Below are 57,671 nucleotides of genomic sequence, written 5' to 3'. Positions count from 1 at the left end.
CGTCATCGATGTGGAAGCCACCTGCTGGGCGGGACAGCCGCCGCCCGGGTCGGTGAACGAGATCATCGAGATCGGCCTCACGGTCGTCGATGTCGGGGCACGGTGCCGGGTGTCCAGGAACCGCGTCCTGGTCCGCCCCAGCCGCTCGACGGTCAGCGCCTTCTGCACCGAACTGACCGGACTGACCCAGGCCGAGGTGGCACGCGGAGTGCCCTTCGCCGAGGCGTGCCGGATCCTCGCCGAGGAGCACGAGGCGGCGGAACGCCCCTGGACGAGCTGGGGCGAGTACGACCGCAGACAGTTCGCCCGGCAGAGCCAGGCGGACAACGTGGCCTACCCGTTCGGCTACCCGACCGAACGCGGCCACACCAACGCCAAGGCCGTGTTCACCGAGGCCCACGGGCTGCGCAGGAAGCCCGGCATGAGCCACGCGCTGCAGATCGCCGGACTGCCGCTCGAAGGACGCCACCACCGCGGCGAGGACGACGCGTGGAACATCGCCGCGCTCGTGCTGGACCTGGTGGAGCGCGGGGCGTGGCCGGACGCGGCCTCGACAGGCCACGTCGGCTGAGCGCACCCGGCCGGCGGGCGCCGCGTCCACGCGGGTCCGCTCCCGGGTACGGCTCAGGACCCGCAAGCCCCCTCACGGTCCCTGCGGCTACGCCGACTCGCGCCGCACCAGCGTCGTCTTGAAGATCACCGACCGCGTCTGCTGCGCGGGATCGTCGATGAGGGCCATGAGCAGCCGTGCCATCTCCGCGGCCATGTCCTCGACCGGCTGCCGTACGGTCGTCAGCAGCGGGCGCGAGGCCAGCGCCGCGCTGCTGTCGTCGAAACCGACCACCGCCACGTCGTCGGGCACCCGGCGGCCCTGGTCGCGCAGCACCAGCAGCGCGCCCTGGGCCATCAGGTCGTTGGCGACGAACACCCCGTCGGTGTCCGGGTGTTCGATCAGCAGCTGCCGCATCGCCACCTCGCCGCCCTCCTGGGTGAAGCTGCCCTCGACGCTCGGCACGTAGGCGTAGCCGTGCTCGGCCATCGCCTCGCGGAAACCGGCGAGCCGGTCCTGCCCGGCGGGGGAGTCGAAGGGGCCCGCGATCGTGGTGATCCGCCGGCAGCCGCGCGACAGCAGATGCTCCGCGGCCAGCTTCGCCCCCGTCTGCTGGGCGACGTCGACATAGCTGATCGGGATCGGCGTCGAGGGACGCGCGAAGAGCACAGTCGGCATCCCGGCCTCGGTGAAGAGGAACGGCAGCGGGTCGCCGGGCGCTATCGAGACCAGCACCACGCCGTCGATGTGCTCCTGCCGCATATTGGCGACCATGTCGTGCCGGACGTCCTCGGAGTCCGCGAGCATCAGCACCGGGTGCACCCCGCGCGGCCGCAGCACGGTCAGCAGGCCGCCGACCACCCGGCCGAAGAAGGGGTCGCTGAAGATCTGCCCGAGGAAGGGGTCGTTGGCCGCGTGGTGGTCGGGTACGGAGAAGACCAGGGCCACCGAGTCGGCGCGGCGGGTGACCAGTGAACGCGCCGCGCGATTGGGGATGTAGCCGGTGGCGACGACCGCCTCCTGGACGATCTTCTGGATCTCCGGGTCGACATTGCGCGTCCCGTTGACCACCCGGGACACCGTGGCCCGTGACACGCCCGCGGAGCGCGCGACGTCTTCCAGAGTGGGCAGGCGGGGTCCGCCGGGACGGCTGCTGGTCATGCTGCCTTTATACCACGCAGGGAGAGCGCTCTCCCGTTGATACCGTCGGACAATCCGCAGATGGGGCGGGGTACGGCGGCCCCCCACAGGCCACCGCGCCCCACCCCGGACTCAGGGCCGGAGCCCCGCCCGTACGAGCGGAGGGCGACTCAGGCGTAGACGCCGAACTCGTACAGCGAGTAGCCGTACGCCGTCCCGCGCTGGGTCAGATTCACCCGCACATACCGCCCGGACGCGTTGACGTCGACGGTGTCGACGCCGCCGCTCCCGGTCGTCGTGGAGTACACGGTCGTCCACGTACTGCCGTTGTCCGATACCTGCACCTGATACGACTTCCCGTACGCGGACTCCCAGCCGAGCTGGATGTGCTTGACCGCCCGGGACTGGCCCAGGTCGACCTGGATCCACTGGGGGTCGCTCCACTCGCTCGCCCACCGGGTGTTCCAGTTGCCGTCCGTCGCGTTCGACGGCGGGAACGGCGCGCCGTTGCCGGTCGCCTGGTACGTGGAGGCCGTCGTCGGCCGGCCGAGCGCCACGTTCGTGCCGCTGACGGTCGGCGCGACCACCCGGAAGGACTTGGTCTCGATACCGACGTTGCCGTGCCCGTCGTACGCGTAGACGTAGACCTTCCACACACCGAGCGTCTTGGGCGCGGTCGCGGTGAAGGTGCCGTTGCCGGTCTGGGTGAAGTCGACCTGGTTCAGGCCGGTGCCGCCGTCGACGTACTTGTGCGAGTACATCAGCTGGTAGCGGATGAGGTCGCCGTTCGGGTCGCTCGCCGACGCCGTCACGTTGAAGGTGCCGCCGGCCGGGACCGCGCCCGCGTTGCCCACCGACAGCGAGCTGATCACGGGCGGGGTGTTGGCCTGCGGCGAGCCGCCGAAGTCCTTGGCGACCGAGTAGTACGCCAGCCGCTTCCAGCCCGCGGGCAGCACGTTGAACCACACACCGCCGAAGTCGTTCTCCTGGCCGTAGTTGAACATCGTGGCGCCCAGCGCGACCCCGGTGTGCCCGGCGATGCAGTTCCACGCCGAGAGGTAGCCGTCACGCATCTGGGTGTCGGTGGGCTGGGTCGGCACACCGTTCGCGTCGTTCGGCACCTCCCACTCGCCGGCGTCCCCGGACTCGGTGACGATGTACGGCTTGGTGTAACCGCCGTTGATCCAGTCCTGCTTGACGTTGCACACCGCGCCGTAGGAGTTGACCGCGTACAGGTCGAGCGACGGCGTGTACTGCTTGTAGTACGGCCACGCGCCCGTCCACGCGTCGGTGGACGTCACCGGGTGGTTGGGGTCGATCGCGTGGATCGCCTGTGTCACCTGCTCCACGAACTTCGCGTAGGCGATGCGCTGCTGCTCGATCTGGTCACCGGAGTAGTGGTCCTGCGTGGTGAGCAGCACCTCGTTGCCGACGTCCCACATCAGCACACCCGGGTGGTTCTTGTAGGTGGTCACCCAGTTCTTGATGTCGTTGAGCGTGTTGTTCTTGTACGCGGTGTCGTTGACGTAGTCCGCGCCCTGGTTGAGCCAGAAGCCGCTGACGACCTTGAGCCCGTAGGCGGCGGCCGAGTCGAGCAGCGGCTTGCTGCTCGCGTCGGTGCCCCAGGTGCGCAGGGTGTTGACGCCCATCGACTTGAGGTCGCGCATATGGGCGTCGGCGGTGGCGGCCGACGGACCCCAGGTGACGCCCTTGACCTGCCAGGGCTTGCCGTCCACGGTCAGCTGCCAGTTGCCCTGGCTGCCGGTGACGTGCACATTGCTGGCGCTGCCCGGCACCGCCGGGTCGGTCAGCGGGGCCGGCGCGTTGCCGGTGGTCTGCGAGACCGTGACGTTGTCGATGCTCAGCGCACCGCCGGAGGAGGTGTCGTCGGCGGGCGAGGTGCAGCCGCAGACGGCGTTGGGGTAGGAGCCGCCGATCCGCAGGCTGAAGTCGACATAGACGCCGTGGTGCACGGCCGCGTTCCAGGTGGCGACGCCGACCTGGGACTCGTTGACCTGCCAGACCTGCTTGTTGTCGAGGTACCAGCGGATCTGCTCGTCGGAGGTGGTGCGGTCGATCACCTCGGAGTACGTGTGGTAGCCGGTCTGGCAGCCGTCGCAGGAGGCCAGACCGCTGGTCAGACCGTTGTACTCGGCGCAGTTGCCGTCCGGCGCGGTGCCGCAGTGCAGGGTCGCGGAGAGCTGGCCGCGGCCGTTCACGTCCTCCATGATGTCGCTCTCGCCGACGGCCGGCCAGGCGGCGGTGTTGCCGCGGTAGGCGGCGCCCATCGCCCGGAAGGACGGCCAGTAGCCCAGCGCCTTGGCCGGGTTGGGCTGCTTGAGCGTCGCGGAGATCTGCAACTGGCCGCCCGCGGGGGCGGTGAAGTCGCTGCGCTTGGACTCGATCCGGCCGGAGGTCCAGGAGTTGCCGGACTTGAGAGCCGTCAGGTTGAGGTGGCCGTTGCCGTCCAGGCCCACATTCGCGGTGGAGTTGGTGGCCGTCTCGACCTCGCCGGTGCCCCACTGGGCGGCGCCGCCGGGGTAGGCGGTGCCGGTGTCGATGATCCAGTTGCCGCCGTCGGGCGAGGTGTTGGCCCCGCCGTTGAAGTCGTCGCTCCACACGGTGGACCAGTTGCCGGGCGGCGGGGTGCCTGTACCGCCGGTGGTGGAACCCCCGCCGGTGGCACCGCCGTTGGTCGTACCGCCGTTGGTCGTACCGCCGTTGGTCGTACCGCCGTTGGTCGTACCGCCGTTCGTGGTGCCGCCGTCGCCGCCGGTCGTCCCGGCGGTGCCGTACACCTGGAACTCCCACAGCGAGTAGCCGTAGCCGTTCACCCGCTTGGTGCCGTACATGCGGACATAGCGGCCGGAGCCGCTGACGTTGAGGGTCTGCGCACCGCCGGGGCCGGTCGTGGTGTCGTAGACCGTGGTCCAGTGGGAGGCGTCGTCGGAGACCTGGAGCTGGTACGAGGTCCCGTAGTTCTCCCAGTTGAGCACCACCTTGCTGAGGGTCGAGGTCTGGCCGAGGTCGACCTGGATCCACTGGGGGTCGCTCCAGGCGCTGGCCCAGCGGGTGGCGGCGTCGCCGTCCACGGCCGCGGAGGCGGGGTAGCCCGCGCCTTCGAGGCTGGAGGCGGTGGCCGGCTTGCCCTGGGAGAGCAGGGAGTCGGCGGCGTGCGCGGTCGTGGTGGGGACGGCCAGCGCGTACAGCGCGAGGCCCACGGCCAGCAGCGTCAGCAGGGCGACGCGAAGGGGCGGGGGGAGGGATCCGAGCCGGGCGGTCCGTGAGGGTGAGGCTCTCATGCCGTTGCTCCTGCGGGGGGAGGAAGGAGGGGGAAGGGCGGAGGCTGAGGGATCTGAGAGATCTGAGAGATCTGAGGGATCGAAGGGGGCGGAGGAGAAGGGGGAAGCGGGGGAAGCGGGGGTGAAGGTGCGGAAGGGGAACAGGGAGCGAGCGGGCGGCTCCGGCGACGGCGTCGGACTGGGAGAGCGCTCTCTCGATCGCCCCGATGGTTGCCGCTGGGTTTCCGGGGTGTCAAGGGATCGGACACGGATGGGGGGTGAGTGAGTGGTCGCAGAGCGGGAAACGCCCCAAATGCCAGGCGTGCGGCGGCGAATGGGCGGCGCCGGAGCCCGGATCGGGGCTGCGGGGGTTGACAGGCGGCGGCGGGCCGGTGAAGGTACCGGACATCGGGAGAGCGCTCTCCCATCGTCGGGTCCAGCACTTCGCACGCCCGGCACAGCACCTCCCGTCACAGGTCGAGCCGGGGCAGCCATCCGCCCCGGCTCGCCGACTCACCGAGAATCCGAGGACACCCATGCGCCGCGACTCAGGAAACAGACCCGGAACCCTGCTCGCGGGAGGCGCGGCCGCCCTGGCCGTCGCGCTCCTGGTCACCGGCTGCGGCGGCGGCAGCTCGTCGAAGTCCGCCGCCAAGGACGACCCCGACGCCAAGGTCACCCTCACCGTCAATCTGTTCTCGGACTTCGGCTACAAGGAGCTGTACGCCCAGTACCACAAGCTCCACCCCAACGTCACGATCAAGGAGAACCGCGCCGACATGGGCGCGCACCACCAGAATCTGCACGCCCACCTGGTGGCCGGCAGCGGTACCGCCGACATCGAGGCGATCGAGATCGGCCAGGTGGCCGGCTTCCAGTCGCAGGCGAGCAAGTTCGTGAACTTCCTCGACCACGGCGTCGACAAGAACCAGTGGGTGCCCTCCAAGACCGCCCCCGCCTCCAGCCGGGACGGCTCCTCGCTCTTCGGCCTCGGCACCGACATGGGCGGCCTGGCGCTGTGCTACCGCGCCGACCTGTTCCAGAAGGCCGGGCTGCCCACCGACCGCACCCAGGTCTCCGCGCTGCTGTCCAGCTGGGACGCGTACTTCGCGACCGGCAAGCAGTTCCTGGCCAAGAGCCCGGACAAGAAGGCCAAGTGGTTCGACGCGGGCAGCAATGTCTTCTCCGCGATGACCGCCCAGGACGCGCAGGCGTTCTACGACGCCGACGGCAAGGTCATCGCGACCACCAACCCCTCGGTCAAGACGGCCTTCGACGCGGTCAGCGGCGCCATCAAGGACGGCGAGTCCGCGGGCATTGCGGCCTTCACCCCCGCCTGGGACACCGGTTTCCGCAAGAGCCAGTTCGCCACCGTCACCTGCCCGGCGTGGATGAGCTACGAGTTCAAGGCCAACCCGCCCACCGACGGCGGCACGTGGGACATGGCCTCCATCCCCGGCGGCGGCGGCAACTGGGGCGGCTCGTATCTGACGGTGCCCACGCAGGGCAAGCACATCGACGCGGCGGTCGACCTGGCCAAGTGGCTGACCGCGCCCGCCCAGGAGGCGTGGCTGTTCAAGACCAAGGGCTTCTTCCCCTCCGACCAGGCGCTGTGGAGCCAGCCGGACATCGCGAACCTGACCGACTCGATGTTCAACAGCGCGCCCACCGGCAAGCTCTTCTCCGACTCCGCCAAGAACCTCAACCCGCAGCCGCTCGGCCCGCACGGCGCCGACATCGGCAACATCTACGGCAACGGCCTGGTCTCCGTCGAGCAGGGCAAGGCAAGCCCTGACAAGGCGTGGTCCAACTCCAACGCCGAGATCAAGAACATCGGCGAATAGCGTGGCAGTCTCCACCGGCCCCGCGCCCGCCGCCCGCGCGAGCGCGCCGACCCCCGCCCGGGACCCGTTCCGGGCGGGGGCCCGCTGGCACCGCACCGAGCGCCGTGTGTCGCCGTATCTCTACATCGCGCCGTTCTTCCTGGTCTTCGGCGTCTTCGGGCTCTTCCCGCTGCTCTACACCGCGTATGTCTCGCTCACCGGCTGGCGGGCCGACACCGACGGCAGCGAGCACACCTTCGTCGGCCTGGCCAACTACCGCGCCCTGCTGCATGACCAGTTCTTCTGGAACGCGCTCAAGAACACCCTCGGCATCGGGCTGCTGTCCACCGTCCCGCAACTGCTGCTCGCGCTCGGCCTGGCCCATCTGCTCAACTACCGCCTGCGCGGCCGTACGTTCATCCGGATGGGGGTGCTGCTGCCCAACGTCACCTCGGTCGCGGCCGTCACCATCATCTTCGTCCAGCTCTTCGGGCGGGACTTCGGCCTGGTCAACTGGTTCCTCGGCCTGTTCGGGGTACCGCACACCGACTGGCAGGCCGGCACCTGGTCCTCCTGGATCGGCATCTCCACCATCGTCACCTGGCGCTGGACCGGCTACAACGCGCTGATCTACCTCGCCGCGATGCAGGCCGTCCCGTTCGAGCTGTACGAGGCCGCCGCGATCGACGGCGCCAGCCGATTCCGGCAGTTCCGCTCGATCACCGTCCCCTCGCTGCGGCCGACGATCCTGTTCACCGTCATCACCTCGACCATCGGCGCCCTGCAGATGTTCGGCGAGCCACTGCTGTTCAGCGCCAGCCAGACCCCGATGGCCGGCGGCTCCCAGCACCAGTTCCAGACCATGGCGCTCTACTCGTACGACCAGTTCTGGGGCAAGTTCAAGTACGGCTACGGCGCCGCCATTTCCTGGGCCATGTTCCTGGTGATCGTCGTGATCGTGGCCCTCAACTTCCTGCTCGCCCGCCGTATGAACGGAGTTGAGGCCTCGTGAGCGGCCTGACCCTGACCGGCCGCGGCACCGCGCGCGCCGCGCGCCGCAGCCGGCGGGACCGCCAACTGTCCGCCGGTAGAGGCGTGTACGCGGTGCTCGCCGTCGTCGTCGTGCTGTCCGTCTTCCCGCTGTACTGGACGCTGGTGGCCGCCTCCCGCGACAACGCGGCACTCAGCCAGGTGCCGCCCGCGCTGCTGCCGGGCAGCCATCTCTTCCACAACCTGCACCGGGCCTTCGGCGAGGCCGACATGCAACTCGCCCTGGTCAACTCGCTGATCGTGGCCGGTACGGTCACCGTCTCGGTGGTGATCACCTCGACGCTGGCCGGATTCGCCTTCTCCAAGCTCCGCTTCCCCGGCCGCGGACCGCTGCTCGGCGCGGTGGTGGCCACCATGATGGTCCCCACCCAGCTCGGCATCATCCCGCTCTACATCATGATGGCGAACTGGCTGCACTGGGCCAACCATCTGCAGGCGCTGATCGTCCCGGCCGCCGCGAACGCCTTCGGGGTGTTCTTCATGCGGCAGTACCTGGTCTCGGCCGTCCCCGACGAACTCCTCGACGCGGGACGGGTGGACGGCTGTACGACCAGGGGCCTGTACTGGCACATCGCGCTTCCCGCCGCCCGCCCGGCGATGGCGGTGCTCGGCATGCTCACCTTCATGGCCAGCTGGAACGACTTCTACTGGCCGAAGGTCGTCATGACCCAGCAGAACCCCACCGTGCAGCTGTCGCTGTCCGAACTGGCCAGCGGCTACCTCCAGGACTACTCCCTGGTGCTCACCGGTGCGCTCGTCTCCAGCCTGCCGATCATTGCGGTCTTCCTGTTGATGGGTCGTCAGATCCTGGACGGCATCATGCAGGGAGCCATGAAGGGATGACCATGATCACCCCCGCGCCCGTGCCCCCGCAGCGGCCCGACGCAGCGGCCCCCGCGCTCACGTCCGTGCCCACGTCCGCCGGACCCGGCCCGGCGGCGCCCGCGCTCTCGCCCGCCGAGCTCGACGCACTCGTCGCCAAGCTCGACCTGCCCGCCAAGGTCCGGCTGCTGTCCGGCGCCACCTCCTTCCGGCTCCAGGGGGAACCGGCCATCGGACTGCGTTCCATCGGTGTGTCCGACGGACCCGCGGGCGTACGCGGCGAGCGCTGGGACGAACGCGACACCTCGCTCGCCCTGCCCTCGCCCACCGCGCTCGCGGCGAGCTGGGACGACGGCCTCGTCGGCGAACTCGGCGCCCTGCTCGCCGCCGAGGCCCGCCGCAAGGGGATCGGCGTGCTGCTCGCCCCGACCCTCAATCTGCACCGGAGCCCCGGCGCCGGACGGCACTTCGAGTGCTACTCCGAGGACCCGCTGCTGACCGCGCGCACCGCGGTCGCCTACATCGGCGGTGTCCAGGGCGGCGGGGTCGCGGCGACCGCCAAGCACTACGTGGCCAACGACTCGGAGACCGATCGCCTCACCCTGGACGCCCGGGTGGACGAACGCACCCTGCGCGAGCTGTACATGGCCCCCTTCGAGGCGGCGGTACGGGCCGGGGTGTGGGTGGTGATGTCCGCGTACAACGGGGTCAACGGCCGCACGATGTCGGAGAGCGCTCTACTGGCCGAGCCGCTCAAGGGGGAGTGGGGCTTCGACGGCGTGGTGGTCTCGGACTGGGGCGCGGTCCGCTCGACCGAGGCCGCGGCGCTGGCCGCGCAGGACCTGGCGATGCCCGGGCCGCATCCGCTGTGGGGCGAGCCCCTGATCGCGGCCGTGCGCGAGGGCCGGGTGCCGCCGGAGGCGGTCGACGACAAGCTCCGCCGGATTCTGCTGCTCGCGGCCAGAATCGGCGCGCTCGAAGGGGCTCCCGAGCCCGACACCGGGACACCGCCCGCCGACCCGCTGGGCCTGCTGCGGCGGGCGGTCGCGGCCGGCAGCGTGCTGCTGCGCAACGAGGACGGGCTGCTGCCACTGGCCGCGGAAGGCGCCTCGGCCCCGCGGCGGATCGCGGTCATCGGCCCCAACGCCGCGGCCGCCCGCTTCCAGGGCGGCGGCAGCGCGGCAGTCTTCCCCGAGGCGGTCGTCTCACCGCTGGAGGGCATCAGGGAAGCGCTCTCCGGCAGCGGCGCCGAGGTCGTCCACGCCGAGGGCGTCGTCCTCACCACCCGTCCGACCCCGCTGCACACCGGCAACGCCCGCGACCCGCGCTCGGGCGAGCCCGGCGTGCTGGTCCGCTACCTCTCCGCCGACGGCACCGAGATCCACGCCGAACACCGGCTCAGCGGCCGCATCCTGGAGTCCGGCGACGCCCCAGAACTGGCCGGCACCGCGGCCGCCGTCGAGGTCAGCGCCCGTGTCACGGTGGATGTGACGGGGGAGTGGCGGCTGTCGGTGGTCGGCCTCGGCGCGGTCGCGCTCAGCGCCGACGGGGACAAGCTGATCGACACCTACGTCGCGCCCGAGTCGCAGGACCCCACCTATGTGCACGTCACGCCGTCCTTCCGCACCGCCGCCCGGCAGGTGACCGCGGGCGACGAACTGCTGCTCGTCGCCACCCGGCACTGGGAGGCCGAGCACGGCTTCGCGGTGGCGCTGGCGGCCGACCCGCCCCGGCGCGACGAGGACGCGCTGCTCGCCGAGGCCGTCGAGGCGGCCCGCGGCGCCGACACGGCGGTCGTCGTGGTCGGCACCACCGACGAGATCGAGAGCGAGGGCTTCGACCGCCCCTCGCTGGCGCTGCCCGGCCGTCAGGACGAACTCGTCGCCGCGGTCGCCGCCGCCAACCCGCGGACCGTGGTGATCGTCAACTCCGGCGGACCGGTCGAACTCCCGTGGCGGGAGAGCGCTCCCGCGGTGCTGCTCGGCTGGTTCCCCGGCCAGGAGGCCGGACACGGCCTGGCCGACGTGCTGTTCGGCCGCGCGGAGCCCGGCGGTCGGCTCCCCACCACCTGGGGAGCGCTCTCCGAGGGCGCCCCCCTGCCGTCCACCACCCCGGTGGACGGGGTGCTGCGGTACACCGAGGGCCCCTACATCGGCCACCGCGCCTGGCGGCGGGCCGGCGCCGAGCCCGCCTACTGGTTCGGGCACGGCCTGGGCTACACGACCTGGGCGTACGAGAGCATGGAGGTGGTCACCGGCGAGGTCGGCGCCGAGCAGGGCGCCCTGGTCCGGGTGCGGGTACGCAACACCGGTACGCGCGAGGGCCGCGAGGTCGTCCAGCTCTATCTGACCACCGGACCCGACGACCACGACGACGGCGGACCGCGGCTGGCCGGATACGCGGCCGTCCGCGCCGAGCCCGGTGGACAGGCGGTCGCCGAGATACGGATCGACCCGCGCACCCTCCAGCGCTGGTCGCCGCAGGACGGGACCTGGCAGCCGCGCCCGGGCCCGTACACCGTGCACGCCGGTCCCTCGGCCGCTCGGCAACCGCTCTCCGGGCCGCTGGCCCTCTGACCCCGGGAAGTCCCGATCCCGGAGAAATGGGCGCCCCTTGTGCCTGACCGCGAGGGGCGCCCCCCGCATGGGGGGATTGATCACCTGTACGAGGGGCCCTTAGGGTCGACGCGACCCGGTAACACCTCCGATGTATCAGCAGAGGTCGTGGCCCCATGCCCATGCAGCCCTGGTTCCCCGACGCCAAACTCGGCATCTTCGTCCACTACGGCGTCTACGCCGTCGACGGCGTGCCCGAGTCCTGGTCGTTCTACAACGGGCAGCTCACCCGCGAGCAGTACATGAGACAGCTCGCCGGATTCACCGCCTCCTCGTACGACCCCGGCGCCTGGGCCCGGCTGTTCGCGCGGGCGGGCGCGCGCTACGCGGTGCTGACGGCCCGTCACCACGACGGCGTGGCCCTGTGGGACACCGCGCAGGACGGCCTGTCGGTGGCCCGCGACACCCCGGCCGGCCGCGACCTGATCGCCGGATACGCCGACGCGCTGCGCCAGCAGGGCCTGAAGGTCGGTCTGTACTACTCCCACTCGGACTGGTCGCACCCCGACTACCCCACCGTCCGCCATCCCCACCCCGACCCGCACGAGGCGCCGGTCAACGACATCCGGTTCAGTACCCCCGAGCCCGGCGCCGAGGACCCGGCCGCCTGGCGCCGCTTCCTGGCCTACCGCGACGCGCAGGTGGCCGAGCTGACCACCCGCTACCGGCCGGACCTGCTCTGGTTCGACGGCGAGTGGGAGCGCTCCGAGGAGCAGTGGGGGATCGACGAACTCGCCGACCGGATCCTCGCCGTCAACCCGCGCACCGTGCTCAACGCCCGCATGCTCAGCCGCGGCGACTACGCCACCCCCGAGCAGGGCGTACCGCTCCAAGCCCCGGACGGGCCCTGGGAGTTGTGCCTAACGGTCAATGACTCCTGGGGTTACCAGGCACAGGACGACCACCACAAGAGCGTCGGCCGGCTCGTCCGCTACTTCGCCGAGACCATCGGCGCGGGCGGCAATCTGCTGCTGGACGTCGGCCCCCGCGAGGACGGCACGATCATGCCCGAGCAGGCCGCCCGGCTGGCCGGTCTCGGCGACTGGATCGCCCGGCACACCCCGGCGGTCTACGGCACGGTCGCCGGACTGCCCGCGGGCCACCACTACGGCCCGAGCACGCTCTCCGCCGACCACCGCACCCTCTATCTGACCTGCTTCGACGTACCGCGCGAGACCGTCTCGGTACGCGGCCTGCGCAATCAGGTGCACCGGGTCTCGGTGGTCGGCACCGGCACCGAGCTGCGCCACCGGGTCACCGGCGGCCACGGCCAGGTGCCAGGTGTGCTGTGGATCGACGCGCCGCCCGCCGACGACCTCGACGGGCACGCCACCGTCCTCGCCCTCGAACTCGACGGCGAACTCGACCTCTACCGGGGCAGCGGCCGGGCCTGACCCGACGGGCCGACCGTTTCCCGCCCGGGGCAGGCATCGGACGTTTCGGGCGTACGACTCCCTGCGCGGGGCAGGAGATCGCTCCCGTTCCGGGCGGTGACACGCCCGCGATCTGGCACTATGTGCCTGTACTGCGATCTCCCCGGGCGGTGCCGCGTTCCGCTGCGGCACCCACCGCGTCGACCGGCCGCGTCCTTCCCGTCGTCCCGGCGCACGGCCGGACACACCGGGCCGACCCAGTGCGCGACTCGTAAGGGGGAGCCCGGTGAAGCGCGAGGTTGGCCAGACGACGAGGGATCTGCGTCGGCACAATCGCACCTCGGTGCTGACCAGGCTCTATCTGCACGGCGCCGCCAGCCGCTTCGACCTGATGCGGGCCACCGGACTGAGCTCGGCCACCGTCAGCAATGTCGTCACCGACCTGGTGGCCGACGGCCTGGTCGCCGAGGCCGGACTGCTGGACTCCGACGGCGGCCGCCCCCGTACGCTGCTGGAGGTGCGGCCCGGATACGCGCAGGTCGTCGGCGTGGACATCGGTGAGACCCATGTCCAGGTCGGCCTGTTCGACTGGACGCTGGACACGCTGGTCACGGCGACCTTTCCGATGGACCGGGCGCGGCCGGCCCCGGCCGTGCTCGCCGACCTGGTGACCGCCGGGATCGAGGAGGTCACCGCCAAGGCGGGCGCCGATCCGGCCGCGCTGCTCGGGATCGGGGTGGGCGTACCGGGCGCGGTGATGCCCGACGGTCTCGTGCACGCGCCCACCCTCGGCTGGTCCGGCGTGCCCTTCCACGACCTGCTGCGCCCGCATGTCGCCGCACCGCTGCACCTGGACAACTGCGCGCGCACCCTCGGCCAGGCCGAGATGTGGCGCGGGGCGGCCCGGGGCGCGGAGCGCGCGATCGTCGCGCTGCTCGCGGTCGGCGTCGGCGCGGCGGTGGCCACGGGCTCGCCCGGCGGTGTCACCAGTACGACCAGCGAGTGGGGCCACACCGTGGTCGAGGCGGGCGGAGCCGCGTGCCGCTGTGGCTCGCACGGCTGCCTGGAGGCGTACATCGGCGCCGACGCGATCCTGCGGCACTACGAACACACCCCCGGAGCCCCGCAGTTGGCGTCGGCAGGCACCGAGGAGCGGATCGCGGCGCTGACCGCGCAGGCGGCCGCGGGGCCCGGCCCCGCGGCCGACACGGTCGGCCGGGCCGCGGAGTACCTCGGGATCGGGATCGCCAACCTGATCAACCTGCTCAGCCCCGACCGGGTGATCCTCTCCGGCTGGGTCGGCGCGACCCTGGGCCCGACGATGCTGCCCGCCGTCCGCGACGCGATGCGCCGCCACACGCTGGACTACATGGCGGACGGCACGGTCCTCGCGCTCGGGCGCCTGGGCCGGGAGGCGGTGGCGCTGGGCGCGGCCACCCTCCCGGTCCACGAACTGCTCACGGCGGGCGGCCGGATGGGGTAGCCGCGGATCGTACGCGGCGACCCTCGGCGGAGTCCTGCTGCCGCGGTTGTTCAACCCTTGCGGCGTCCGCACATGCCGGGTCCACGCCCGGGCCGGCCATCCCCGACCCCTCGGATGAGGCCGGGCGGACCGACAGCGCGGGCGAAGGGGCGGCTGATCCACCCGGGTCCACCCGGGGAGGTCTGGGGCGGACGGGACCAGGGCCGGTGACCGCGTTCCCGTGCCAGCTCATCGCGATCCGGGGCGACTTCCGGTCCGACGGCCGGAGCGCTCCGGCGGTGGCCGGCCGGGCCCCGGGGGATTTCCGACCAAGGCCGGGGGCGCACACCCGTGTTCGGTTCCACCTCTGTGCGGACTTCATTTCTTGAAGCCCGCACAGGGGATTGACGCCGGTCCGCTGCGAGTAGTTAATTCCTTGTGCCACCTGTGGGAGCGCTCCCATAGCCCTTCCATGTGGCGTCCCACGACCGCTGTCCCGAGGAGCCCCCGCATGACCGCACGCGTCCGCGCACGTTCCCGTACGCTCATTGTCGCCGCGGCCACCGCCGCCCTGGCCGCCGCAGCCACCGTCACGCCCGCGTACGCTACGGCTCAGGGGCATGTCACCACACCTGCCCCCAAGGTGCAGCAGCCCACCCACCTCTTCACCCCGCCCGCCAACAAGGACTCGGGCAAGCAGATCCTGGACCTGCTGCTCCACGGTCAGATCAAGGACGCCGCGGGACTGTTGGCGCTGACGCTGACCCCGCAGGCCGTCTGGTTCGGCGACGGCACGCCCGCCCAGGTGAAGGCGTCGGTCAGCAAGACCGTCAAGACCGCCGCGGCCCTCCACCAGCTGCCCGTCCTCGCGCTGTACAACATCCCCGGCCGCGACTGCGCCCAGTACTCGGCGGGCGGCGCGGCCAACACCGCCGACTACGAGGCCTGGATCAACGCCATCCACGCCGGCATCGGCAACCTGCCCGCCACGATCATCCTGGAGCCGGACTCGCTGGCGCTGCTGCCCTCCGACTGCGGTGCGGACGACGCCCAGGGCAGCAAGACCGCCGAGCGCTACAGCGAGATCCACTACGCCGTGGACGCTCTGCAGACCCAGGGCGGCGCCAAGGTCTACCTCGACGCGGGCCACAGCGGCTGGCTGAGCATCAACGATGTCGTGCCGCGGCTGGTCAACGCCGGTGTGGACGACGCCAGCGGCTTCTTCCTCAACATCTCCAACTACCGTACGGACAGCGAGCTGGCGTACTACGGCAAGCTGGTCTCGTCCTGCCTGGCCTACGTGCACAACGGCGGCGCGGCGTCGGCCTGCCCCAACCAGTGGTGGAACGTCAACGACGCGCAGAACTGGCTCGCCGACAACGTGAAGACCGCGCCCTCGGCGATGAAGCACTTCGTCACCGACACCAGCCGTAACGGCCAGGGCCCGTGGACCCCGCCGGCCGGCGTCTACTCCGACGCGCAGGACTGGTGCAACCCGCCCGGACGCGGCGCCGGCGCCCGGCCGACCCTGAACACGGGCAACCCGCTGGAGGACGCGAAGCTCTGGGTGAAGATCCCGGGCGAGTCCGACGGTCAGTGCACCCGTGGCACGGCGGGCCCGAAGGACCCGGAGCGCGGGTACGCGGACCCCGCGGCCGGTGCCTGGTTCCCGCAGCAGGCGCTGGAGCTGGTGCGCAACGCGAGCCCCAAGCTGCTTCCGTGACCCTCTGACCGCCGTGACCCGCCGGGCGGCTACAGCCGCCTTCCGTCAACCGCCCGGCGGGTCGCGGTTCATGTCACACGCGCCGCGGCGCCCCTGCCTCTCGTACGAGGGGGAGGGGCGCCGCGGCGTTCTTCTTTCCCGCGCGTTGTCTTCGGGGCCGGCCGGTGCTCAGCCCTGGTGGCGGAAGGCGGCCGTCACCGCGATGGTCGACGGGTCCTTGAGCATGCCGAGTTGATTCCATGTGATGCCGAAGTCGCCGCGGTCGATGGCGACTTCCGCTTCCAGCGTGACGTCCTGCGGGCCTGCGGCCGTGACCCGCGCGGGGAAGGTCAGCGGCCGGGTGACGCCGCGGACCGCGAGGTCGCCGGCCACCTGGACGGTCCCGTCCACGGGCGCGCCGACCGTACGGGCGGTGAAGACCAGCGCCGTGTGCTGCTCGATGTCGAAGAAGTCCGCCGAGCGCAGATGGGTGTCGCGCTTGGCGTTCCCGGTGTCGAGGGAGGCGGCCAGGACGGTCAGCGTGCCGTGCGCGGTGCCGTCCGGCAGTACGTCGCCCTCGCCGCTGACCGAACCGAACTCGCCCTTGACGGTGAGTATTCCCCAGAAGGTCTTGCTGTGGAAACGCACGGAGGATCGCGCGGGGTCGAGGGTCCAGTGTCCGGCGGCGGCGCCGGGGTCCGGAGCGCCGGTGGGGTGGGACATGGGGGTGGGTCCTTTCGGGGAGGGGCGGCGGCGCTGCGACCCGTCGCCGAAATGATTGAACATTCAACACGCTACCAGAAATTAGGTAACCAGCGAGATAATAACTTGGGCGGATATCCTGGTCGGCTGAGGCGCGGCGGGTGCGACGGCGTTCGACGACGTTCGACAACGGGAGCGGGGCATGAGGGAACCGGTACGGCCGGGCGACGCGGAGTCGCTCCCGCGAGGGAAGCCGCCCACGGACGCGCGCGGTGACGCGGGCCGGGGTGGCGGGTCCGGCGGACCCCCGGCCGGGGAGACCGGCGCGTCGTCGGGTGGGGAGGTGGACCCCGCCCAGCGCAGGGGATCCGGCGCCTTCCTGGGCGGTGAGGCGGAATCCTCCCCTCGGGGGGACGCGGCCCAGGCGCGGCGCGGTGGGTCCGACGTGCTCCCGGCCGGGGAGGTGGACCCCTGCCGTCGGCGGGGAGCCGGGCTCTCCTCGGGCGCGGATGCGGCCCCGTGCTCCGGAGCCGGTCCGTTCCCGGCTGGGGAGGCGAAACCCGACCCCTGCCCGGAGGGCGATTTGTGCGGGGACCTTGATCTGTTGCAGCAGTGGCACGCCCTGCACTCCGGGGTGCGGCGGCTGACCGACGGGCTGCTCGCCGACGTCGAGGCGGAGAACGGGCTCGCCCCCTCGTCCTTCACCGCGCTGATGTTCCTGGTCGCCGCCCCCGGCCAGGCCGCGCCTATGAACCAGCTCTCCCAGGCGCTCGGCTTCTCCACCGCCGGCACCACCAAGGTCGTCGACCGGCTCGCCGAGGCCGGACTCGTCGAACGCCGCCCCTCCGACTCCGACCGCCGGGTCGTCTACACCGCCCTGACCTCGGCGGGAGCCGAACGCGTACTGGACGCCTCCCGCGCGCTGGCCCAGGCGCTGCGCACCCGGGTGGTCGCCCCCCTCGGCGAGGACGTCTTCCGCTCCTTCGCCGCCGCGATCGGCGGTCTGGACCCTTCCCCGGACGCCTGCTGACGCCGTGACCCGCGCCCGGCGCGCCGCGTAAAGACCGATTCGCCCGGGGCATGAGTGGCCCGTGTGACGAATTCGGGGGCGCGGGCGCCGTGTGGGGTAGAAGCACGTACCGGCGGACCCCCCGGGGAGGGCAGACGTGGACCGGACGACCGCCCGAGGCGCCTGGCCCGACCCGGAGCGCGTCGAGCGGCTGCTCGCGGGAGCGCCCGCCGACCCCCGCGACCCGGGCGACATACGGTTCACCGCGGTCGTACGGCTGCTCGCCGCGGAGGGCGGCCCCGCGGCCAGGCCCGACTCCGGGCGGGAGGCGGCGGCGGTCACCGCGTTCCGGGTCGCGCGGGACCGGCGTTATGCGTCCGTACGGTCGGCGCGGGCGCTGGCCGGCGGGCTGGTGGCGGTCTTCACGCTGGGCGGGTTCGCGGTCGTCGCCTCGGGTCTGGGCGTGCTGCCCGCGCCCTTCCGCGGCGGTGTGCACGCGGGGCCGCTGCCCACCGAGACCGACGCGGGCGGCGAAACCGGCACCGCCATCACCAGCGAAACCGGCACCGACGCCGGCCCCGCCATGGAAACCGCCACCGCCACCGTCACCGCTGCCGAAACCGTCACCGCTGCCGAAACCGCCACCGCCGCCGAAACCGCCACGAAGACCGCCACCGAAACACCACGCGGCACCGAAAGCGGAAGCGTCGGCGCCGACAGTGTCCATCCGCCGACCCGGCCCGCGTCCCGGGGCACCCGGCTCCCGGGCCACCGCCGGGAACGCCTCGCCGTCGTGGGACCGGCGGCCCCCACCCGTACGCACCGCCCGCGCGGCGCCGCCGCCGAGCCCGGGAAACGACCTTGAAACGGCCGGTGAGCGGCCTCGCGCGGAGGGTGATCCGGCAGAGTGGATTGCATGCTTCCAGAGGTTCCCTCGCCGCACGACCCCCACGTGCGTCATCTGCGCCGGATGTTCCTCGTCGTCGTCACGGGCAGCTTTCTCTTCCTCTTCCCGTGGGTCGGCTATCTGTCGGTGAGTCTGCCGACCCACCACGAGGTGAGCCAGTGGCGGTTCGCCTGGGTGGGCTTCGACGCCACGCTGATCGTCGCCATCGGCATCACCGCGCTGTGTGCGTGGAGGCGGCTGCAGATCTTCATCCCATGGGCGATCGTGACCGCCGCGCTGCTGGGCTGCGACGCCTGGTTCGACATCGTGCTCGACTGGAACAGCAGTGAGCTGCCCGGCGCCATCCTCACTGCGGCTCTCGCCGAACTTCCTCTGGCCTTCCTGCTGTTGTACGTCGCCAGGAAGATGATCCGGCTGTCCGTGATCATCGCCTGGCACCGCGACGGCCGGACCGGAACCCCGCCGCCGTTGTGCCGGCTGTCGCTGGTCGCTCTCAGCGGACTCGGCGCGCCCGAGCCCGCCACGGCCACCGGCGACCCCCGCGACGGCGGCAGCCGGCGCTTCCAGCCCCCCGGGCCGGACCACCACGGAGACCGCCCATGACCGACCGCCTCCCCGCTCCCCCGGCCGGACACGGAACCCGAGCCCGACGCGGAACCCCGGGCCGCAACCGAACCCCCGCTGTACGACGTGCTCGTGGTCGGCGGGACGGGCGTTGCGCCACCCCCCTCGGCATGCGCGAGAGCACCGTCCAAGCCCACGTCAGCCGCATCCTCATCGCCCTCGAAGCCGGTAACCGCGTCCAGGCCCGCCCTCCCTCGTACGCGGCGCCGGCCTTCTCCGCTGAACCCCTCGCCGGCCACGGCCCGGAAACGTGCTGCCTGCCCGCTCCGGGTCAGTCGCGGCGGATGAGGGCCGGGTCGATACGGCGGACGAGGAGCGGCAGGGAGCCCAGGACCGCCACGGCCACCACACCGGTGCAGGCGAGCAGGGCCGTGCCCACCCCGCCCCAGTCCCAGCCCCGGACCAGCCCGCCGTAGCCGTCGTACCCCTGGCCCGCGATCGCGCCGCCGAACAGGGCGATCACCAGCCCGCTGCCGAGGAAGAGCGCGGTCTGCACCAACTGCGAGCCGCGCAGCGTCCGGCGCGGCACGCCCAGCAGGGTCAGCGCGGTGACGCTGCGCCGCCGCTCCAGCGCCCGGTCCAGCGCGGTGACCAGGTAGGCGAGCACGGTCACCGCGATGCCCAGCGCCGTTCCCGAGGTGTAGAGGGAACGGACCAGCGCGGCTTCCCTGAGGCCGTCGGTGTCGATGCCCTCCAGCGTCGGTTCCGCGGCGGGCGCGGCCTTGGCCAGGCCGCCCAGTACCGTCTGCACGGTGCCCGCGTCGGCGGCGCTGACCACCACCGCCTCGCTGTCCGGCTGTCCGCGGGGCGGCACGGCGGCGGGCGGAACGAGCAGCGTGGCACCGTAGATCGGCGAGTTGGGCTGGAGGGTCGTCGTCACCGTCCGGTCGGGCATCTTCATGGTGAACGCGCCCTCCCGCAGCGGGAACGTCAACGTGGCGCCCGGCGGAGGCGCCTGGGAGAGCAGCCCTGTCGCCGAGTCCAGTACCAGCGGGACACCGTCGACGCACGACCTGGGCGCGGTGGCGCTGAACCGGGCGAGGTCCGCGCAGGTCCCGACCAGGGCGCCGGCCGTCGGCTGCGGACGGCCGCCGTTCATGCTCGGCGGCAGCGAGCGGGTGTTGATCAGCAGCGCGGCGCCCGAGACACCGGGAAGGGCCCGCATCTGGGGCAGCGTCAGACCGGGGGCGTCGGCGAGGGCGAAGTCGTACTGCTGAACGGGCTGGCGCGGTTCGGCGGCCGCGTGCCAGTCGCGGAAGAACCCGTGCGCGAGTCCCATGGCGAAGACGAAGAACACCAGGCCCGCCGTGGCCCGTACCGCGCTGCCGGGCTCCAGCTCACCCCTGCGGGCGCCGAGCAGCAGCGCGGTCGAGCGCGGGTTGCGGGCCGCGCCGGTGGCCAGCGCCCTGGCCGCGATGGGATAGACCGCGACCACCCCGTATCCGGCCAACAGCACCCCCGCGACCAGCAGCGGAGCGGACATCGGGCCCGCAGCGTGACCGCGTCGGGCGCCGAGCCAGAATCCCGAGAGCAGCGCGAGCCCACCGGCCAGCGGGAGCACCCGCCACAGCGACGGCGGCTTCGGCGGCCGCTCACGGCGCACTTCGAGCGGGGAGTCGGCCGCGGCCGCCGTGCCGAAGCGGGAGATCCACGCGGCGCACACCGGCAGTCCCAGCACACACAGCGCCGAGGTGAACGGGCCGGGCATCGCGTCGGCGGGGAACCAGGCGAGGCCGGGTACGCCGTGGGTGCTCAGGGCCCGTTCGACGCCGATGTACGCGAGGATGCCCAGCACCGAGCCGACCGCGGCGGCGCAGGCCGTCTCGACCGCGTTGATCCGCCGCACCTGGCGGGCCGGCATGCCGATCAGCCGGATCGCGGCCAGGCTGCGCAGCCGGGTGGCGGCGGAGAGCTTGTTGCAACTGGCAAGGAAGAGGCCCAGCGGCAGCATGACGAAGACCGCGAGCATCAACTCCAGGGTGTGCAGGGTCTTGCCGTCCAGCGCGGCCGCCGGCTTGAAGCGGGCGCCGAAGCCGCCCAGCGGCCTGCCGTCGGTCAACTGGGCGGGGGAGACGCCCTGATAGGCGAAGAGTTCGTCGGGCGCGGCCAGGTTCGCGTCCGGAAGGGTCCCGACGATCGTGCCGGGCAGCCGGTGGCGCAGTTCGGGATGGACGCGCAGCCGCGCGGCGAGTTCGGGCGAGACCAGCAGCTGCCCCGCGGCCGGTGCCACCGCCCCGCCGGGCAGCCGTGGCGGAACACGGCCCGCCGGTAAGGCCAGCAGCACCTGCGTCAGCTCTTCCGTGCCCCAACTCGACTGGACGACACGGAAGTCGGCGCCGGACACCCCGGGGTGGTGGGCCGCGGCGGCGTACGGGGTGCGGTGCTGGACATGGACGGCGCGGGCGTCCAGCAGGTGCGGAAGGGTGAGTACGGCCGCCAGACAGGCCGAACCGATGGCGGCGCCGAGCACCATCAGCGCCAGCCGCAGCCTGCCCTGGCCCCCGGCGCCGCGGACCAGCGCGAACCCCAGCCGGAAGGTGATCACGAGGCCACCGCGCTCTCGGTGCCGACGGCCGGATTCGTCAATTCGCCGTCGACCAGGTGCAGTCGCCGGTCGGCGACCGCCGCGACCGCCGGATCGTGCGTGACCAGGACGACCGCGGTGCCGCGCTCCCGGCAGATGGAGACCATCTCGCCCAGGACGAGTTCGCCCGACGCCTGGTCCAGGGCGCCGGTGGGCTCGTCGGCGAAGACGACCGAGGGCTGGTGCACCAGGGCGCGGGCGACGGCCGCCCGCTGCGCCTGGCCGCCCGAGACCAACGCCGGGCGCCGGTCGGCCAGTTCGGCGATGCCGAGCCGGCCCAGCAGGTCGAGCACGGCCGGCCGGGTCTGCTTCTTGCGGGCCCCGGCCAGCAGCACGGGCAGCGCCACGTTCTCCTCGATCGTCAACTCCGGTACGAGGTCGCCGAACTGGAAGACGAAGCCGAAGCTGCGGGCCCGGGCGCGGGACAACTGCTCGTCGTTCAGGGCCGCGAGGTCGTCGCCGTCGAACAGCACCCGGCCCTCACTGGGCCTGAGCACCCCGGCCAGGCAGTACAGCAGCGAGGACTTGCCCGAACCGCTGGGCCCGGTGACAGCGGTGACGGTGCCGCCCGACAGGGCGACGCTGATGCTGCCCAGAGCACGCGACTCACCGTAGAAGAGCGTGACGTCCTGGGCTTCGAGAACAGTGGGGTGGGGCACGGCCGACCTCTCACAGACGGACGGCGGCGGCCCGGACACCAGCGCCCGGGCCGCCACCAAAGGATCAACTACCGTTGCACGGACACCGGGCCCACGTACATCTCAGCTCGCCTCGATGCGGCGGACCGCCGTGTCCAGGGCGGCGTCGCGGGTGGGGTAGACCTCGCAGACCGGGTTGCCGGTCGGGGTGCGGGTGTGGTCGATCTCCCACAGGCTCAACTCGCTGCCGTCCAGCAGTAAAAAGGCGTGCTCGTACAGCGACCACGACACCAGCCGGCCCGAGACCACCGCGCTGCGCCGGGTCACGATGCCGATCGCGTGCGCGATGGCCGTGCGCAGCCGCGGCAGGACGTCCTCGCCCGGCGCGTTGTCGTTCGTCGCCCGGCGCAGCAGCCGCCGCGCGTGCTCGGGCGAGTCGCCCTCGGTGTAGGCCCGGCGGAAGGTCGCGCGGCCCGGCTCCGGCGGACCGCCGGCCTCGTCCGGCCCCGGCTCGCCCGGCATTCGCGCCACCCGCTCCGCCGGCAGTTCGACCGGGCCGCCCGAAGTGCCGAACGCGATGTCCACCTCCCACTCCGCGACCGCCAGGCCCTCGCGGTCCGTGAACACACTGTGGTGCACGCCCCCGTCGGGCCCGGTGTCGTGTTCGAGTTCCCACAGCACACGGACATTTCCGTCCGGCAGCAGGAAACTGTGCCGGTACGTACGGCGGTTCATCCGCCGCGGCGGCCCCTTCGTGTGACGGCACGACTGGAGCCCGCAGTAGTGCATGAGCGCCGACCGCGTCTCCGCCAAGTCCAGTTGCCGCGCGGCCTGTTCCCCGTTGTCCGCGCGGGCGAGCAGGCGGGCGAGCTGGCCGGCCGGCCGCCCTCCCGACCGTACGATTTCCGTCTCCACCGTCTGTGCGGGCTCTGCGTCCATACGGTCCTCCCGGCTCCGACGTCGCCAAACCCTGCCGGCGACTCAGGGTAGTAGCGCCGTCGCCGATTGCGCCCGGGAACGACGAGAATTGCAGGCGTGCGCTCCGCATCGCGCGCCCCCCGCGCGGAGTCGCCACCGCACGGGCGCCGTCTTCCGCGCCCTTCCCGCGCCTCCCCCGTAAGGCCCATACGGCCCCCGCACCGCCCTCGCCGACTCCGTCACCCCGTCTCCCCGAGCCGCGCGCACCACAGCAGCGCGCCCCGCAGATGGGCGCGGAAATCGGGGTCGGCGTAGGCGGCGGCGAGATGACCGAGCGCGGTGTAGAGGACGCGGCCCGAGCCGGACTCGTGGCACCACACCAGCGGGTGGTCGGCGCCCATCGTGCCGCCCTCGTACGACCCTTCGTCGACGGAGGCGAGCACGTGGACCCCGCGTCCGGCGGGCCCCGCGCGGAAGTCGTACCACTCGTCGGTCCACGCCCACCGCTCCGGCAGATGCGCGGTCGCCGGGTGGGCGCGGTCGAGCACGGTCACCTCGGCGCGCTGGATCTCCGGGTGCCCGTCGAAGCGAGCACCGAGCAACTCGCCGTAGTACGGCCACCCGTACTCGGCGCAGGTCGCCGCGTGCACACCGAGGAATCCGCCGCCCCCGGTGACATACGCGCGCAGGGCGTCGCGGGCGTCCTCGTGCAGCACGTCACCGCTGGGGGAGAGGAAGACGACGGCCGCGCAGCCGTCCAGCACGTCGGGGCGCAGGTCGTCGGGGTCCTCGGTGTGCCGGGCCGACAGGCCGAGTGACGCGGCGAGTTCGGCGAGGGCGGCGGCGCCGGCCGGGATCGAGTCGTGCCGGTAGTCGGCGGTCGCGCTGAAGACGAGGACGGTGGCGGGCATACGGGCTCTCCGGCGGTCGGTGGTGGGGCGTGCCGCTGGGCGCGCGGCGGTTCGGTGAGGGCAGGGAGGTGCCGGGCGCGACGGGCTACGGCGCCGGAACTACAGCGGTGACGGCAGGGCTCGGGCGTACAGTCCCGGCGCGGCGGCTACGGCGCCGGGGAACCGGCCGCCGCCTCCCCCGACTCGGCGCCCCCGGCCGGGACTTGCGCCTCCGCGCCGGGAAAGCGCGTTCCGCACCGGGCGCAGGCGGCCGCCGAGGGGTCCTCGCGGAAGGCCCCGCACTCCTCGCACACCCGGTCAAGCCAGCAGACCGGATCCCCGCCCTCGGTGAACTCGACGTCGCCGGCCATGACGCTCCTGCCTCCCGGGTCTCCTCGCAGCTTACGTCCGGACCATGCCCACGGTCCCGTGCGCGGTCGTGACGGAACCGCCGGCCAAAGCCCGCCCGGACCACCGAAGGGCGGGCCCGGCGGCTACAGAAACCGCCGGACCGCCCCCCGACTACGGCCCCCGCCTCAGCTGAGGTCGATACCCGGGTAGAGCGGGAAGCCCGCCAGCAGATCCGCCGACCGCTTCGCGACCTGCTCGGCCACCGCCGCGTCCAGTACGTGGTGCGCCTTGGACAGCCCGCCCTTGGGGGCCGGCGCCGCGCTCGTGCCCGACAGCACCGTGTCGATCAGCCCCGCGATCTCGTCCATCTCCGGCGCGCCCAGCCCGCGCGTGGTCAGCGCCGGGGTGCCGATGCGGATGCCCGAGGTGTACCAGGCGCCGTTCGGGTCGCGCGGCACCGAGTTGCGGTTGGTGACGATGCCCGCGTCGAGCAGCGCCGCCTCGGCCTGGCGGCCGGTCAGCCCGTAACCGGACACGTCGATCAGCACCAGGTGGTTGTCCGTGCCGCCGGTGACCAGCTTCGCGCCCCGGGTGAGCAGACCCTCGGCCAGCGCCCGCGCGTTGTCCACGACGGCCTGCGCGTACGTGCCGAACTCCGGCCGGGACGCCTCCGCCAGCGCGACCGCCTTGGCCGCCATCACATGCGGCAGCGGGCCGCCGAGCACCATCGGGCAGCCGCGGTCCACGTGCTCGGCCAGCGAGTCGTCGCACAGCACCATGCCGCCGCGCGGGCCGCGCAGCGACTTGTGCGTGGTGGTGGTGACGATGTTCGCGTGCGGGACCGGGTCGAAGTCGCCGGTCAGCACCTTGCCCGCGACCAGGCCCGCGAAGTGCGCCATGTCCACCATGAGGGTGGCGCCCACCTCGTCGGCGATCTCGCGCATCAGACGGAAGTTGACCAGCCGCGGATAGGCGGAGTAGCCCGCCACCAGGATCAGCGGGCGGAACTCGCGCGCGGCGGCCCGTACCGCGTCGTAGTCAAGCAGCCCGGTCTCCGGGTCGGTGCCGTAGCTGCGCTGGTCGAACATCTTGCCCGAGATGTTCGGACGGAAGCCGTGGGTGAGGTGGCCGCCGGCGTCCAGGGACATGCCGAGCATCCGCTGGTTGCCGAACTCGGCCCGCAGCTGCGCCCAGTCCTGCTCGGACAGGTCGTTGACCTGGCGGACGCCCGCCCGGGCCAGGCCGGGGGTCTCCACCCGCTGGGAGAGCACCGCCCAGAAGGCGACGAGGTTCGCGTCGATGCCCGAGTGCGGCTGGACATAGGCGTGCGCGGCGCCGAAGACCCGCCGGGCGTGCTCGGCCGCCAGCGACTCGACGGTGTCCACATTGCGGCAGCCCGCGTAGAAACGGCGGCCGACGGTGCCCTCGGCGTACTTGTCGCTGAACCAGTTGCCCATCGCCAGCAGGACGGCGGGGGAGGCGTAGTTCTCGCTCGCGATCAGCTTGAGCATCTCGCGCTGGTCGGCGAGTTCGCTCGCGATGGCGTCCGCGACCCGCGGCTCCACACCCCGGATCACCTCCAGCGCGCTGCGGAAGGCGGTGGACTCGGTGGTGCGCGGGGTCGCGTCGGTGTACGCGTCGGCTGACGGCTCGGTCACGGCCATGGGTGTCCTCCGGAATCGGCTGCGGGACGGCCCAGGCGCACGGCACTTCGGTGGTACAAGCCGCTCCCCGATGGTTGACCCCATCCCAGCGCGCCAGTCACGGCTCGCGGTGAGCTTAGCAACGAGGGTCGTGGGGCGGCGACCGCTCGGTGTTGGATGGAGGGACGGAAGACCCCGCCCGTACGACCCTCAGGAGCGTCATGGACACGACCGCCGAGCCCGTGATCACCCGCGTCCGCGCGGGCACCGCGGTGATCGAACTCGACCGGCCCCGCGCCCTCAACGCCCTTGATCTGACGATGGTCCGGCTGATGACCCGGGCCCTGGAGGAGTGGCGCGAGGACGACGCCGTGCGCGCGGTGGTGGTCCGCAGCACCTCGCCCAAGGCGTTCTGCGCGGGCGGCGACATCCGGGCGGTGCGGGAGGCCGGAATGCGCGGCGACGACACGGCCGTACGGGCGTACTTCTCCGCCGAGTACGGGCTCGACGGGCTGATCGCCCGCTATCCCAAGCCGTACATCGCGCTGATCGACGGCTACGCCATGGGCGGCGGGCTGGGCATCTCGGTGCACGGGTCCGCGCGGGTGGTGACCGAGCGGGCCTCGCTCGCCATGCCCGAGACGTCCATCGGGTTCTTCCCCGACATCGGCGCGAGCTGGTTCCTGCCCCGGCTGCCCGGCGCGGTCGGCTGGTACCTGGGGCTGACGGGCGTACGGATCCAGGCCGCGGACGCCGTCGACTGCGGGCTGGCCACGCACTATGTGCCCGCGGCCGAACTCCCGGCGCTGGAGGCGGCGTTGACCGGCGAGGGGCCGCTCGCCGACCGGGGCGCCGATCCCGCCGAGGCGCTGGACCGTTTCGCCACCCCGGCCCCGCCCTCCGACCTGGCCGGGCACCGCGAGGCGATCGAGCGCTGCTTCACCGCCCCCGACCTGGCCGGCGTACGCGCCCGCCTCGCCGCCGAGGAGGCGGACCGCGAGTGGGCGCGCGACACGCTCGCCGCGCTGGACCGGGGCTCGCCCGCGAGCCTCGCGATCACCTTCGACCTGCTGCGCGACGGCCTGGCCGCGGACAGCGTCGAGGAGTGCCTGGCCCGCGAGCTGGAACTGGCCTCCCGGGTCGCGCGCAGCCCCGACTTCCATGAAGGGGTACGCGCGGTGCTGGTCGACAAGGACCGCCGTCCGGCCTGGTCATCGGCCGGGTAGCCCGCTATGTGAGACAGCGGTTTCATGATGTGGACGACGGGCGTAGCGTGGTCGCCGTACTCGGGGCGGGCCGAAGTCGCCGTGCCCCGGCGGGAACTGACGATTGGGAGCACCATGCCCCGGGAATGGGACGCCAAGACGTACGACTCCCTGCCGCTGCCGCATCTCGGATGGGGGAAGCGCACCCTCGGGCGGCTGCCGCTGCGGGGCGACGAACGGGTGCTGGACGCGGGCTGCGGCACCGGCCGCGACACGGCGGGCCTGCTGGACCGGCTGCCGGACGGACGGGTGGTCGCCGTGGACGGTTCCGTCCGCATGCTGGACCAGCTGCGCGACCGGCTGGCCGGGCGGCTGGACCGGGTCGAGGTCGTGTACGCCGACCTGACCGGGCCGCTGCCGTTCGACGGCGAGGTGGACGCGGTGTTCAGCGTCGCCGCCTTCCACTGGATCGACGACCACGCGGCGCTCTACTCCTCGCTCGCCGCCCGGATGCGCCCCGGCGCCCGGCTGGTCACCGAGTGCGGCGGGTACGGCAACATCGCGGCGGTCGACGCGGCCATCGCCGACGTGGGGGGCGGCAAGCGCGACGACTGGCGGTTCGCGGGCGTCGAGGACACCCGGGAGCGGCTGGCCGGCGCCGGGTTCACCGACATCGACGTACGGCTGCGGCCCGACCCGGCCAGGTTCGAACGCGGCGAGCAACTGGAGGCGTTCCTGGCCACCGTCATCCTCGGCCCCTATCTGGACGCGCTGGCCGACGACGAGCGCGAGCCCTTCGTACGGGCGGTCGCCGGGCGGCTGGCCGAGCCGGTGGTGGACTACGTACGGCTGGAGATCTCGGCCGTCCGCGGCTGATCCGCGGGGGCGGCCACGGATGCGCTCTGTGAGGCGGAGGGGGGTCCTGAACCGGTTGATCGCACGCGTTCGACCCGAATGGGTGGGCGCCGTACCCGGGCCGGTTCAGCGTTGTTAAGGTGTGCGGGCCGATCAGCAGATCACGGCCCGCCGAGCGGGCCCCGCCACCTCCGAGGCCGCATGCCCCTGAAGCGCCCCACCATCGCCGACATCGCCGAGGCCGCAGGCGTCTCCAAGGGCGCGGTGTCCTACGCCCTCAACGGCAAGGCGGGAGTCTCGGAGCAGACCCGGGAGCGGATCGTGGAGATCGCCGCCCGGATGGGCTGGCATCCCAGCAGCGCCGCCCGCGCCCTGTCCGACGGGCGGTCCGGGGCGATCGGCCTGGTCGTGGACCGGCCGGCCTGGGTGCTGGGCATCGAGCCGTTCTTCATGCAGCTGATCTCCGGCGTCGAGGCGGGGCTCGCGGCCACCGGCACCGCGCTGCTGCTCCAGGTCACCGAGGACGCCGGCGCCGAGGAGGCCGCCTACCGCCGCTGGTGGGGCGAGCGCCGGGTGGACGGCGTGCTGCTGGTGGACCTGCGCGAGGATGACCCGCGGATCGCGCTGCTCGGCGAACTCGGCCTGCCCGCCGTGGTGGTCGGCCACGCGGCGGGCGCCTCCGGAGTGCCGTCGGTGTGGATCAACGACGGCGCCGCCGTACGCGAGACGCTGGCGTATCTGACCGCGATGGGCCACCGCAGGATCGCCCGGGTGGCCGGTCCCGCGCACTTCGTGCACACCCGTGAACGCGGTGAGGCCTTCGACGCCGCCGCGGCCGAACTCGGCCTGGACGGCGTGCGCTGCGTCCACACCGACTACACCGGCGAGGACGGCGCCCGCGCCACCCGCCGGCTGCTCTCCGGCTCAGCCCGGCCCACGGCGATCATCTACGACAACGACGTGATGGCCGTCGCCGCGCTCAGCGTCACCCAGGAGATGGGCGTGTCCGTGCCCGGCCAGCTCTCCCTGGTCGCCTGGGACGACAGTGAGCTGTGCCGGCTGGTGCACCCCGCCCTCACCGCGGTCAGCCGCCGGGTGCCGGAGTACGGGGAGCGGGCCGCCGGCGCGCTGCTTGAGCTCGTCGGCGGCGCGGACGTGGCCGACATCGTGCTCGAACCGCCGGCGCTGGTGCCGCGCGGCAGCACCGCGCCCGCCCCCCGCTGACCGGTTTTCAACGGTCTGGACCACTGCTCCGCAGGTCACCCCGCACGGCCCGACGTATGTCCCATGACGTCGGGCCTGTTTCATTGTGTTTCACGGTTGTGAACCCCGTCCGGCATCTTGACGGCCCCATGGCGCGCTAGTTAAATCACGTCGCGATATAAGTCGTGAAACAAGTAGTGAAACAAGCGTGCGGACCCCCTCGCTGCACGGTTGGTCATGTCAGGCCCATGCCACTGCCGAGAAGGGCAACGACCATGAGCTCAGCAACCCGCCCACGAGCGGGCGGATTCCACCTCCGGCGCACGCTCGTCGGCGTGCTCACCGCCGCCGCGGCGGCGATCACCCCCATGCTGGCCGTACCGACCGTCGCGCACGCCGCGGGCGAGAGCGTCCAGGTCTACCTCACCACCACCAACGACTCCGGCGGCCGCAACGTCGTCAAGGGCCTCGAACAGCAGGCCCCGGTCTCCTTCGCCTCGGGCACGGGCGGTTCCGGCCAGAACGTCACCGTGGACGAGAACACCACCTACCAGCAGTTCACCGGCGGCGGCGCCTCGTTCACCGACACCGCCGCCTGGCTGCTCAACTCCAGCGGCGCGCTGTCCGCCTCGACCCGCAACACGGTCATGCAGAAGCTCTTCGACCCGGTCAACGGCATCGGTGTCGGCTTCCTGCGCAACCCGATGGGCGCCTCCGACCTGGCCCGCGGCAACTACACCTACGACGACATGCCGGCCGGGCAGACCGACCCGACGCTCGCGCACTTCTCCATCTCCCACGACCTGGCCGACGTGGTCCCGCTCACCAAGCAGGCCCGCCAGCTCAACCCCAACGTCAAGGTCATGGGCACCCCCTGGACCCCGCCGCCGTGGATGAAGGACAGCGGCGCCTACAGCCAGGGCTGGCTCCAGTCGCAGTACTACGCCGCCTACGCGCAGTACTTCGTCAAGTACCTCCAGGCGTACCAGGCGCAGGGCGTGCCGATCGACTACGTCACCGTGCAGAACGAGCCCACCTGCTGCGGCGGTTACCCCTCGGCGCAGTGGAACGGCTCCGGGCTGGCGTACTTCACCAAGACCAACCTGCTGCCCGCGCTGCACACGGCGGGTCTGTCCACCAAGGTGCTGGCGCTGGACTGGAACTGGGACACCTACGACGGCTACGGCGCCCCCACCGTGGACGACGCGGCCATCCGCAGCGACTCCAACTTCGGCGGCATCGCCTGGCACGGCTACGGGGGCAATGTCTCCGAGCAGACCACGATCCACAACAAGTACCCCGGCGTCCCCGCCTTCGACACCGAGCACTCCGGTGGCACCTGGATCGGCAACCAGCAGAAGGAGGACATGGAGAACCTGATCGACTACACCCGCAACTGGGGCCAGAGCTGGATCAAGTGGAGCCTGGCGGTCGACCAGAACATGGGTCCGCACAACGGCGGCTGCGGCACCTGCACCGGCCTGGTCACCGTGCACAACGGCGACAGCCGCAGCGGGCAGGTCGACTACACCGTCGAGTACTACACGATGGGCCAGCTCACCAAGTTCGTGAAGCCGGGCGCCTACCGGATCTCCTCCAACGACAACTCCACGATCCGCAACGTCGCCTGGCGCAACCCGGACGGCTCCAAGGCCCTGGTCGCCTACAACGAGTCCTCCTCCGCCCAGCAGTTGCGCGTCAACTGGGGCAACGAGTCCTTCGCGTACTCCGTCCCCGGCGGCGCCTCGGCCACCTTCACCTGGTCCGGCACCCAGGCGAACGGCGGCGGCGGCAGCAACCCCGGCTCCGGCCACACCGGCACGATCACCGGCTACGGCGGCAAGTGCGTGGACGTCGCCGCCGCGAGCTCCGCCAACGGCACCGCGATCCAGCTCTACGACTGCAACGGCACCGCCGCCCAGCAGTGGACCGCCTCCGGCACGACCTTCCAGGCGCTCGGCAAGTGCCTGGACGTCGCCAGCGCGGGCACGGCCAACGGCACCCAGGTGCAGCTGTACGACTGCAACGGCACCGGTTCGCAGCAATGGACGCGAGGTTCGAACAACACCCTGGTCAACCCCCAGTCGGGCCGCTGCCTCGACGCGACGGGGCCCAGTTCGGCCAACGGCACCCGGCTGCAGATCTGGGACTGCACCGGTGCCGCCAACCAGCAGTGGCAGGCGCCCGCCGCCTGATCCACTGACCCCCCGGACGGCCGGGGGCGGACCTCTCACCGCCGCCCGGCCGCGCTGAAGGAAGCAGTCGCCGGTCCGCGTTCGTCGCGGACCGGCGACTCGGCATGCCCGCGGGCCGGGCGGGGCAGGGTTGTTGCGGGCGTACGTGCCCGGCCGGTGCGGGTGATCGTCCCGGACGGCGGTGCGCCGCGCGGCTCCCGGGGGCGGCGCCGCCTACTCTGGACGAATCGGCGCAGGTCCCGCTTTGTCGCCGGTGCCCCCGCCTGTTCCGCACGTCCTTCCCTGCCCTTTTCCACCCTGCCGACGGCCCGCGCCGCCCGGCCCGGGCTGCGGCGCGGGTGGGCCCCACGCGCCGAGGAGTGCCCGTGTCGATCGCCCGCAACGAGGGAGCCGTCTGGCGGCGGAACTCCGTGCGCTCGGCGGCCGTGGTGCTGCCGGTGGTGGTCGTCGCGGCGGTCGTGGTGAGCGAGTGGTCGCTGATCGACTCCAGCGCGCGGCGGCTCGGCGCAGCCGACGGGGAGTGGCTGACGGTGGCCTGCTGCGCCGCCTTCCTCACCTGGGTGTGCGCGGCGGCCGCCCAGCAGGGCGCGGTCGTCGAACGCCTGCCGGCGGGAGGGCTGCTGGCCGCGCAGTTCGCCGCCTCGGCGGCCAACCACGTCCTGCCCGCGGGGCTCGGCGGCAACGCGGTGAATCTGCGCTTCCTGGTCCGCCGGGGCCTGAGCGCCACCCGCGCGGTCGCCGCGCTCGCGATCCGGGCGGCCGCAGCCGTGATCGCCCGGGTCGCGCTGCTGGTCGCCGTGCTCGCGCTCTTCCCCGGCGCGCTGAGCATCCGCCGGGTCGTGCACGGGCGGCGGAACCTGCCGGACCACCCGGTGCTCATCGCGGCGGGCGTGCTGGTGGCCGTGGCGGCCGGCTGTCTGCTGACCCGCTGCGCGCGCGGACTGGGCTCCCGGCTGCGGGAGTTCACCGCCTCGGTGGCGCACGACGTACGGGCGCTGCACCGGATGCGGCCGCGGATCGCCGCGCTGTGGGGCGGCTCGCTGGCCTTCCCCGCGATGCACGCGGCGGTGGTGGTCTCGGTGATGCGCGCGGTGCACGCTCCGGTCCCGGTCAGCGGGGTCGTGGCGGCGTATCTGTGCGCGAGCACCGCGACCGGCTGGCTGCCCACCCCGGCCGGGCTCGGCTCGCTCGACGCGGCGCTCGGACTGGCCCTGGTGACCGCCGGCGCCTCGGCGGTCACCGCGACCTCCGCCGTGCTCGGCTACCGGCTGGTCACGGCCTGGTTGCCGCTGATCCCGGGGGTCGTGGTGCTGGCGGTGCTGGTGCGGCGTCGCCAACTTTAAGGTACAGACCTTTGCCGGAAGTATTGACGGCCCTCATCCACGCCATTTAAATCACGTCCTGAACTAAGACGTGACGTAAGTCTCCGAGGGTGTACTGCGCCCTCACTGTCTGTCAGGAGCATGACCGTTCCTGGCTTTCCGCCGTCCCGACCGAGGAGTCCGGCATGTCGGTCTCACCCCCCATCCGACGCGTACGACCCCGCCCTCTCGCCCTGCTCGCCGCCGCCGCGCTGCTGATGTGCGGCTGGCTCCAGCAGACGGCCGCCCCCCACCCGGCGGGCACCGTGGACGCCGCGCCCGCGGCGGCCACCGCGACCTTCACCGACGACTTCAACGGTCCGGCCGGCAGCGCGGTCGACAGCTCCAAGTGGGGCTACGAGACCGGTGACAACGTGAACAACCACGAGCGCGAGTACTACACCAGCGGCACCCACAACGCCGCGCTCGACGGCCAGGGCGACCTGGTGATCACCGCCCGCAAGGAGAACCCGGCCAACTACCAGTGCTGGTACGGGACCTGTCAGTACACCTCCGCGCGGCTGTCCACCCCGCAGAAGTTCACCCAGGCCTACGGGCACTTCGAGACCCGGATGAAGCTGCCGCGCGGCCAGGGCATGTGGCCCGCGTTCTGGATGCTCGGCAACGACATCGGCTCCGTCGGATGGCCCAACAGCGGCGAGATCGACATCATGGAGAACGTCGGCTTCGAGCCCGGCAGCGTGCACGGCACCATCCACGGCCCCGGCTACTCCGGCTCGGACGGCATCGGCGCCGGGTACAGCCTCCCCAACGGCCAGAGCTTCTCCGACGGCTTCCACACCTTCGCCGTCGACTGGGCGCCCAACTCAATCTCCTGGTCGGTGGACGGCCATGTCTACGAGACCCGCACCCCCGCCGACCTGCACGGCAACCGCTGGGTCTTCGACCACCCCTTCTACATCATCATGAACCTCGCCGTGGGCGGCTACTGGCCCGGCGACCCCGACGGCAGCACCTCCTTCCCGCAGCAGCTCGTCGTGGACTACGTGCACGTCACCACCAGCGACAGCGGGGGCGGCACCGGGGGCACGGGCGGCGGCACCGGCGGGGGCGGCCACGCCATCACCGGCATCGCGGGCAAGTGCGTCGACGTCGCCGCGGCGAACACCGCCAACGGCGCCGCGATCCAGCTCTACGACTGCAACGGCACCGCCGCCCAGCAGTGGACGGTCGGCTCGGACGGCTCGCTGCGCGCGCTCGGCAAGTGCCTGGACGTCGCCGCGGCCGGCACCGCCGACGGCACCCCCGTCCAGCTCTACGACTGCAACGGGACCAACGCCCAGAAGTGGACCGTCACCGCCGCCCACGACATCGTCAACCCGGCGGCGAACAAGTGCCTCGACGCGACCGGCAACAGCTCCGCCAACGGCACCCGGCTCCAGATCTGGAGCTGCACCGGAGGCGCCAACCAGAAGTGGACCGTGACCGGCTGATGAAGCGAACCACCTCTCTCCTGGCCACCGCGGCGCTCGCCGCGGGCACCCTCGGCCTCTTCGCCGTCACCCAGGCCTCCGGCGCCGACGCCAGCGGCGCGATCACCGGCTACGGCGGCAAGTGCGTCGACGTGGCCGCCGCGAGCTCCGCCAACGGCGCCGCGATCCAGCTCTACGACTGCAACGGCACCACCGCCCAGCAGTGGACGGTCAGTTCCGACGGTTCGCTGCGCGCGCTCGGCAAGTGCATGGACGTCACCTCGGCCGGCACCGCCAACGGCACCAAGGTGCAGCTGTACGACTGCAACGGCACCAACGCGCAGAAGTGGACCGCGAGCAACGGGCAGCTGGTGAACTCCGGTTCCGGCCGGTGTCTCGACGCCACCGGCCCCAGCTCGGACAACGGCACCCGGCTCCAGATCTGGGACTGCGGCGGAGGCGCCAACCAGAAGTGGACCCTGCCCGGCGGCGGTGGCGGCACCCCGCCGACCACCCCGCCGCCCGCCGTCGGCGCGCAGGCCGTGGCCCCGTACCTCTACAACGGCTGGGGCAACCCGCCGGACCCGACGACGATCATGAACGCGACCGGCGTCAAGTGGTTCACCCTCGCCTTCGTCCTCAGCAACGGCACCTGCAACCCGCAGTGGGACGGCGGCCGGGCGCTGACCGGCGGCGTGGACCAGTCCACCATCAACAAGATCCGCGCGGCCGGCGGGGACGTCATCCCGTCCTTCGGCGGCTACAGCGGCAACAAGCTGGAGCAGTCCTGCACGAGCGCGAGCGCGCTCGCCGGCGCGTACCAGAAGGTGATCAGCGCCTACGGGCTCAAGGCCATCGACATCGACATCGAGGCCGACGCCTACAGCAACGGCACCGTCCAGCAGCGCACGGTCGACGCGCTCAAGACCGTCAGGGCCAACAACCCGGGCATCGCCGTCTACGTCACCATCGGCACCGGCCAGAGCGGTCCCGACACCGGTCTGATCAACAAGGCGGCCGCCTCCGGGCTCACCGTCGACAGCTGGACGATCATGCCGTTCGACTTCGGCGGCGCGGGCCAGAACATGGGCACGCTCACCACCCGGGCGGCCGACGGCCTGAAGAACGCCCTCAAGAGTGCCTACGGCTACAGCGACGACCAGGCGTACCGGCACAGCGGCATCTCGTCGATGAACGGCATCACCGACAACAACGAGACCGTCACCGTCGCCGACTTCCGCACGATCCTCGCCTACGCGCAGGCGCACCACCTGGCCCGGCTGACCTTCTGGTCCGCCAACCGGGACCGGCCGTGCGCCGCCGGCTACCCGAACGACGACACGTGCTCGGGAGTCTCGCAGCAGGCGTGGGACTTCACCCGGACCTTCGCCCAGTACGGCGGGTGAGGCCGGGGCCGAGACTCTCCGCTCCCCGGCCGCGCGGCGTGGTTCCCGCGATGCAATCACGCGGCGGCCGGGGAGCGGAGGCATGTTCGGGGCTCGCGGGCTCGGGGGCCGGGGTCGCGGCTCAGGGGTTGCGGGTCGCGGCTCCGACTCCGGGTCGGCGGCCGGGCCACCGGGCCCGTACGGGGGTCTACTTCGCGTCCGCGTAGCACTCCACCGCATGCGTCTCCAGCGGGAACCGCACCGGGGTCGCGCCGAAGACCAGCCGACGGGCCTCCTCGCCCGCCGCCGTCACGGCCTCCTCGACCGCGGCCGCGAGCGGGGTCGGGGTGTGCACGATCACCTCGTCGTGCTGGAAGAACACCAGCCGGGGCTCCGGACCCACGGCGGTCAGTCGGCGGCGCAGCGCGGCGAGCATGGCCAGCGCCCAGTCGGAAGCGCTCGCCTGGATCACGAAGTTGCGGGTGAACCGCCCCCAGGAGCGGGCCGCCCGCCGGTCGGGCTCGGCGCCGTCCTCCGGGTCGGCGCTCTCGTCGAGAAAGCGCTCGGCGGACGGCATGGGGGACGTACGGCCCAGCTGCGACCGTACGACGCCGCCCGCCTCGCCGACCCGGGCCGCGGACTCGACCAGGGCCAGCGCGGCCGGGAAACGGCGCCGCATCACCGCGAGCAACTGGCCCGCCTCGCCGCTGGTCTGCCCGTACATCGCCGCGAGCAGCCCGATCTTCGCGCGCGGCCGGTCGCCCGCGAAGGCGTCGAGCGCCAGCGCCGCGTACAGGTCCCCGGCGGCCGCCGCCCGGGCGAGCCCCGGGTCGCCGGACATCGCGGCCAGCACCCGCGGCTCCAGCTGGCCCGCGTCCGCGACCACCAGCCGGTGCCCCGGGTCGGCGACCACGGCCGAGCGCAGCAGCCGGGGGATCTGCAGCGCCCCGCCGCCGCGGGTCGCCCACCGCCCGGAGACCACACCGCCCACCACGTACTCCGGCCGGAATCTGCCGTCGCGCACCCAGGACTCCCGCCACGCCCAGCCGTGCGCGGCGTGGATACGGGACAGCTCCTTGTACCGCAGCAGCAGCGCGGCGGCGGGGTGGTCGACCCCGCGCAGCTCGTGCGAGCGGGTCGAGGTCAGCCGCACCCCGACGCGGGCGAAGGCGGGCAGCACCTGGGCGGGGGAGTCCGGGTTGAACGGGCGGCCGAGCGCGTCCTGGACGCGCAGCGACAGCTCGTTGAGCAGCGCGGGCCGGGCGCCGCCGGACGGGCGGGGGCCGAGCAGCCCGGTCAGCAGCTCGTCATGGACGGCGGCGCTCCACGGCAGGCCGTCGCGCCCCATCTCCACGGCGGCCAGCGCCCCCGCCGACTCCGCGGCGCACAGCAGCCTCATCCGGTCCGGGTGCTCTCCGGCGGCGATCCGGCGCTGCTGCTCGGCGTGGACGGCGATCAGCGCGGTCAACGGGTCGGTGTCCGGCGGCAGATGGTGCCGGTCGGCGGCGAACAGCACGGGCTGGTCGTCCGCGCCGGACTCCGGCGCGTCGGGCGGCTCGGGCAGGTCGCGCAGCCGGGCCCAGGCGGCGCCCAGCGAACGGGGGCGGCCGTGTCTGTTCTCCTGGGCGAGCAGCAGTGACTCGACCAGCTTCACGTCATGGCAGCGGGCGAGCCGTACGGCGCCGCGGTCGAGCAGCCACGGATACAGCTCGTCGGTGGCCGGCCACACCCAGCGCGGCCCCTCGGCCGCCTCCCGCCGGGCCACCTCCGCGGCCAGGTCGGGCACGGTGTGCGCGGCGCCCGCGGGGGTGCCGTCGTCGGCGAGCGGGCACAGCCGGCCGCCCGACCCCACCGGGTCGGGGACGACGGCGATCCGCGCGGCGGCGGTGAGAGTGGTGCCCACGCTCCGAGCGTAGGCACCACCACTGACAGCGCGGCCGGACCGAGGGTCGGGCGCGTGTCCGGCGGGCGTTTCCGGTGGGCGGGGGCCGGCGGGCCGGGACGCTCGCTGGGCGCCGTGCGTACGGGCATGGGTCGGCCCCGGAACCGGCGGGTCCCGGGGCCGGTCGGGTGTCGGACTAGCGGGCGCCGCCCTGGGCCTCGGCCACCGACTTGCGGACCTCGTCCATGTCGAGGGCGCGGGCCTGGGCGATGATGTCCTCCAGCGCGGGTTCCGGAAGGGCGCCGGGCTGGGCGAAGACGGCGACCTTGTCACGGACGATCATGAGGGTCGGGATCGACTGGATCTGGAAGGCGGCCGCCAGCTCCGGCTGCGCCTCGGTGTCCACCTTGGCGAACACCAGATCCTCGTGCTTGCCCGAAGCCTTGTCGTAGACCGGCGCGAAGCTCCGGCACGGAGGGCACCAGGGGGCCCAGAAGTCGATGAGGACGAAGTCGTGCGACGACACGACCTCGTCGAAGTTCTCCTTGGTCAGCTCCACAGTGGTCATGCCCGCACAACGGGTCACGGTCGCCGGAAATTCCTGAGCGCATCCGTGCACTGTTCACTCATTCAGGTGCGGTTGGGCGCGCGCGGTGGCGCCATGCGCTCATGTCTCGTTGTTCGGCATATGGCAGGAACGCAGTGGATTCGCGACGACGGTACGGGCGGCGGCCACGGCCGCCACACCTCCAGGGGCGGCCCGGCGCTGCGGGGTTCCGACGCGCCCGTGTACGCGGCACTCGCCGCGCAGTGGCGCTCGGCGGGCCGCATGGTGCCGGGCCAGGCCGACACCGAATGGACCGCCCTGATCACCCGCGCCCCCCACCGCACCCCGGTCTGACCCCAGCGTCCGGCCCGGGGCCGGTCCCACTCTCCCGGGCGCACGGGCCGGTCGGCGAGCCGCGCCCGCCGCAGGACCCCGCCACCAAGAGCGGTCATCCCGCGCGGGGCGGCGTCCGGCGGGCCCGGTCAGCCCCGCGGGTGGGGGCGGGCCGGGGTCAGTGCGGCGACGGGAGGGGCTGGGGCGGGCGGGGGCCGTCGTACGCGCCGAGCGGGCGCATCCGCAGCGGCCGCTCCCCGTACTCCTCCAGCGCGTGCGCGATCCACCCCGCCGTACGGGCCACCGCGAAGACCGTCTCGCCCGCCTCGGCAGGCATCCCGCACGACACCGACAGCACACCGAGCGCCAGGTCGACGTTCGCGTGCAGCGGGCCGTGCCGGGCCGTGGTCGTCAGCACGTCCCGGGCCGCCGCCAGCGCGTCGGCCGCCGCGGGGACCCGGTCGAGGAGGGTGAGGAGCAGCCGGGCCCGCGGGTCCTCGCCCCGGTAGAGCCGGTGGCCCAGGCCCGGAATCCGCTGTCCGGCCCGCAGCTGCTCGGCGACCACCGGGCCCGCGCTGCCGCGCTCAAGCACCTCGGCGAGCATCCGGTGCACCAACGCGCTGGCCTGCCCGTGCAGCGGTCCGTCCAGCGCGCCCAGCCCCGCCGAGACCACCGCGTACGGATGCGCCCGGGCCGACGCGGCGACCCGGGCGGCCAGCGTGGAGGCCGCCAGATCGTGGTCGACGAGCAGGGCGAGCGCCGCGTCCAGCACCCGCAGCGACGCCTCGTCGGCCGGCGCCGCGGTCAGCCGCGACCACAGCCGCCCGGCCAGCGGCTCACCTTCCCCGACCGGCGGCCCGGCCCCTGGCAGCGCGTCGACCAGCGTCGGGATCAGGCTCCGCGCGGATCCCAGCACCGCTTCCCGCGACAGATCGAACCGCAGCGGGTCCGCGCTCCCCGCCGCGATCACGGCGACCCGCAGCCGGTCCATCGGACCGCTGTCCGCGGGCAGCGCCCCGGCCGCCGCCCGCGCCGCCGCGAGCGGCCGGGCGGGCGCGGTGAAGCGCTTCCCGGGCCGCAGCACCCCCGTCCACAGCCACTCGGCGACCTCCTCGTAGCCGTACGCCTCGGCCAGCGCCGTCGCGTCGACACCGCGGAAGTAGCAGCGGTCGCCCTCGATGAGGGTGATCCCCGTACGCACCCGGCCCCAGTCGCCCTCGGGCGGCTCCGCGGGGGCGGCGGCTCTGCCGCGCCCGGCCAGCGCCGCGACCTCCGCCGGGTCGAAGGTGCTGCCCCGCCCGCCGGCCGCCCGCCGGCTGCCGAGCAGACCGCGGCTGACGTACGCGTACAGCGTCTCCGGCTTGACGCCGAGCCGCCGGGCCGCCTCCCGCGTACCGATCCTGCCGTCGTCGCCCTCGCCACCGCCCGGGACGGTGCCGCCGTCCCCCTCCTGCTGCGTCATGGCCTCACCGTATCCCTATCCAGCCCGGGATCAACATTGATTCAATCAACATTGACAGGCCAGTAATCAATCATGGACAGTCAAGTACATACTCAAGGAGGAAGACCATGCCGACCATCGAGTCCACCGCCCCGATCGACGTGCCCCGCGGCCTCAAGGGCGTGATCGTCACCGAGACGGCCCTCGGCGACGTCCGCGGGGCCGAGGGCTTCTACCACTACCGGGAGTTCTCGGCCGTTGAGCTTGCCGAGAGCCGCGGCTTCGAGGACGTCTGGCATCTGATGTTCCACGGCACACTGCCCGACGTGGCCGAGCGGGCCGCCTTCACCGTCAGGACGGCGGCGCTGCGGCACCTGCCCGCCGAGGTGACCGCCGCGCTCCCCGCCATCGCCCGCGCCACCGCGCCCTCCGGGCCGCTCGCGGGGCTGCGTACCGCCCTGTCGCTCGCCGGGGCCGCCGCCGGCTTCCGGCCGCTGTACGACCTCGACCCCGAGCAGCGGCTCGCCGACGCGCTGGCCGCCTGCGCCGCCGTGCCGACCCTGCTCACCGCGCTGTACCGGCTCGGGCAGGGGCTCGATCCGGTGCCCCCGCGTGACGACCTGCCGTACGCGGCCAACTACCTCTACATGTTGACCGGCCAGGAGCCCGACCCGGCCCACGCGCGGGCGGTCGAGCGCTATCTGATCTCGACGGTCGACCACGGCTTCAACGCCTCGACCTTCACCGCCCGCGTCATCGCCTCCACGGGCGCGGACCTCGCCGCCTGCCTGGTCGGCGCGGTCGGCGCGCTGTCCGGACCGCTGCACGGCGGCGCGCCCAGCCGCGCGCTCGACACCCTGGACGCCATCGGGACACCGGACCGGATCGACGGGTGGCTGCGCGCCCACATCCGGGCCGGGGACCGGATCATGGGCTTCGGCCACCCCGTCTACCGCACGGAGGACCCGCGTTCCCGCCTGCTCAAGGGCATCGCGCGCGACTTCGGCGGCGACCTCGTGGACTTCGCCGTCCAGGTCGAGGAGCGGGCCGAGGCGATACTCGCCGAGCTGAAGCCGGGCCGCGACCTGCACATCAACGTGGAGTTCTTCGCCGGTGTGGTGATGGAGCTGTGCGGACTGCCGAGGGAGATGTTCACTCCGACCTTCGCCGCCGCCCGGGTGGTGGGCTGGAGCGCCAACATCCTGGAGCAGGCCGAGGACAGCAAGATCATCCGCCCGGCCGCGCGCTATGTCGGCCCGCCGCCCGCGCGCCCGGTGCCGGCCGTCTGAACCGGCTCGCCCGAACCCGGCCCGCCCGAGAGGACCACGGTCCGATCCGGCCGTCCGGTCCGGCCGCTCCGGTCCGATCGGCCCGCTCCGATCGGTCCGAGACGGCCGTTTTGAGACGGGCTCCCGGGATATACGCACGCCATACCGACCAGTCGGTAGTCTGGAGGGAGAGGCCGTACCGGCCGGTAGGCCCCGGGTATCCCGCGAGGAGAGTCGTCGTGCGCGCGATCCAGATCACCGAGTTCGGCGGCCCCGAGGTGCTGCGCGAAGCGGAACTGCCCGACCCCGTCCCTGGCCCGGGCCAGGTGCTGATCGACGTGGACTCCGCGGGCGTCAACTACGCCGACACCCACACGGTGGAGAACTCCTACCTCTCCCGGTCCACGCTCCCGCTGGTACCCGGCGCCGAGGTCGTCGGCCGCACCCCCGACGGGCGCCGGGTCGTCGCCCTCACCGAGAACGGCGGCTACGCGGAGAAGGCCGTGGCCCAGGACTACCTGGCGCACGACGTACCGGACGGCGTCTCCGACGGGCAGGCGCTCGCCCTCGTCGTCCAGGGTCTGACCGCCTGGCATCTGCTGCGCACCTCGGCGCGGATCGCCCGGGGGGAGAGCGTCGTGGTGCAGGCGGCGGCCGGCGGCACCGGCTCGCTCGCCGTCCAGCTCGCCAAGGAGTACGGCGCCGGACGGGTGATCGCCACCGCCTCGTCCAAGGAGAAGCGCGAACTCGCGCTCGAACTGGGCGCGGACGTGGCCGTCGACGCCGACCCCACCGACCTCAGGGAACGCCTCGTCGAGGCCAACGGCGGCCGCAAGGTCGACATCGTGCTGGAGATGACCGGCGGCCCGGTCTTCGACGCCTCGCTCGCCGCCCTCGCGCCCTTCGGCCGCCTGGTCATTTACGGTATGGCCTCGCGGACCCCGCCGACCCCCCTCCAGGCCGCCCGGCTGATGGGCAGCTCCCGGGCGGTCGTCGGCTTCTGGCTCGCGCACTGCCTGGGCCGCCCAGGGATGTACCGCGAGCCGATGACCGAACTGCTCACCATGACCGCGAAGGGGCTGCTCAGGCCCAGGATCGGCGGGGTCTACCCGCTGTCCGGGGCCGCCCGCGCCCACGCGGATCTGCGGGCCAGACGCACCTTTGGGAAGCTGATCCTCACTTCGGCCGAATAATGCGGAACCGACCGGGTCGTCCTGGTCGTTGCATCGTTGGGTGGAAGGGGGCGAAAGCTGAAAAAGAGGCACAATCGACAGTGGAGACGCGTGGCCGCGCCCCGCGACCAGCGCCCCGCACGACTCGGGAGGGGCCATGCCGCGTAACCGCTTTTCAGCCGACCGGGGACTGACGACCCGGATGGTCGTCACCATGTTCCTGATCGGACTTCTCTATGTCGTCTTCGTCGGCGCGCTGGTCGTCCTGATACACGGAGCCTGGCCGCTGATCGCCGTCGTCGCCGGCATCCTCTTCATCGCCCAGTTCTGGTTCAGCGACCGGATCGCGGCCTTCAGCATGGGCGCCCACGAGGTCACCCCGGAGCAGGCCCCCGAGTTGCACGGCGTCGTGGACCGTATCTGCGCGCTGGGCGACCTGCCCAAGCCCCGGGTCGCGATCGCCGACTCCGACGTGCCGAACGCCTTCGCCACCGGGCGCAACCGGAAGAACACGATGGTGTGCGCCACCACCGGCCTGCTGCGCCGCCTGGAGCCCGACGAGCTGGAGGGCGTCATCGCCCACGAGCTCTCGCACGTGGCGCACAAGGACGTCGCCGTGATGACCATCGCCTCCTTCCTGGGCATCCTGGCCGGCATAGTCACCCGGATCGGGCTGTACGGCGGCTTCCGCCGGGCCCGCGACCCCGGCACCGCGATCATCTTCATCCTGGTGCCGCTGGTCAGCGCCGTCGTCTACGCCGTCAGCTTCCTGCTCACCCGGATGCTGTCGCGCTACCGCGAGCTGTCCGCCGACCGCAGCGCCGCCCTGCTCACCGGCCGGCCGTCCTCGCTCGCCTCGGCGCTCACCAAGGTCAGCGGGCAGATCGCCGCCATCCCCACCAGGGACCTGCGCAAGGTCGAGCCCTTCAACGCCTTCTACTTCGCGCCCGCGCTCGCCTCCGACGGCGCCGTCTCCAAGCTGCTGTCCACCCACCCCACCCTCGAACAGCGGCTGGAGCAGCTCGGCCGCATCACCCTCGAACTGGACCGGCGCTGATGGGCCTGCTGGACGTGCTGCTCGGCCGCAGCAAGCCGGTCCGTCCCGACCTCGACCAGCTCTTCGGGCTCACCTCGGCCGCCATCACCCTGGAGGCGGCGAGCGACCTGCGGCCCACCGGGCTCGGCTCGGTCTGCTTCGCCGCTGTCGAGGGCGGCGCCTTCACCGAGATCCAGCAGGATCTGCACGCCCTGATCTCCGTGGAGTCCAGCCAGGACTCCTACGGCTACACCTGGCTGCTGTCCCGCCACGACCCGAGCGGGACCACCGACCTCGTCACCGATCTGCACGCCGTGAACTCCGCGCTTGAGGAGCACGGCTTCGGCCCGCAGCTGCTCTGCTCCCTGGTCGGTTTCCGGAACCCGGCCGGCCGGTCGCTGGCCCTCGTCTACCTCTACAAACGAGGTTCCTTCTACCCTTTCGCCCCGCTGCCCGGCGAGAAGCGGGACAACGCGCTGGAGCTCCAGGTGAAGGCGCTCGTCGCCAACGATCTGCGGCTGGAGGAGGACCTGTCGCGCTGGTTCCCGGTCTGGGGCGCACCCGGCCTGTGACCGTGGCGCGCCGGGCCCGTGACGCCTCCGGCGCGCCGCCGCCGCGCCTATGGTGGAAATCATTGCCGACGCACTTCCCCCCAGGAGGCATCCGCATGACCGCATACGATCCCACCGCCGTGAAACTCAGCTCCGACCAGTGGGTGGCCGACCAGGCCCGCCGTTACGAGGAGTCCGGCGGCGCCGAGGGCACCGACATGAACGGCTCGCCCTGCCTGCTCATCGACTACCAGGGCCGCGTCAGCGGCGACTGGCACCGTACGGTGCTGATCTACGGGCGTGACGGCGACGACTATCTGATCGTCGCGTCCAAGGGCGGCGCGCCCGAGCACCCCAAGTGGTTCCTCAGCCTCCGTGAGAACCCCGAGGTTCACGTACGGGTGAACGGCGAGCGGTTCGCCGCCCGCGCCGAAGTCCTCCCGGCGCCCGAGAAGGCCCGGGTGTGGCCGATCCTGCTGGAGGTCTACGCGCCCTACGAGGACTACCAGAAGAAGACCGACCGGGACATCCCGGTGATCAGGCTGCGCCGCGTCTGACCCGGGCGGTACGGGTAAGGGGCGCCCACCTTGGTGGACGCCCCTTACGCATGCGGTCACTCGTGGGCCGGTGCTTCCTTCGCCGTCTCCGGCCCTGCTTGGCCTTGCGGCGCGAAGAGGGTCAGGGCGGCCAGAAGCAGTTCCAGCGCCAGCAGGAAGGCCAGGCCCAGCCCGAGGGCGTGCGGGTAGCGGGCGGGAGCGCCGCCGCCGACCGCGCCGTAGAAGACGATGCCGATCAGGGCGACACCGAGTGCGCCGCTGATCTGCTGGATGGTCGCCACCACCCCCGAGGCCGAACCGACCAGCTGCGGCGGGACCGCCGCCAGCGCGGTGTGGGTGAGCGGCGCGATCACCAGGCCCATCCCCACCCCGTCGACGAACAGCCCGGGGGCCAGCGCCCAGAGGCTGCCCGTGGTGCCCGAGGCGTGCACCGCGGCCCACAGCCCGCCGAGGCCCACGGCCATCAGCAGCGCCCCGGCCGGCACCGTACGGCGACCCATCCGGGCGGCGGTCAGATGCGCGGTGGTGGAGGTCAGCAGATACCCCGCGCCGATCGACAGGAACACCGTCCCCGAGCCGAGCGCGTCCAGACCGCGGCCCGCCTGCAAATACAGCGCGAGGATCAGGAAGAAGGACCCCTGCCCGGTCCAGAACACCAGCTGGGTGAGGGCGCCCAGGCCGAAGCCGCGCTGCCGGAACAGCCCGGTGTTCAGCACCGGGTCGCCGCCGGCCCGCCCGAGCCGGCGCTGATGGGCCGCGAAGACGGCGAAGAGCACGGCGGAGCCCGCCAGGCACAGCCAGGTCCACAGCGGCCAGCCCAGCTCGCGGCCCTGGATCAGCGGGAGGACGAGCGCGACCACCGCGGCCGTGGACAGCGCCACACCGGTGTTGTCCAGCCGGGGCCGCTGCGGCGCCCTCGACTCGGCCAGCGCCCGCGGCACCATGGCCAGCGCGGCCAGCCCGACCGGTACGTTGATCAGGAAACAGGCCCGCCAGCCGAGGCCGAGCACATCCGCCTTGATCAGCAGCCCGCCGATCAGCTGACCGAACACGGCGCCTATGCCCATCGTCAGCCCGTACATGCCGAACGCGCGGGCCTGCGCCTTGCCGGTGTACGCGGTCTGGAGGATCGCCAGCACCTGGGGGCTCATCAGCGCGGCGGACAGACCCTGGAGCACCCGGGCCGCCACCAGGTCCCCGGCGGTCGGCGCGATGCCGCAGGCCGCCGAGGTCACGGTGAACAGGGCGAGCCCCACGGCGAACATCCGCCGCCGTCCGAAGATGTCGCCCAGCCGGCCCGCGGTGATCAGCCCGGTGGCCACGGCCAGGCCGAAGCCCGCGACCACCCACTGGATCGCCGCGGTCCCCGCGTGCAGGTCACTCTGCACGGCGGGGATCGCCACGTTGACGATGAAGATGTCGAGCGCGGTCATGAAGGTCGCGGCCAGCAGGACCAGCAGGCCCCGGCTGGAGCGGTCCCCGGCGGCGCTCTCGGGTACGGGCGGGGAGAGGGTGGTGGAGGCCATGAGGGTGCTCCTGTCGGTGACGGGCGGGGGTACGGGTCGCTGCCGGGCGCGGGCTCGGGTGCCCGCGCCCGGCGCGGGGTGGGCGGTTGCCCGTCAGGCGCCGGCCGGGACCTTGTCCAGGAAGCCGAGGACGCTGTGGACCAGGCCGTCCTCACCGGTCACCGCCACGTCGAAGCCGACCACCAGCGCGTCGCCGCCGGCCGGGCCCAACTCCCAGGTGAACCGGGCGATTCCGTGGTGCGCGTCGACCGGGCCGAGGGTGAAGACGAAGCCGGGGAACTGCGCCTGGACCGCGCCGATCACCGAGTCGAGGGCGTCCCGCCCGGTCACGTCGGCCAGCGGGTCGGTGTAGCGCGCGTCCGGCGCGAACACCTCGTCGATCTGCCGCCGCCGCGCGGCCGGGTCGGTCTGGTTCCAGACGCCGAGGTAACGCTCGACCAGGTACTGGATGTCGCTCATGCGAAGGTCTCCCTGCGTTCACCGACGCCGTGTCGCGCCGTGTCCTTGCAGGTCAAGACGGTACGAAGGGATCCCCGCGAGCGAATCAGTCATCCTTAGGTAACCCCGCCCGCCGGGCACGGACGAGCGTGTCCGGCGCCCGGCCCCCGCCCGCCCGACGTTCGATCCCCCGCCTCGCCGACAACCTCGCGCGAGCGGTCCCGCCCGCGACGGCGCCCTTGCGGCGAGGGGGGATACGTCCGGCGGCCGTCACGTGTACGCGCTCAGGCCGTGCTGGGGCTCGGCTGCGCCGCGGCGGGCAGTGCGACGCGGATGCTCGCATCCGGCGGGTCGGCCGGACTCGCGCCCCGGGCCCCCGTCGCGTACGGGGCGGGCGGTCCGGTGCCCGCCACCTCCGGCGGGCCTGCAGGAGCGGTCCTGCCCGCGACGGCGCCCTTGCCGCGAGGGGGGATACGTCCGGCGGCCGTCACGTGTACGCGCTCAGGCCGTGCTGGGGCTCGGCTGCGCCGCGGCGGGCAGTGCGACGCGGATGCTCGCATCCGGCGGGTCGGCTCCGCTGGCGCTGCCGGGCGGACTCGCGCCTCCGCGCGTACAAGGGCGGGCGGTCCGGTACCCGCCGCCTCCGGCGGGCTTGCGGGGAGCGGTCCCGCCCGCGATGGCGCCCTTGCGGCGCCGGGACCGCGTGTGACCAGCGGCCGTCGGCGGGCAGGCTCGCGCAGTGGTGCCGCGGGTACCGGCGGGCGGTTGGGCGGCCGGCCTGCGGGTCGGCGGGTGGTTTCGGCTGGGACGGTCGGTCAGGGGGTGGCGAGGTGGGGTTTGAGGGTGTCCAGGGCGTCGGCCAGGCGGGGGGAGCCGCAGTGGCGGGAGAGGCGCGCGGCCTCCCGGACGAGCGCGCGGGCGCCGTCGAGATCGCCGGTCAGGGCGCGGGCCTCGGCGGCGCGCGCCGAGTACAGGGCGCGGTCACGGACGTACGCGGACCCCTGCACGGCCAGCGCCCGCTCCAGCAGGGGCCCGGCCTCGCGCGCCGCACCGAGAGCGAGCAGCGCCTGCCCGTTCTGCGCGGCGAGTTCGGCCGCGTCGAGCCAGTACAGCCACGGCGCCCCGGTGTCGCCCCCGGCCGCGTCCAGTTGGCGTTCGGCCTCCGCGGCCGCCCGCCGAAAGGCCCCCTCGGCGCCGAGCGCGGCGTGCGCGCGACCCAGCCGTACGGCCGCCAGCGCCCGTACCGCCGGGGGAGCGCCCCCGGCCGCCCGTACCGCCGCCTCCGCGGCCGCCACCGCGTCCCGCGGCCGGTCCGCGATCACCGCCTGGAGGGCGAGCCCGCCCCACAGCGCGACGGCCATGCCGCGGTCGCCCGCGGTGTGCGCCAGCCGAAGACCGGTCAGATAGTAGCGCTGGGCCGCGGCGTGCCGGCCGGTGTCCGTGGCCGCCCACCCGCCGAGCTGCGCGAGGTCCGCGGCGACCCGCAGCAACCGGGCCCGTGCCGTCCCCCCGCGCGGGCCGCCGGCCAACAGCCGGGTGACCAGCCGCAGATCGGCCTCCACCCGGTGCCGTACGGCCGCGCCGCCGAACCGGTCGTCCAGCCTGCGCAGCCCCAGCACGCCTGACTCCAGCCAGTCCAGCACGGAGCCGTCGACCGGGCAGAACTCCTCGGCGTACCGCTCGGTCGGCCGCGTCGCCTGCGCTGGCACCCGCCCGACGCCGGAGGCCGGGCCCGTACCGATGGCGGGGCCCGTAACCGTATCCGTGCCGACCGGGCCCGCGCCCGTAACCCTATCCGTACCGACCGCGCCCGTAACCGTATCCGCGGCGACCGTGCCGCCCGCGACCGTACCCGTGCCGCCGACCGCCCCCGAACCGCCCGGCGGGCCCCCGACCGCCGCGGCCGTGACCTCCGCCGCCACCGCGTCCCAGTCCGCGATCGCGCCGAGCAGCGCCTGCTCGTCGGCGATCGGGAAGCCGCGCGGATCGGCGGTCACGTCGTCCACCAGCGAGTTGAGCGCGTCGAGGCTGCCCTCCTCGGTCCACGGCAGTCCGTCCGGCATTCCGCCGTGCGCGGGCAGCCAGCGCGGCCAGGGCCGCAACTCCAGCTCCCTGGGCGGGATTCCGAGCGCCCGGGCCAGCGCCCGCTGACTGTCGGCCTCGGGGACCACCCCCCAGTGCTCCCAGCGCCACACCTTCTCCCGGCGGGCCGCCATCGGCACGCCCAGCGCGCGGGCGTGATCGGCGATCACCCGGGCCAGGTCCTGGTAACTCCAGCCGTGCCGCCGCCTTACGTACGCAAGGGGGTGGGTGGACGCGGCAGAAGAGCTCTCCCGTGCCACGTTGCTTCCGTCCATTCGCCCGGTCCCCACTGCGCCGTACCGTCGCGCTGCACCACTGCACCCACGATCAGGTTTTCGAATATCAAATATGCGGCTCTCCGCGCCAGCCGAACGACCGCCTTCAGTACGGATCCGTGCTCCAAACCCCTTCAACCATACGGGACTACAGCGAGACAACAGATGTTCCCTTGTAGTGCACCGCTGCCTACCGGTTGGCTGTTCGCGATCACATGACGTAACGCGCGCCGTGGAGGGCTGCCCGCGGATGACACCACCGCCGCCACCCTTCCGCTTCACCCGTGGCAAGGACGACGTGGCTTTCGACCCCGCCCTCGGCGACGAGGAACTCATCGCCGCGCGCGCAGCATTGACCCAAGGACGTTGGGCGGAAGTCCGCGCCCTGCTCGCCCGTACCGGTGACGACTGGGACAGTCGTGGCCACCGCCTGGTTGTCCTCGGCGAGGGCAAGTCCGCCGCGGCCTGGGCCGAGGAGTGGAGGATGGCCGAGCCGGAGAGTGCCGACGCCCAGGCGTTGGCAGCCGCCGCCGCGGTCTTCCGCGCGGTCGCGGGCAAGCAGAACCCGGACGCCGCGCGCGAAGTCTGCCTGCGCGCTGCCCGGATGACGCCCGCCGACCCGACTCCCTGGCTCAATATGCTCATCCTGGCCCGCCGTACGGGCACCGACGACGAGCAGGTGCGCGCCTTCGACCAGGTGCGCGGTCGGCACCGCGGTCATCACCACGCCCACCATCTGATGACCCAGTGCCTGGCCGAGCGTCAGAAGACCGACGGCGACGACCCGTTCCACGAGGTGTACGAGTTCGCCGAGTGGGCCGCGGGCGAGGCGGGTCAGGGATCGCCGCTGACCGCGCTTCCGCTGGTCGCGCTGGTCGAGCGCTACCGCGCGCTGGCCGCGGCCGGCGCGATGCCCGCCGACCCCGCCCGACTGCCGTACTGGACCAGCCCCCGGGCCCGCAGCAGTCTGCGGGCGGCCTTCGACTGGTGGCTGGACTGGGACGGCAGGAGCCACCCCAGGCTGGCGCTCGATCTCAACTATCTCGCGTTCGCCAAGTACCACTCGGGCGACACGGTCGCGGCCGCCGCGCTGTTCAACCGGATCGGCGCGAACGCCACCCGAGCCCCCTGGTCGTACCACGACCGTGATCCGAAGAAGTCGTTCCGTACCGCGCGCAACTACGCGCTCGGTTTCGGTTCCTCGTAAGACCCGAAGAACCGACCACTCGCATCACATCCATCGGAGGGATACACAGTCATGCTGACGGGCAGTAAGGCCGAGATAAGCACGTTCAAGGGAGAGGAACGCGCGCTGCGCGCGGACCGGATCGGTACTCCGGGCCTTCTCCTCTCGGTCCTGGCGGCGACCGCCCCGCTCATGGTGGTGGCCGGCGTCGTGCCCACCACCTTCGCGGCCGTGGGCGTCGTGGGAGTACCGCTCATCTTCCTCATCCTCGGCGTCGTCCTCATCCTGTTCAGCTTCGGTTACGCCGAGATGAGCCGGCACGTGCACAACGCCGGTGCCTTCTATGCCTACATCGCCCGCGGGCTCGGCGGCACCGTCGGTGCCGCGGCCTCTTATGTCGCCCTTACCTCTTACAGCATCCTGCAGTGCGGTATTTACGGCATCTTCGGCTTCGAGATCTCCAGCCAGATCGCCGAGCACTGGCAGCACAATGTCGACTGGTGGTGGCCGGCCCTCGGCGGCGTGGCGATCGCCGGCATCTTCGGCGCGCTGAAGATCGATGTCAACGCCCGGGTCCTCGGTGTGCTGCTGCTGATCGAGACCCTGCTGATCGTCGTCTTCGACATCAGCTTCCTGTCCGACCCGGGCCCGCAGGGCGTGTCGCTGCACGCCTTCTCGCCCAGCACCCTGACCGGCGCGGGCTTCGGCACCGCGCTGTGCTTCTGCATCGCCGGGTTCACCGGCTTCGAACAGGCGCCGGTCTACGCCGAGGAGACCAGCAAGCCGCAGCGCGTCGTGGCCCGCGTGATGTTCCTGGCCGTCGGCTTCGCCACCCTGTTCTTCGCCTTCAGCGCCTGGGCCATCACAGTCGCCGCCGGCCCCTCGCACGTCGTCAGCGGTGCCCAGCAGAGCCCGACCATGATCTTCGACCTCAACGAGGCGCGGCTCGGCAACACGTTCACCGACATCCTGAACGTCTTCTTCATCACCGGTATCTTCGCCTCGCTGCTCAGCTTCCACAACGTGGTCGCCCGCTACGCGTTCGCCATGGGCCGGGACGGTCTGCTGCCCCGCGCCGTGGCCCGTACCACCCGCTCCGGCGGCGCCCCCGTGGTCGGCTCGCTGATCCAGACCACCGTCGCGCTGGTCGTCGTCACCGCCTTCGCGGTCACCGACAACAAGCCGGGCGGCGACACGTCGTTCGCGCCGATGATGCGGCTGTTCACCTGGGCGGGCAACGTCGGCGCGCTCGGTGTCGTGGTGCTGATGGCCGTCGCGTCCATCGCCATCATCGCGTTCTTCATCAAGCGCGGCGCGGCCGGTGTCCAGGGCTGGCGGCTGATCACCTCCGGTATCTCCGCCGCCGCGCTGCTGGTCATCGCGTTCTACGCGGTGAAGGACTTCGAGGTCCTGCTCGGCGCCGACCCGGGCTACGGCCTGCGCTGGCTGCTGCCCGGAATCATCGGTATCGCCGCGATCGCCGGTCTGATCTACGGCGCGGTGCTCCAGACGAGGAACCCCGCCGCGCACGCCAAGATCGGCCAGGGCAACGAGGCGTTCCAGCTGGAGAAGGCCGCCTCCGCCGCCGGGACGACCGACTGACCGAGGCTTCCCCCGACGGCCCGTCTCGCCCCGCCCGGGGTGCGGCGGGCCGTCCCCGTTTCCGCCCCGCCCTTCCCTGACCGCCCCCGCTCCTGACCGCCCCTCACGTGACCACCCTTCACGTCATCTCCCCGGCCCGTCCGCCGCCCCGGCGCCCGCGCCCGTGCCCGTCGTCAGAAAGTGCGCCATGACCTGTCACTGCACAGACCCCGCGGCCGCTCCGGCCGCCGCCCCCCACCCGCTCGACCCGCTGACCGCCGACGAGATAGCCGCCGCCCGCGCCGTACTGGAGGCCGCGGGCAAGGTCGGCGGGACCACCCGCTTCCCGCTGGTCCTGCCGGACGAGCCGGACCGCCGTACGGTACTGGCCCACCGCGAGGGTCACCCCTTCTCCCGCCGGGTCCGGGTCACCCTGCTCGACACGGCCACCGGCCGCTCCGCCGAGGCCCTGGTGGACGTCACGGCGGGTCTGCTGCTGTCCTTTCGCGACCTGGACGCGAACGCCGACGGCCAACCGCCGCTGCTGTTCGAGGAGTACGAGACCTGCGACGAGATCGTCAAGGCCGACCCCGGCTGGCGGCAGGCGATGGCCGACCGCGGCATCACCGACACCTCGCTGGTCATCGCGGCCCCACTGGCGGCGGGCAACTTCGGCGAGCCCGCGGAGACCGGCCGCCGGATGCTGCGCTCGCTGACCTTCCTGCGCTGCACCGAGGGCGACAACCCCTTCGCCCACCCGGTCGGCGGCCTGGTCGCCGACGTCGACCTCACCGAGCGCCGGGTGATCCGGCTGGTCGACACCGGCATCGTCCCCACCCCGGTCGAATGCGGGCGCTACGAGGCCGAGTTCAACGGCCCGGCCCGCACCGATCTGCGCCCGCTGGAGATCACCCAGCCGCAGGGCCCCTCCTTCACCCTCGAAGGGCCGGTGCTCAGCTGGCAGAACTGGCGGCTGCGGCTGGACTTCAACGCCCGCGAGGGCCTGGTGCTGCACCAGCTCACCCACCGCGACGGCGACCGCGAGCGGCCCGTGCTGCACCGCGCCTCGATCGCCGAGATGGCCGTCCCGTACGCCGAACCCGACGCGGCCCGCAACTGGGTCTGCTACCTGGACGCGGGCGAGTACCTGCTCGGCCGGAACGCCAACGCGCTGCGCCTGGGGTGCGACTGCCTCGGCGAGATCGCCTACGTCGACGCGGTGGTCGCCGACGACCTCGGCCGTCCCGAGACGCTGCCGAACGCGATCTGCGTCCACGAGGAGGACACCGGCCTGCTGTGGAAGCACACCAACATCTTCGACGGCTTCCGCGCGGACAGCCGCCGCGCCCGCCGCCTGGTGATCTCGTACATCGCCACCCTCGGCAACTACGACTACGGCTTCTACTGGTACCTCCACCAGGACGGCACGATCGCCTTCGAGGCCAAGGCGACGGGCCTGCTCCAGACCTCGGCCGTCACGCCCGGCGCGGGCTCGCCGTACGCCACCGAGGTCGCCCCCGGGCTGCTCGCGCCCTACCACCAGCATCTGTTCTGCGCCCGGCTCGACGTGGCGCTCGACGGCCCGGCCAACACCGTCGAGGAAGTGGACCTGGTACGGCTGCCGACCGGCCCGGACAACCCGCACGGCAACGCCTTCACCACCCGCGCCACGACGGTCGCCGACAGCGGCGAGGCCGGCCGGGTCGCCGACCCGGCGGTGGGGCGGCGCTGGCGGATCAGCAACCCGGGATCACTCAACCGGATGGGCCGGCCGGTCGCGTACACCCTGCTGCCCGACGCCGGGCCCGTGCTGCTCGCCCAGCCGGGCTCACCGGTCGCCGAGCGGGTCGCCTACGCCACCAAGCACCTGTGGGTCACCCGCTACCGGCCCGAGCGCCACTACCCGGACGGCGACTACCCCAACCAGCACCCCGGCGGCGCGGGCGTCGCCCAGTGGTCGGCGCCCGGGGAGCCGCTGGAGAACACCGATCTGACGGTCTGGCACTCCTTCGGCCCCACCCATCTGCCGCGTCTGGAGGACTGGCCGGTCATGCCGGTCGACGTGTGCGGCTTCAGCCTCAGGCCGACCGGCTTCTTCGACCGCAACCCCGCGCTCGACCTGCCCGCCGAGAGCGGCGGCTCCGGCGGCCACTGCCACGTGTAGCGAGGGGCCGGCGTCCGTCCGGGGGGCTGACTGAGCGAGCGCTCAGTCAGCCCTTGCCAAAACTGGAACACGTTCTTACCATCACGCTTGTGACATCAGAACGGCCGGCACGCTCACGGGCCCCCTCCGCGTCCGGTCCGCTGGCAGGAGTCCGCGTGGTGGAGCTGGCCGGGATCGGCCCCGGCCCGTTCGCCGCCATGCTGCTGGCCGACCTCGGCGCCGATGTCGTCCGCGTCGACCGGCCCGGCGGCGCGGGCCTCGGCATCGACCCGGCCCACGACCTCACCCACCGCAACAAGCGCGCCGTGCTGGTCGACCTCAAGGCCGACGGCGGACCCGGGACCGTACTGGACCTGGTGGAGCGCGCCGACATCCTCATCGAGGGCTACCGCCCGGGCGTCGCCGAGCGCCTGGGCGTCGGCCCCGAGGACTGTCTGCGGCGCAATCCCCGGCTGGTCTACGGCCGGATGACCGGCTGGGGGCAGGACGGCCCGCTCGCCGCCACCGCGGGCCACGACATCGGCTACATCGCCGTCACCGGCGCCCTGGACCTCGCCGGCCCGCCGGACGGCCCGCCCGTCGCGGCCGCCAATCTGCTCGGCGACTACGCGGGCGGCTCCCTGTACCTGGTCACCGGTGTGCTCGCCGCACTCCACCACGCCCGCGCGCACGGCGAGGGCCAGGTGGTGGACGCCGCGATCGTGGACGGCACCGCCCATCTCACCTCGATGATCCACGGCCTGCGCGCCGCCGGGGCCTGGCAGGACCGCCGCGCCGCCAACCTCCTCGACGGCGGCGCCCCCTTCTACGGCGTGTACGCGACCTCGGACGGCGGCCACATGGCGGTCGGCGCGCTGGAGCAGCGGTTCTACGACGAGTTCACCCGGCTGCTCGGCCTGTCCGACGAGCAGGCCGCGCTGCGCGACGACCCGGCGCGCTGGCCCGAGCTGCGCGCGGCGGTCGCCGCCCGCTTCATCAGCCGCACCCGGGAGGAGTGGACGGATGTGTTCACCGGGGGCGACGCCTGCGTGGCGCCCGTACTGTCGCTCGCGGAGGCACCCGGCCATCCGCACCTGGCGGCCCGGGGCACCTTCACCGAGGCGGCCGGGGTCGTGCAGCCCGCGCCCGCGCCGCGCTTCTCCGCCACGCCGACCGCCGTACGCCGCCCGCCCGCCGGACCCGGCGCGCACACCGCGGAGGTGGCCCGCGACTGGGCGGTCCCCGCGCTCACCGACCCGCCGGGCGGCACCGGGCCCGCCACGGAATCCGGGCCCGCCACGGAATCCGGCCCCGGCCCCGCCATCGACTGACGCCCGCACCGCACCCTCACCGAAAGGCACGACGTTGAGCACCGAGGCCTACGTCTACGACGCCGTACGCACCCCGCGCGGGCGCGGAAAGGCGAACGGATCACTGCACGGCACCAAGCCGATCGACCTCGTCGTCGGCCTCATCCACGAGCTGCGCCGCCGCTTCCCCGGCCTGGACCCGGCCGCGATCGACGACATCGTGCTCGGCGTCGTCAGCCCGATCGGCGACCAGGGCTCCGACATCGCCCGGATCGCCGCCATCGCCGCGGGTCTGCCCGACAGCGTGGCGGGCGTCCAGGAGAACCGCTTCTGCGCCTCGGGGCTCGAAGCGGTCAACCTGGCCGCCGCCAAGGTCCGTTCCGGCTGGGAGGACCTGATCCTGGCCGGGGGCGTCGAGTCGATGTCCAGGGTCGCGATGGGCTCCGACGGCGGCGCCTGGGCGATGGACCCCATGACGTCCTTCGCGACCGGTTTCGTCCCCCAGGGCATCGGCGCCGACCTCATCGCCACCCTGGGCGGCTGGAGCAGGCACGACGTCGACACCTATGCCGCCCTGTCGCAGGAGCGGGCCGCCGAGGCGTGGAAGGAGGGCCGCTTCGCCCGTTCGGTCGTACCCGTCCTGGACGTCAACGGCCTGACCGTCCTCGACCACGACGAGCATCTGCGCCCCGGCACCACACCGGAGACGCTCGCCGGGCTCAAGCCGTCCTTCGCCGACATCGGCGACCTGGGCGGCTTCGACGCGGTCGCGCTCCAGAAGTACCACTGGGTGGAGAAGATCGACCACGTCCACCACGCGGGCAACTCCTCGGGCATCGTGGACGGCGCCGCCCTGGTCGCCGTCGGCAGCCGCGAGATCGGCGAGCGCTACGGGCTCACCCCGCGGGCCCGGATCGTCGCCGCGGCCGTCTCCGGCTCCGAGCCGACCATCATGCTCACCGGCCCCGCCCCCGCCTCCCGCAAGGCACTGGCCAAGGCCGGGCTGACCATCGACGACATCGACCTCATCGAGATGAACGAGGCCTTCGCCGCGGTCGTGCTGCGCTTCGCCGCCGACATGGGCGTGAGCATCGACAAGGTCAACGTCAACGGCGGCGCCATCGCCCTCGGCCACCCGCTGGGCGCGACCGGCGCGATGATCCTCGGCACCCTCATCGACGAGCTGGAGCGCCGCGACCTGCGGTACGGGCTCGCCACCCTCTGCGTCGGCGGCGGCATGGGCGTCGCCACCGTCGTCGAGCGCGTCTGACCGCCCGTCACCCTCCCTCCCGCCTACGGATTCCAACGGAGCCACCCGACCATGAGCGAGTCCACCACCATCCGCTGGGAACAGGACACGGACGGCATCGTCACCCTCGTCCTGGACGACCCCGGCCAGTCCGCCAACACCATGAACGCGGCCTTCGCCGACTCCCTCGACGCCACCCTCGACCGCCTGGAAGCCGAACTCGACGGCATCCGCGGGATCATCGTCACCTCCGCCAAGAAGACCTTCTTCGCGGGCGGAGACCTGCGTGACCTGATCCGCGCCACCCCCGAGGACGCCGAGCGGGTCCTCGCCGGATCGCTGCGGATCAAGCGCGGCCTGCGCCGCCTGGAAACCCTCGGCAGGCCCGTCGTCGCGGCCATCAATGGCGCGGCCCTGGGCGGCGGTTACGAGATCGCGCTCGCCTGCCACCACCGGATCGCGCTGGACACGCCCGGCACGAAGATCGGCTGTCCCGAGGTCACCCTCGGCCTGCTGCCCGGCGGCGGAGGCGTGGTGCGGACCGTACGGCTTCTCGGCATCGCCGACGCGCTGCTCAAGGTGCTGCTCCAGGGCCGTCAGTACGCTCCCGGGCCGGCCCTCGCGGCCGGGCTGATCCACGAGGTCGCCGCCGACCGCGACGCCATGCTCGCGAGCGCCCGCGCCTTCGTCCACGCCAACCCCGAGGCGCGGCAGCCCTGGGACGTGCCCGGCCACAAGATCCCCGGCGGCACCCCCAAGAGCCCCGCCTTCGCCGCCAACCTGCCCGCCTTTCCGGCGAATCTGCGCAAGCAGCTCGCGGGCGCGCCCTATCCCGCGCCGCGCGACATCCTCGCCGCCGCCGTCGAGGGCGCCCAGGTCGACTTCGCCACCGCCGAGGTCATCGAGGCCCGCTACTTCACCGGGCTGGCCTGCGGCCCCACCTCGAAGAACATGATCCAGGCGTTCTTCTTCGACATGCAGGCGGTCAACTCCGGTGCGCGGCGGCCCTCCGGGGTGCCCGCCCGCCAGGTCACCAGGGTCGCCGTGCTCGGCGCGGGCATGATGGGCGCGGGCATCGCGTACTCCTGCGCGCGGGCCGGGATCGACGTGGTGCTCAAGGACGTCTCCGCCGAGGCCGCCGCGCGCGGCAAGGCGTACTCCGCGGGGCTGCTCGACAAGGCGCTCGCCAAGGGCCGTACGACGCCTGAGAAGCGGGACGCGCTGCTGGCCAGGATCACACCGACCGCGGACCCGGCCGACCTCGCGGGCTGCGACGCCGTGATCGAGGCGGTCTTCGAGGACGCCGGGCTCAAGCACAAGGTGTTCCAGGAGATCCAGCACATCGTCGCGCCGGACGCCCTGCTGTGCACCAA

General features: G+C 72.8%; 45 protein-coding genes, 1 pseudogene and 1 riboswitch (2 of these 47 cut by a window edge). Of the genes and pseudogenes, 30 read left to right on the top strand and 16 right to left on the bottom strand.

The genetic code is table 11. The features are described from left to right. On the top strand, positions 1-571 hold the 3' portion of the coding sequence (locus OHA30_RS01735) for a 3'-5' exonuclease (RefSeq protein ID WP_328911983.1). 26 nt of this gene lie to the left of the window's left edge; 571 of the gene's 597 nt are visible here — the last part of the coding sequence; the start codon falls outside the window, past its left edge; it ends in the stop codon at positions 569-571. Positions 572-658: 87 nt separating this feature from the next. Here the strand turns inward: OHA30_RS01735 and OHA30_RS01730 are convergent, their stop codons facing one another. The 3 genes and pseudogenes from OHA30_RS01730 to OHA30_RS33860 all read right to left on the bottom strand — a co-directional run. Next, positions 659-1,711, bottom strand: coding sequence for a LacI family DNA-binding transcriptional regulator (locus OHA30_RS01730; RefSeq protein ID WP_328911982.1), 1,053 nt, complete (start codon positions 1,709-1,711; stop codon positions 659-661). A 149-nt stretch (positions 1,712-1,860) separates the two neighbouring features. After that, positions 1,861-3,549 (bottom strand): galactose-binding domain-containing protein, encoded by a 1,689-nt coding sequence (locus tag OHA30_RS33865; protein WP_405786172.1) that lies wholly within the window; start codon positions 3,547-3,549, stop codon positions 1,861-1,863. Positions 3,550-4,506: 957 nt separating this feature from the next. Beyond that, positions 4,507-4,992: pseudogene (locus OHA30_RS33860) on the bottom strand (discoidin domain-containing protein); the annotation flags it as partial. A gap of 515 nt (positions 4,993-5,507) precedes the next feature. Here OHA30_RS33860 and OHA30_RS01720 point away from each other — a divergent pair. From OHA30_RS01720 to OHA30_RS01690, 7 genes are all read left to right on the top strand, one after another. Next, positions 5,508-6,815 (top strand): ABC transporter substrate-binding protein, encoded by a 1,308-nt coding sequence (locus tag OHA30_RS01720; protein WP_328911980.1) that lies wholly within the window; start codon positions 5,508-5,510, stop codon positions 6,813-6,815. 1 nt (position 6,816) lies between these two features. Then, a complete protein-coding gene (locus OHA30_RS01715) occupies positions 6,817-7,806 on the top strand; it encodes a carbohydrate ABC transporter permease (protein WP_328911979.1) in 990 nt (329 codons plus the stop codon). After that, positions 7,803-8,687: a carbohydrate ABC transporter permease gene (locus tag OHA30_RS01710; RefSeq protein WP_328911978.1), complete on the top strand. Its 885-nt coding sequence runs from the start codon at positions 7,803-7,805 to the stop codon at positions 8,685-8,687. The genes OHA30_RS01715 and OHA30_RS01710 overlap by 4 nt, the downstream gene beginning before the upstream one ends. Then, positions 8,684-11,242, top strand: coding sequence for a glycoside hydrolase family 3 C-terminal domain-containing protein (locus OHA30_RS01705; protein ID WP_328911977.1), 2,559 nt, complete (start codon positions 8,684-8,686; stop codon positions 11,240-11,242). Before OHA30_RS01710 ends, OHA30_RS01705 begins: the two co-directional genes overlap by 4 nt. Before the next feature lie 155 nt (positions 11,243-11,397). Further along, positions 11,398-12,675: an alpha-L-fucosidase gene (locus OHA30_RS01700; protein ID WP_328911976.1), complete on the top strand. Its 1,278-nt coding sequence runs from the start codon at positions 11,398-11,400 to the stop codon at positions 12,673-12,675. 265 nt (positions 12,676-12,940) lie between these two features. After that, positions 12,941-14,137, top strand: coding sequence for an ROK family transcriptional regulator (locus OHA30_RS01695; protein WP_328911975.1), 1,197 nt, complete (start codon positions 12,941-12,943; stop codon positions 14,135-14,137). A gap of 490 nt (positions 14,138-14,627) precedes the next feature. Further along, positions 14,628-15,839: a glycoside hydrolase family 6 protein gene (locus OHA30_RS01690; RefSeq protein WP_328911974.1), complete on the top strand. Its 1,212-nt coding sequence runs from the start codon at positions 14,628-14,630 to the stop codon at positions 15,837-15,839. Positions 15,840-16,007: 168 nt separating this feature from the next. Here OHA30_RS01690 and OHA30_RS01685 read toward each other — a convergent pair whose 3' ends face one another. Then, positions 16,008-16,541 carry a YceI family protein gene (locus OHA30_RS01685; RefSeq protein ID WP_328911973.1) on the bottom strand — a complete coding sequence of 178 codons (534 nt, stop codon included), beginning with the start codon at positions 16,539-16,541 and terminating at the stop codon, positions 16,008-16,010. 583 nt (positions 16,542-17,124) lie between these two features. Here OHA30_RS01685 and OHA30_RS01680 point away from each other — a divergent pair. The 3 genes from OHA30_RS01680 (at position 17,125) to OHA30_RS01670 (ending at position 19,039) form a co-directional block, all read left to right on the top strand. Continuing rightward, positions 17,125-17,550, top strand: coding sequence for a MarR family winged helix-turn-helix transcriptional regulator (locus OHA30_RS01680; RefSeq protein ID WP_328911972.1), 426 nt, complete (start codon positions 17,125-17,127; stop codon positions 17,548-17,550). Positions 17,551-17,686: 136 nt separating this feature from the next. Beyond that, positions 17,687-18,394 (top strand): hypothetical protein, encoded by a 708-nt coding sequence (locus OHA30_RS01675; RefSeq protein WP_328911971.1) that lies wholly within the window; start codon positions 17,687-17,689, stop codon positions 18,392-18,394. A 51-nt stretch (positions 18,395-18,445) separates the two neighbouring features. Further along, positions 18,446-19,039, top strand: a complete 594-nt coding sequence (locus OHA30_RS01670; protein ID WP_328911970.1) for a hypothetical protein — start codon at positions 18,446-18,448, stop codon at positions 19,037-19,039. Between the two features lie 292 nt (positions 19,040-19,331). Here OHA30_RS01670 and OHA30_RS01660 read toward each other — a convergent pair whose 3' ends face one another. From OHA30_RS01660 to OHA30_RS01635, 6 genes are all read right to left on the bottom strand, one after another. Continuing rightward, positions 19,332-21,605: an ABC transporter permease gene (locus OHA30_RS01660; RefSeq protein ID WP_328911969.1), complete on the bottom strand. Its 2,274-nt coding sequence runs from the start codon at positions 21,603-21,605 to the stop codon at positions 19,332-19,334. Continuing rightward, positions 21,602-22,303: an ABC transporter ATP-binding protein gene (locus OHA30_RS01655; protein ID WP_328911968.1), complete on the bottom strand. Its 702-nt coding sequence runs from the start codon at positions 22,301-22,303 to the stop codon at positions 21,602-21,604. The genes OHA30_RS01660 and OHA30_RS01655 overlap by 4 nt, the downstream gene beginning before the upstream one ends. A 102-nt stretch (positions 22,304-22,405) precedes the next feature. Next, positions 22,406-23,221 (bottom strand): DUF6227 family protein, encoded by an 816-nt coding sequence (locus OHA30_RS01650; protein WP_328911967.1) that lies wholly within the window; start codon positions 23,219-23,221, stop codon positions 22,406-22,408. A 218-nt stretch (positions 23,222-23,439) separates the two neighbouring features. Then, positions 23,440-24,111 (bottom strand): ThuA domain-containing protein, encoded by a 672-nt coding sequence (locus OHA30_RS01645; RefSeq protein ID WP_328911966.1) that lies wholly within the window; start codon positions 24,109-24,111, stop codon positions 23,440-23,442. A 146-nt stretch (positions 24,112-24,257) separates the two neighbouring features. Continuing rightward, complete coding sequence (locus tag OHA30_RS01640) at positions 24,258-24,461, bottom strand: hypothetical protein (RefSeq protein WP_328911965.1); 204 nt, start codon at positions 24,459-24,461, stop codon at positions 24,258-24,260. A 165-nt stretch (positions 24,462-24,626) separates the two neighbouring features. Continuing rightward, positions 24,627-26,099: a glycine hydroxymethyltransferase gene (locus OHA30_RS01635; protein ID WP_328911964.1), complete on the bottom strand. Its 1,473-nt coding sequence runs from the start codon at positions 26,097-26,099 to the stop codon at positions 24,627-24,629. Between the two features lie 28 nt (positions 26,100-26,127). Then, positions 26,128-26,216, bottom strand: a riboswitch (ZMP/ZTP riboswitch). An 89-nt stretch (positions 26,217-26,305) separates the two neighbouring features. Between OHA30_RS01635 and OHA30_RS01630 the strand changes: the two genes are divergently transcribed. The 7 genes from OHA30_RS01630 (at position 26,306) to OHA30_RS01600 (ending at position 35,742) form a co-directional block, all read left to right on the top strand. Next, a complete protein-coding gene (locus OHA30_RS01630; protein ID WP_328911963.1) occupies positions 26,306-27,310 on the top strand; it encodes an enoyl-CoA hydratase/isomerase family protein in 1,005 nt (334 codons plus the stop codon). 114 nt (positions 27,311-27,424) lie between these two features. After that, on the top strand, positions 27,425-28,165 hold the full coding sequence (locus OHA30_RS01625; protein ID WP_328911962.1) for a class I SAM-dependent methyltransferase: 741 nt from the start codon (positions 27,425-27,427) through the stop codon (positions 28,163-28,165). Between the two features lie 180 nt (positions 28,166-28,345). Continuing rightward, positions 28,346-29,368, top strand: a complete 1,023-nt coding sequence (locus OHA30_RS01620) for a LacI family DNA-binding transcriptional regulator (RefSeq protein ID WP_328911961.1) — start codon at positions 28,346-28,348, stop codon at positions 29,366-29,368. A 254-nt stretch (positions 29,369-29,622) separates the two neighbouring features. Further along, positions 29,623-31,542, top strand: a complete 1,920-nt coding sequence (locus OHA30_RS01615; RefSeq protein ID WP_405785965.1) for a ricin-type beta-trefoil lectin domain protein — start codon at positions 29,623-29,625, stop codon at positions 31,540-31,542. A gap of 365 nt (positions 31,543-31,907) precedes the next feature. Then, positions 31,908-32,885 (top strand): lysylphosphatidylglycerol synthase transmembrane domain-containing protein, encoded by a 978-nt coding sequence (locus OHA30_RS01610; RefSeq protein WP_328911960.1) that lies wholly within the window; start codon positions 31,908-31,910, stop codon positions 32,883-32,885. 236 nt (positions 32,886-33,121) lie between these two features. Further along, on the top strand, positions 33,122-34,357 hold the full coding sequence (locus OHA30_RS01605; RefSeq protein WP_405786174.1) for an RICIN domain-containing protein: 1,236 nt from the start codon (positions 33,122-33,124) through the stop codon (positions 34,355-34,357). Continuing rightward, positions 34,357-35,742, top strand: a complete 1,386-nt coding sequence (locus OHA30_RS01600) for a ricin-type beta-trefoil lectin domain protein (RefSeq protein WP_328911958.1) — start codon at positions 34,357-34,359, stop codon at positions 35,740-35,742. Before OHA30_RS01605 ends, OHA30_RS01600 begins: the two co-directional genes overlap by 1 nt. A gap of 187 nt (positions 35,743-35,929) precedes the next feature. Here OHA30_RS01600 and OHA30_RS01595 read toward each other — a convergent pair whose 3' ends face one another. Both OHA30_RS01595 and trxA read right to left on the bottom strand, forming a co-directional pair. Beyond that, positions 35,930-37,624 carry a bifunctional 3'-5' exonuclease/DNA polymerase gene (locus OHA30_RS01595; RefSeq protein WP_328911957.1) on the bottom strand — a complete coding sequence of 565 codons (1,695 nt, stop codon included), beginning with the start codon at positions 37,622-37,624 and terminating at the stop codon, positions 35,930-35,932. A gap of 175 nt (positions 37,625-37,799) precedes the next feature. After that, complete coding sequence (gene trxA / locus OHA30_RS01590; protein ID WP_328911956.1) at positions 37,800-38,171, bottom strand: thioredoxin; 372 nt, start codon at positions 38,169-38,171, stop codon at positions 37,800-37,802. A 120-nt stretch (positions 38,172-38,291) separates the two neighbouring features. On the opposite strand from trxA, the gene OHA30_RS01585 reads away from it, so the two are divergent. Further along, positions 38,292-38,504: a hypothetical protein gene (locus OHA30_RS01585; RefSeq protein WP_328911955.1), complete on the top strand. Its 213-nt coding sequence runs from the start codon at positions 38,292-38,294 to the stop codon at positions 38,502-38,504. 157 nt (positions 38,505-38,661) lie between these two features. On the opposite strand, the gene OHA30_RS01580 is transcribed toward OHA30_RS01585, so the two are convergent. Further along, positions 38,662-39,945, bottom strand: coding sequence for a citrate/2-methylcitrate synthase (locus OHA30_RS01580; protein ID WP_328911954.1), 1,284 nt, complete (start codon positions 39,943-39,945; stop codon positions 38,662-38,664). Between the two features lie 107 nt (positions 39,946-40,052). Between OHA30_RS01580 and OHA30_RS01575 the strand changes: the two genes are divergently transcribed. The 5 genes from OHA30_RS01575 (at position 40,053) to OHA30_RS01555 (ending at position 44,508) form a co-directional block, all read left to right on the top strand. Further along, the gene (locus tag OHA30_RS01575) at positions 40,053-41,213 is read left to right on the top strand and encodes a citrate synthase (protein WP_328911953.1); all 1,161 of its coding nucleotides are present in this window, start codon (positions 40,053-40,055) and stop codon (positions 41,211-41,213) included. 218 nt (positions 41,214-41,431) lie between these two features. Beyond that, a complete protein-coding gene (locus tag OHA30_RS01570; protein WP_328911952.1) occupies positions 41,432-42,385 on the top strand; it encodes a quinone oxidoreductase family protein in 954 nt (317 codons plus the stop codon). 136 nt (positions 42,386-42,521) lie between these two features. After that, positions 42,522-43,421, top strand: a complete 900-nt coding sequence (gene htpX, locus OHA30_RS01565; RefSeq protein WP_328911951.1) for a zinc metalloprotease HtpX — start codon at positions 42,522-42,524, stop codon at positions 43,419-43,421. Next, complete coding sequence (pspAB, locus tag OHA30_RS01560) at positions 43,421-43,972, top strand: PspA-associated protein PspAB (RefSeq protein WP_328911950.1); 552 nt, start codon at positions 43,421-43,423, stop codon at positions 43,970-43,972. Before htpX ends, pspAB begins: the two co-directional genes overlap by 1 nt. Positions 43,973-44,067: 95 nt before the next feature. Beyond that, positions 44,068-44,508 (top strand): nitroreductase family deazaflavin-dependent oxidoreductase, encoded by a 441-nt coding sequence (locus OHA30_RS01555; RefSeq protein ID WP_328911949.1) that lies wholly within the window; start codon positions 44,068-44,070, stop codon positions 44,506-44,508. A gap of 56 nt (positions 44,509-44,564) precedes the next feature. Here the strand turns inward: OHA30_RS01555 and OHA30_RS01550 are convergent, their stop codons facing one another. The 3 genes from OHA30_RS01550 to OHA30_RS01540 all read right to left on the bottom strand — a co-directional run bounded on the left by OHA30_RS01550 (position 44,565) and on the right by OHA30_RS01540 (position 48,829). Beyond that, entirely contained in the window at positions 44,565-46,034 is a 1,470-nt protein-coding gene (locus OHA30_RS01550) for an MFS transporter (RefSeq protein ID WP_328911948.1), read from the bottom strand. A gap of 93 nt (positions 46,035-46,127) precedes the next feature. Next, positions 46,128-46,493, bottom strand: a complete 366-nt coding sequence (locus OHA30_RS01545; RefSeq protein WP_328911947.1) for a nuclear transport factor 2 family protein — start codon at positions 46,491-46,493, stop codon at positions 46,128-46,130. A gap of 794 nt (positions 46,494-47,287) precedes the next feature. Further along, on the bottom strand, positions 47,288-48,829 hold the full coding sequence (locus tag OHA30_RS01540) for a hypothetical protein (protein ID WP_328911946.1): 1,542 nt from the start codon (positions 48,827-48,829) through the stop codon (positions 47,288-47,290). A gap of 250 nt (positions 48,830-49,079) precedes the next feature. Between OHA30_RS01540 and OHA30_RS01535 the strand changes: the two genes are divergently transcribed. From OHA30_RS01535 to OHA30_RS01510, 6 genes are all read left to right on the top strand, one after another. Continuing rightward, positions 49,080-50,036 carry a hypothetical protein gene (locus OHA30_RS01535; protein WP_328911945.1) on the top strand — a complete coding sequence of 319 codons (957 nt, stop codon included), beginning with the start codon at positions 49,080-49,082 and terminating at the stop codon, positions 50,034-50,036. A 51-nt stretch (positions 50,037-50,087) separates the two neighbouring features. Next, the gene (locus OHA30_RS01530; RefSeq protein ID WP_328911944.1) at positions 50,088-51,617 is read left to right on the top strand and encodes an APC family permease; all 1,530 of its coding nucleotides are present in this window, start codon (positions 50,088-50,090) and stop codon (positions 51,615-51,617) included. 187 nt (positions 51,618-51,804) lie between these two features. After that, complete coding sequence (locus OHA30_RS01525) at positions 51,805-53,760, top strand: primary-amine oxidase (RefSeq protein ID WP_328911943.1); 1,956 nt, start codon at positions 51,805-51,807, stop codon at positions 53,758-53,760. Between the two features lie 89 nt (positions 53,761-53,849). Beyond that, positions 53,850-55,070 (top strand): CaiB/BaiF CoA transferase family protein, encoded by a 1,221-nt coding sequence (locus OHA30_RS01520; protein WP_328911942.1) that lies wholly within the window; start codon positions 53,850-53,852, stop codon positions 55,068-55,070. Between the two features lie 34 nt (positions 55,071-55,104). After that, entirely contained in the window at positions 55,105-56,319 is a 1,215-nt protein-coding gene (locus OHA30_RS01515; RefSeq protein ID WP_328911941.1) for an acetyl-CoA C-acetyltransferase, read from the top strand. 51 nt (positions 56,320-56,370) lie between these two features. Then, a protein-coding gene (locus OHA30_RS01510) for a 3-hydroxyacyl-CoA dehydrogenase NAD-binding domain-containing protein (protein ID WP_328911940.1) crosses the window boundary here: on the top strand, positions 56,371-57,671 show its 5' portion. The gene runs 874 nt beyond the window's last position; the window shows 1,301 of its 2,175 coding nt (coding positions 1-1,301); the start codon lies at positions 56,371-56,373; its stop codon lies off the right edge, out of view.

The sequence above is a fragment of the Streptomyces sp. NBC_00223 genome (assembly GCF_036199905.1).
Taxonomy (GTDB): Bacteria; Actinomycetota; Actinomycetes; order Streptomycetales; family Streptomycetaceae; genus Actinacidiphila.
This window is presented reverse-complemented; position numbering and strand designations above follow the sequence as displayed.

Bases quoted from the DNA above. Each gene is read 5' to 3' on its own strand.
- OHA30_RS01730 (WP_328911982.1), bottom strand. From the start codon at position 1,711: ATGACCAGCAGCCGTCCCGGCGGACCCCGCCTGCCCACTCTGGAAGAC.
- OHA30_RS01720 (WP_328911980.1), top strand. From the start codon at position 5,508: ATGCGCCGCGACTCAGGAAACAGACCCGGAACCCTGCTCGCGGGAGGC.
- OHA30_RS01705 (WP_328911977.1), top strand. From the start codon at position 8,684: ATGACCATGATCACCCCCGCGCCCGTGCCCCCGCAGCGGCCCGACGCA.
- OHA30_RS01700 (WP_328911976.1), top strand. From the start codon at position 11,398: ATGCCCATGCAGCCCTGGTTCCCCGACGCCAAACTCGGCATCTTCGTC.
- OHA30_RS01690 (WP_328911974.1), top strand. From the start codon at position 14,628: ATGACCGCACGCGTCCGCGCACGTTCCCGTACGCTCATTGTCGCCGCG.
- OHA30_RS01685 (WP_328911973.1), bottom strand. From the start codon at position 16,541: ATGTCCCACCCCACCGGCGCTCCGGACCCCGGCGCCGCCGCCGGACAC.
- OHA30_RS01670 (WP_328911970.1), top strand. From the start codon at position 18,446: ATGCTTCCAGAGGTTCCCTCGCCGCACGACCCCCACGTGCGTCATCTG.
- OHA30_RS01650 (WP_328911967.1), bottom strand. From the start codon at position 23,221: ATGGACGCAGAGCCCGCACAGACGGTGGAGACGGAAATCGTACGGTCG.
- OHA30_RS01645 (WP_328911966.1), bottom strand. From the start codon at position 24,111: ATGCCCGCCACCGTCCTCGTCTTCAGCGCGACCGCCGACTACCGGCAC.
- OHA30_RS01640 (WP_328911965.1), bottom strand. From the start codon at position 24,461: ATGGCCGGCGACGTCGAGTTCACCGAGGGCGGGGATCCGGTCTGCTGG.
- OHA30_RS01630 (WP_328911963.1), top strand. From the start codon at position 26,306: ATGGACACGACCGCCGAGCCCGTGATCACCCGCGTCCGCGCGGGCACC.
- OHA30_RS01625 (WP_328911962.1), top strand. From the start codon at position 27,425: ATGCCCCGGGAATGGGACGCCAAGACGTACGACTCCCTGCCGCTGCCG.
- OHA30_RS01620 (WP_328911961.1), top strand. From the start codon at position 28,346: ATGCCCCTGAAGCGCCCCACCATCGCCGACATCGCCGAGGCCGCAGGC.
- OHA30_RS01615 (WP_405785965.1), top strand. From the start codon at position 29,623: ATGAGCTCAGCAACCCGCCCACGAGCGGGCGGATTCCACCTCCGGCGC.
- OHA30_RS01605 (WP_405786174.1), top strand. From the start codon at position 33,122: ATGTGCGGCTGGCTCCAGCAGACGGCCGCCCCCCACCCGGCGGGCACC.
- OHA30_RS01600 (WP_328911958.1), top strand. From the start codon at position 34,357: ATGAAGCGAACCACCTCTCTCCTGGCCACCGCGGCGCTCGCCGCGGGC.
- trxA (WP_328911956.1), bottom strand. From the start codon at position 38,171: ATGACCACTGTGGAGCTGACCAAGGAGAACTTCGACGAGGTCGTGTCG.
- OHA30_RS01585 (WP_328911955.1), top strand. From the start codon at position 38,292: ATGGCAGGAACGCAGTGGATTCGCGACGACGGTACGGGCGGCGGCCAC.
- OHA30_RS01580 (WP_328911954.1), bottom strand. From the start codon at position 39,945: ATGACGCAGCAGGAGGGGGACGGCGGCACCGTCCCGGGCGGTGGCGAG.
- OHA30_RS01575 (WP_328911953.1), top strand. From the start codon at position 40,053: ATGCCGACCATCGAGTCCACCGCCCCGATCGACGTGCCCCGCGGCCTC.
- htpX (WP_328911951.1), top strand. From the start codon at position 42,522: ATGCCGCGTAACCGCTTTTCAGCCGACCGGGGACTGACGACCCGGATG.
- pspAB (WP_328911950.1), top strand. From the start codon at position 43,421: ATGGGCCTGCTGGACGTGCTGCTCGGCCGCAGCAAGCCGGTCCGTCCC.
- OHA30_RS01555 (WP_328911949.1), top strand. From the start codon at position 44,068: ATGACCGCATACGATCCCACCGCCGTGAAACTCAGCTCCGACCAGTGG.
- OHA30_RS01550 (WP_328911948.1), bottom strand. From the start codon at position 46,034: ATGGCCTCCACCACCCTCTCCCCGCCCGTACCCGAGAGCGCCGCCGGG.
- OHA30_RS01545 (WP_328911947.1), bottom strand. From the start codon at position 46,493: ATGAGCGACATCCAGTACCTGGTCGAGCGTTACCTCGGCGTCTGGAAC.
- OHA30_RS01540 (WP_328911946.1), bottom strand. From the start codon at position 48,829: ATGGACGGAAGCAACGTGGCACGGGAGAGCTCTTCTGCCGCGTCCACC.
- OHA30_RS01535 (WP_328911945.1), top strand. From the start codon at position 49,080: ATGACACCACCGCCGCCACCCTTCCGCTTCACCCGTGGCAAGGACGAC.
- OHA30_RS01530 (WP_328911944.1), top strand. From the start codon at position 50,088: ATGCTGACGGGCAGTAAGGCCGAGATAAGCACGTTCAAGGGAGAGGAA.
- OHA30_RS01525 (WP_328911943.1), top strand. From the start codon at position 51,805: ATGACCTGTCACTGCACAGACCCCGCGGCCGCTCCGGCCGCCGCCCCC.